The organism is Pseudoalteromonas sp. CF6-2 (genome assembly GCF_021729425.1).
In the GTDB taxonomy this organism is placed as follows: Bacteria; Pseudomonadota; Gammaproteobacteria; order Enterobacterales; family Alteromonadaceae; genus Pseudoalteromonas; species Pseudoalteromonas arabiensis.
This window is the reverse complement of record NZ_CP091442.1, coordinates 3522349-3580019: the sequence shown is the minus strand read 5'-3', so window position 1 is coordinate 3580019 and position 57671 is coordinate 3522349. Positions and strand designations below refer to the sequence as shown.

The window sequence follows — 57671 nt, the reverse complement described above, 5'->3', positions numbered from 1 at the left end:
CTTAACGCTGCATGTTGTTCATAGTTGTTATTAACTTGTCGTAACCATAATTAATTATGAAACTTAAAATAATAATTAAAAACACAGCGCGCACGTTATTACAGCCATGGCAAAATGCGTTCAATCAAGCCGTTGAGTTACCACCGCGTCGTTATGATTTAGATTGGCTAAGAGTACTTGCCTTTGGCTTATTAATTTTTTACCACACTGGTATGTTATACACTCAAAATTGGGGCTTTCATTTTAAAAGTCAGTATTTATCCAGCAATATAGAAAACATCATGCTCCTACTGTCGCCTTGGCGGATGGGGCTGATCTGGTTTATTTCAGGTACTGCACTGAGATTTATGATTGCACGCGCTCGTTTAGGTGGTTTTTTAATATCACGCAGTGTCAGAATATTACTGCCGTTATTAATCGGTGTGTGGTTTATTGTGCCGCTTCAGCTTTATGCGCAAATGAGCCAAGAGACCGGTTTAGCGATAAGTTACTGGCAGTTTTGCTTGCAGTTTTTTGATTTAACAAGTCCTTTATTTGAACATTATCAAGCAGGTATTTGGCCTCATGTTGATGTAAACCACCTGTGGTACTTACGCTCGTTATGGCAATTTGTCATACTGCTTGTGTTGGCTCTGCCGTTGCTTCATCACCATTATGTTCAAACAGTGATTACTCGTTTGTGTGATCAGTCGTTATTTATTATTTTTATTATATTGCTATTGCCGCTTTGTATTTTAAAGTTGAGCTGGCCGAGTGATACATTTCGATACCCCATGGGTGCTTTATTTTTACTTTATGGCTATTTACTTGCGTGGCATTCAGTATTTTATAGTCGGCTACTTCTTCACTGGAGGCCATTATGCGTGGTATTTATTGTAGGTTACCTGATTGTAGTGGCGGGCTATCACATGATTTGGCAAAGCTCAACTGCCAGTCAGTGGCAAATTACGGGCATGGATATGTTGTATACCACGCAGCGATTAGTTGGCGTGTTAATGATGCTGGCACTAGCACAACGTTTTTTAAATCACGATCACCCTAAATTGGCTTTATTGAACTCTGCTGTCTTTCCTTTTTATCTTTTACATCAAAGTGTGATTATTGGCCTTGCCTTTTATTTATCGAAGTTGCAATTAGGTGGCTTTATGGAGTCATTACTTATACTAAGCCTCACTTTTATTATTTGTTGGCTAGTGTTTATTGGTGCGCGTCGCGTCAATGTATTAAGTCCATTTTTAGGGATTAAAGTCACAGGAAAATACACAGCATGGCAAGTTAAAGTTGGTTTTTGTTGTGGACTAATTCTAGTGAGCCCATTGATTATCAGGTTAATCTAAGCAACTATATCACTGGTATAAAATATACGTAGTGGGCTTGTGTAGGATATGCTTTAGCGCTCGATATGCTTTGAGTGTGTACTTAAATATCTTTAATCTTCACCGCAGGATTACCTGCCACTAAGGTATTTTCTGCGACATCTTTGGTAACTATAGCCCCTGCGCCAATCACAACATTATCGGCTACTTTAATGCCTGCAAGTATAATAGCGCCTGCACCAATCCATACATTGTTGCCAATGCTAATCGGCGCTGCAAAATTAGCTTTTGCTAAACGCTCGGTTGGGTTTACTGCATGCGATACCGCGAGTATTTGTACATTAGGGCCTATTAAGCAGTCATCGCCTATCGTAATTTGCGCATCAGTTAGCGGTGCATCGAGCATAGTACAGTTAATATTTATGAAGGTTCGATCACCTATTTTAATACCACTGCCATAATCACAATGAAAACCCGCTTCTATAACAACCTGCTCGCCACACTGAGCAAACGTATCTTTTAATCGTTTTAAATTGCCTTTACTTGGGCTTTTGGCAAATAAACGGCAAATTTCATGAGTGTTTTTTCGTTGTTCTATAAGTGACTTTTCTAGGCTGTTAAATGAAATGCTCATCGTTTATTCAGGTAACCCAATATGTGCATGACCACTTTTATAGTCAATAGTGATTAAAAAATGTTTGAGAACATCGTAGCCGATCAAGCCTTGTACTTTTTTTCCTCTTATATGTGTACCCGTTGTTTTATATTGAGATTCAAGATTCGCAGATTCTCCTTTAGCGGGGATACTCACCAGTACATTTTCCATTTCAAAAGGACCAAATTTTAGCCAAGGGATACGAAAGCTTTCAGTCATACCACTTGTATTCACACCTGTGCTTATTCCCGATTCGCGCTCTATCTCATCAAGCCACCCCATGCTTTGAGCGACACTTCGTTTAACAACCATACCGCCATTGTTACCTGTGTCGAGCACCAACCATATTGATTTTTCATTACTTAACATCACTTCTACAATAGGCATACCTGAGCCTTTTTGTTTTAGCATTTTAATATTTTCAGTGTCATTTAAATTGACTGAGTCGTGGGTAATAAGGCGCATTTTTTGATTTGGGTAATCCAGTTGTATAACAAACTGGCGAAAGAAGCCGGCACCAAATAGGAGTGCGTTATCATGAAGGCCAAGGTTGATTTCTACCGCATCATCAACTTCAGTGTCCATACCAAAAAAATTAATGGGCACATTGTGGTAAGTTGTTTTATTTTCAATGCCATATACGCCTTTAATTCGCGTTTTGCCTCCTTTATCTAGCTTAAGCTTATTTTTGTTAATAAAGTGAGGATTAATGCCATTCACTTGTGCGCCCGTATCCAATAAAATTTTACTCGGTATACCAGATACCGTTGCTGGCACTTTGATGTGACCATTTTCTAAGTGAAAATCCAGCCAAGGTGTGACTGCCGCGTGGCTACAAAAACTTAAAACAGTTAAGCATAGTGCAATAAGTAACTTCATTATTAATCCTTTAATTTATTGTTTTTTATAGCTTAAGCTATTTATAGTGAAGTAATTCAGATACTCATGCAAGCCCAAATTTGGCTCAGTTACAGCTAGCCTTGTGTAGCAATGATGACAAGTGAAATGATATAGGGACTTTGAGTGTAAATAATTTAGGAGATTATATAAGAATAATGCTTTTTATGCTCAATAGCGGTTACTAAAGAGCATATGGTATTACGTCATAATTGTGCTCGGGATGATTTTAACCACTTATTAAGCCAAGCTGATTGCTCTTTAAGTAAATATGTTAAGTTTTCTTTCGCTCTATAAGAGTGGCCTTCATAGGGGAGCATAATGAGCTGAGTTGTTTTTTTATTCGCAATTAGCGCTTGATACATTCTTGTTGATTGTAGGGGGTAAGTCCCCGAATTTTGGTCATTTTCACCATGAATAAGCAGCAATGGCGCATTAATTTTATCTGCGAACATGATTGGTGATAAGTCAATATAGGTCTTTTTTGCTTGCCATAGAGTACGCTTTTCACCTTGAAAGCCAAAAGGCGTTAATGTTCTGTTATAAGCACCGCTTCGAGCAATACCAGCTTTAAAAAAGTCAGTATGTGCGAGCAAGTTTGCTACGGTAAATGCGCCATATGAATGACCCATGACAGCTAAAGAGTCGATATCAATCAACCCAGTACCTTCGAGTGCATTGATAGCTGCTTGTGCATTAAGGTTTATTTGATTGATAAAATCATCATTGGGTTCTTGACCGTCAAATGCAGTGATTGGCATCGATGGTGACTCAAAAACTGCGATGCCGTCATGAAGAAAAACCAAAGGGCTTAATGGATCAAATTGCCTAAATATATTGGTTTTTACAGTATTTTGTTGGCTTAGTTCTTTATTATTAAATTCATCCGGATAGATCCATAGGACTGCAGGTATTTTGCCTTGTGCTTTATCGTAGTTACTCGGTAAATGTAGCGTACCACTTAAATTTAACCCATCGCTTCTTTTATAATTTATAAATGTAGGAGGCTTGTCAAAATATTGCTTATTTTTGTTCGTTAATAAGGGGATTCGCTCATTCATATCAGTGCTCGAAATTGCAAAATATTGAGGAGCAGTTTGTACATTTTGTGTTTGTATAATAAGCGTATTATTTGCCACTCTTAAAGGGAGTTCAATGCTTTCTTTACTGCTAATAAAGTACTCTTTTCGTGTGTTATTGGTCTTGTTTAGTGTCTTTATAGTGGGCCTGATGCCCTCTTTGCTAAGGCCGTTCGATAAAAAGAAAAGGTTTGAATCATCTTCAACAAGCACTTCATACCCTTCAGGTAGTCTCAGGGTTTGCGGATCGCCAAAGTCATTAAATTTATCTCTATAGTCTCGTTGCTCAATTAAGACATTTGCTGAGGTACTTGCACTGATTAAAGAAGCTTTTGCTTGTTTACTAGCATAAAGCCATTCTTGAGCGACTCCGGCACCTGACTTCCCCCATATAATATTATGTACTCTCCACTTTGCCTGATGGATGAGTTGTTTGTTTTGATTGAACGGGCTGGGAAGTTTATATGTATTGTCATGATATTTTTTATCTACTGACATATCACCATTATCAATTGCTTCGGTCCAAGTGAGAGTTGAGCCTTCAGAGGGAAGCCATTTTACTAATCTTGCACCATTAGGGACGCTATCTTTGGCTTTCTTTAAGTTAACCTTGTTATTTAAAGAGGGTAAAACATTTAGCTGGTGGTGGGTTTTTAAGTTAGTAACTTGATAGTCTCTGCCCCACTTTTTGTATGGTAAATAGGAGGAGAGCTCTTTGGGTAGAGTTGACGACAACACATACTCTCCGTCAGGAGACACAGAGAAATCATCAAATAGCATATTATCAGTTAGAGAGGTCACATTACCTTTTAAATCGATTTTAACTAAGCTTGAAAGCGCAAGAGTTTTAAATTGCTCTTTAAGTTTGTTATTTTTTAGAAGGCTTTGATATGTTCGTCCTTGCTCTACTTGTCGCTCAGATGAGAGAGAGTTCGGCTGTTTTAATTCGTTAATGGGTGAGTGTACTTTAGTATTTCTTTTTTTAACGATTAGTGCTGTGCTGTCAGGTAGCCACCTGAGGTGTCTGCCACCTAATGAGGCAGATAAATTGACCTGAGAAAGGCGTTTGAAAACCTGAGTTTCAACATCATATACCCATAAATTAATTGTGTTGTCATTTTGAATTAAATAAGCAATTTTTTTAACGTCAGGAGACCAGTTATAGTCAATAATGACGCCGCTATCAGGGGTTAGATCTATGCTCGTTCTATTGCTGATATCAAAAAGTGTTGTATGGCTATATAAAGGTGTGTCAAATCGGCTATATAGATTGCTATAAAAATCCAAGCCCGCTAACTGCACGCGTGCTTGTGATACATAGTGAATCGATGGATAGCGTATCTGATGTAAAAATAGAGCCTGTTTCCCATTAGGCGATAGTGATACATTCTCTTGTGTTGTGGAATCTATATAGCTTTCCCATTGGGGCCTATTCTCATCTGTGTTTGCGTGTATCGCGAAAGATAAGAGCAATACTATAAATATAAGAAATCTATTCATTGCGTAATGCCTTTATTGGATCTTGTCTTAGTGTTTTATTGATCGGAAAAAAGCTCGTGATAAGCGCCATAACTAACAGCCCAAGCCAGATAGATAATGTTAACCACCAGTTTATAGTTAAGGTGACGTTGGGTAGTGAAAAGCAATAACCAATAATTAAAAATGCTAATGAAAAAGCGAGCACCAAGCTCATCGTTATGGGTTGCATAAGCTCAAGTAAACTTTCTTTTAATAATCTTAGGTTATCTGCGCCCATTGAGAGCTTAACGCCCAAGCTATATCTGAGTACTTTAATTAAGTAGTTAACAATGCCATTGATGCCTATACAGACCATGAGTAATGATGTTGATGCAAGTACAATAGCGAGCCAAGCTGCGTTTAAATGACGCTGTCGTTGGTCATCAAATTGAGTTGTTAATGACGCTAATGAATGTATATCTAAGCGTTTATCAATCCCGTAGATCAGTTGCTGAATTTGCGATATTGATGCGGAATCTTTCATTGTTAGAAGGTAGGTATATTGACTCCAGCCTGGGTAATCTTTGGGTGTGAATACTTCAAAGTTTTCACTTTCAGGCCTTCCTGGTACGTAGGTATTACTGACTACACCTACGATAGAATAAAACGTTTTGCTGTCAAAGCTGACTTTACTATTTAGTACGTTCTGTGTGTTTTTATCCAACATATCCGCAAGGCGTTGGTTAACAATAATGGGCGGGTTTTTAAGTTTTTCATCACCTTTGCTAAAGCCCTTGCCTGTTACTTTAAGATCTAATTCTGCAAAATAATTGTTGGAAACTAAGCTATTACGCGCTTGGGCAATATACTGGCCAGCTTCATCATATATTTGGTTAACGTTAACCGTATCGGGTAAGCGCTGTTCTGATGATAGTGCTAAACTGCTCACATTATTGAGGTTTAATAGCTGTTGGGTAATGGCTTTATGAAGGTTAATTCGTTCACTCGGCTTATCGATATTACTGTAATTTATTGTAAGTGAGTATTTACCTTGAGTGTTTATGCCATTATCTCTGAGTGCTTCAGAGAGTGTCACTAACACGACGTGACTTGCTGCGGTTAATACTAAAAATGAGAACAAAATCTGTAAGCCAACTAACAAGTGGCTGGTCGCTGCGCTCATTTGTTTTCCAGTACCTTTACCGCTACTTTGTAAGCTACTCATTAAGTTTTTCTCTTTTACGACACTTAATTCTATAAATGAATAGAGTGCAGCAATAGTAACAATCAAAAATACTGAAAAGAGGAGCGTATTTATACTTAACGAAAGAGTATCTAGCCGTTGTATAGAATTTTCGGCTAAGTTTTGAATAACGATAAACCCTATTTGGGTAAGTGTTAATGCCAGTATGACTGCAATGCTAATCAGTAGTAAGTTGTGTTTTAGTGTTTCAACAATGAGCTGTTTTGTACTTGCTCCAAATGCAAAGCTTATAGCAATCGGTTTTATACGAGTAATTGCTTTTGCAAGTTGCATACTAGAGAGGTTGATAAGTGCAATGATCAATAACAAACAAACACCTAAAAGCAGCATGAGTACTATTTTTCCGCTATCACCTTTTAATGCTTCACTAAATGTCGTGATACGTGCGTTAACAGTAAAATCTTTCAGAATATTAGGAGCATGGAGCTGAGCGCCTTTCAATGATAGGTCTGATAACTGTTGTGTGATTGCAGATTCTGATGCTGTATCTTTTAATCTAACAACACTTTTGTATGCACCCATAAACCCATTTGCTGTTTTGGGATCAAATACCTCATCGACATCAATAGGTAACCATATCGCATCGTTTATATTTTTGTAGTGGGGCAGAACAAGATCATCTGGAGCTACACCAACAATAGTGAATCGACGTTGATTTAACTGTATTTTTTGACCAATGATATCATCTTGACCTTGGAAAAGTTTTTGCCATGCCCTATAGCCTAAAACGACAGACATGTGCTTACTGCCAAGCGCCTCGGTCTCATTGAATAATCTTCCAAGTTCAGGTTTGACACCAAGCAGGTCAAACAAGTTATTAGATGCGAGAATAACGTCTACAGCGGGTCTAGTTGGCCTGTCTAATAATTTATAGCTGGTCCACTTATGGTAGGTAGCCATATCAGTAAAGAGCGTATTTTCATTCTCTATATAACTCATTACTTTTGAGTTACTAGCAGGGCCTGAGTAGCTTTTTGAATTTACGGTGCCTTCTAATAAATATAAATTATCACTTTGTTGATAAGGCAAGGGGGAAAAAAAGACTAAATCCACTAAGCTAAAGGCGCTAAGTACCATGCAAAGAGTGAGCGCTAATGTAAATACGGTTGTTAAATAGTACTGCTTAGCACGTTTGAAGGTATTGTAGGCTACTTTTAACATGGCTGAGCAACTCGATTTGCATCTGTTGGCGTACTGACATCATCATTTTCAGCTATTACAGAGCCATCTTTTAATTGAATATTACGAGATGCCATGTTGGCATAACGCGGGTCATGGGTGACTAAAACGATAGTTGTGCCTTGCTGATTAAGGTCTTTGATCAATGCCATGATGGCATCACCGTTTTTAGAATCTAAGTTACCTGTCGGCTCATCGACAAGCATAATACCTGAATCACCAGCTAAAGCGCGAGCAATGGAAACGCGTTGCTGTTGACCCCCTGATATTTGGTTAGGGTATAAATCAGCTTTATCTGCAAGGCCTACTTTTTCTAAGCAATCTAGGGCACGTGCATGGCGTGTTGAAAGCGAATCCCCTCTGTATTTTAAAGGCAGTGCTACATTTTCTAAGACGGTCATTTCATCTATTAGATTAAAAGATTGAAATACAAAGCCGATTCTATTTCCACGAACTTTAGAGCGTTGCGTTGAATCCATATCAGAAACAAGTAAGCCGTCGATGTAATATTCACCGCTTTGTGGGGTGTCGAGTAATCCCATAATATTCAGTAGTGTTGATTTTCCGCACCCTGATGGGCCTGAAATAGAAATAAATTCGCCATCATAAACAGTGAAGCTAATTCCTTTTAAAATTTGACTGACCTGATCGCCATTGGTAAAGGACTTAGTTAAGTTATTAACCCTTAAAATTTCAGTGTTCATACTTCTAGCTCTCTATTTTTATCATTTTTGTTTCAGCAGGAATATCTAAGGTGGAAATAATAACTTGCTCGCCAGGCTCTAAGCCTGATAGCACTTGAATTAGCTGTCCTGATGTTTTGCCATATTGCACATCAACTCTAACAGCCTTGTTATCACTCGTTAGCTTGAATAGTGAACCATAGGCTCCCTCTTTAGCGTCACTGGGCTGCTTTATGTAGTTCATATCTTTTTGTACGTCGGCGTAGATGGTTGCATCAACCTGTTGCATTGGTTTCATGCTGCCATGCTCAATTGCTTCAAGTTCAATATCAACCTGTACAGCACCATCATTGATAACAGGGTCAACACGAACGACTCGTCCATGCACTTGCTCATTGAGTGTTGTAATCTCGGCTTTCATGCCCATTTGAATTAAATGCGCTTGAATTTGCGGAACTTTTATTTCCCCAACTAATGGCGATAGGCTGCCAATAAGCGCAAGCTCAGAGCCTGCTGTTACACTTTGCCCTAAACTGAGAGGAAGGCGCTGGATGACCCCTTTCATTCCTGCTTTTACAGATAATTGCTCGACCATCAGTTTTGCAACGTTGAACTCATCTTCTGCTTGAGAAATAAGATCATCTTGAATTGAAAGTGCTTCTTTTTGCATTTCAGTGAGCTTGTCTAATTTTGATTCTTCGAGGCTGATGCGTTTAAGTAACTGCTTCGCTTCCAATTCATTTTTTTTAGCACTAATCCCAGAGACAATTCCCGACTTAGCTAAAGAGCGTTCGGCTTCTACTTGGAGCATGGCAATTTCTGCTTGTGCTTTTAACTCAGAGATACTTGATTCATTGTTTAACAGCTCCCGTTGTTGCACTAACAAAGTTTGACGTTTCTGTGTCTTTGCATTTTTGAGCTTTGCTAAAGCTAGACGCAGCTTACTCTCAAGCTCAGGGTTGTTTAATGTCAGAATCACTGTATCAGGCTCTACAACGGCCCCTGCTTTTAGCTTTATTTCGTCGACAACCGCATTGCTGGTGGCTGTAAGTAGTCTTTTATTAATAGATTGTAGCGAGCCATAACCTTCAACCTTAATAGAAAAGTCACCGCGTTCTACTTTTGCCATTGTTACAGATTCAAGAGAGATCACTTCTGCATTATCTGCAAACCCTAACCGCCAACCAGATAAAAGCATAATGGCTGACAAACCAATTAACCCCTGATAAACAAGTTTAGATGTGAGTTTCATTATTTTTTCCTTTGCTTTATGAGCAATCTTTAGTTAGATCACCTCTGACAGTGCTTGACCATTAATTAACTTTTCTAAGTCTATTACTCTGTCTGCTGCTTTTATCGTTTCTTGCCTGTGGGCGACGCTAATTCTGGTTATTCTTTTTGATTTTAAATGCTGATTCACTTGTAATTCAGTAGCAGCATCTAAGTGACTCGTTGCTTCATCTAAAAATAAAACAATAGGTTGGCTGTAAAGCGCTCTGGCTAACAGTAAGCGTTGTTTTTGACCACCAGACAAAGAACTGCCTAAGTCGCCCACCTGTGTGTGCAGTCCCATAGGCATGGCTTGAATCTCTTGCCAAATTGCTGCACCTTTTGCAGCCTCAATCACTTGATTGATATCTGGTTTGGGTTCAAAAAAGGAGATATTTTCAATTAAAGAGCCATTCAGTAATTGATCATTTTGCATAACCGTGGCGCACATAGATCGAAAGTTTCGCATCCCTAGCATATTGATTGAGTGTCCATCTAATAGGTAATCACCTTGCTCGGCTTTAATTAGGCCCGTCATTAGCTTAAGTAAGGTTGATTTGCCTAATCCCGAGCGGCCAATAATAGCGACAGATTCTCCAGCATTTATTTCAAAGTTGATACCTCTAAATAACCAAGGAGATGATGGAGAATATCTAAAATGTAAATCACGTACTTCGATATGTCCTTTAGTTTGCTCCTTTGCAACGACCAATGAATTACTCTCTTGTTCTTGGCTTTGCATGACGATATCTGACATTCTTCGAAGATAAGTGGATGCCAACTTAAATCGAAATATATGGTCAACTAAGGTTTGAGTGCTGCTTGAAAATTGTTGACGATAGGCTAAGAAGGCAATGAACATACCAATCGTAAACGCATTGTTTATAATTAATGTCGCACCAAAAAATATAACGGTTAAATACTCTACTTTACTTATTAATTCTTGGCTTATTTCAGCCGAAATAGATATTTTCTCTCGCTTAATATTTTCATTGGTTGTATCGGCAAATAAGTTAAGCCATGATGATAATCGTGTACTTTCTTTGACGTAGCACTTTATGGGCATTATTGCTCGAATTGTTTCGAGGAAGTGGCTATTTTCTTTTGCTTGTTTCGCTAAAACCTGTTCTAAGTGTTTATTTTCTTTTTTTGTTAAGTAAAGCCTTACCATTAACGTGATAGATAAAAATATAAGTGATATCAAGGCAAGGGTAGGTGAATAGGTATACATTATGATTAAAGTCGTAATACCAAGAAGGCCTTCGACAATCGCGGCAATAAAGCCTCGGCTAATCATACGCTGAACTTCATTAAAGGCCTCGAATCTTGATTTGATATCTCCGACATGGCGAGACTCAAAGAATGATAGAGGTAAATGTAGTAAGTGGCGTTGTATATTAGCCTTTACCTGAAAACCTAAGTTCTTATCTAGGTATAATATTGCCGCTGAGCGAATAATATTACTAAACGTAGTTAATAGTGTGATTGCTAGAAATGCAGCCAGTAGCCAGATCAACACACCGCTATCTGAAAGTGGAATACCATGGTCAATGACGATTCTTATATAGTATGGGGATATGAGTAAAAAGCATTGCAATATCAATGCAATAACGAATATTTTGAATAGCGATGAGCCTAACCCATCAATATTACCTATAAACGTTCTAAGTGGCATTTTTACTCTTTCATCTGCAACCGTAAATGTCGATGAAGGAGTTAACTCTATTGCAATACCAGTGAAAGCTTCAGAAACTTGTTTCCAATCAAGTTTAACTTTCCCTTTGGCAGGATCATGAATAACGATCCCTGTTCTACTGACCGACGCTAAGGTTACAAAATGATTAAAGTTCCAATGAAGGATTGCTGGCCCTTTTAGCTTTGATAGCTGTCCAAGCTCTAGTTTTAGTACACGCCCAGACAAGCCAATATCATCAGCTATTTTTAAAATATGTTTAACGGTAATGCCTTGTGTTCCTACCGGATAGCGCTGTCGCATGGCAAGCATATTAACTTTGTAGCCATGATAAAATGCGATCATTGCAAGGCAAGTAATCCCACATTCAGCTACTTCACTTTGTAAAAAAGTAGGCAATTTAGATGATTTAAAGTCTATATAATCGGTTAGTCGCATTTAATTTTCACTATTTAATTAAATTTATAATCTTTTCATCTTGCTTGTTAAGTACTATTTTTATTTCAGCGTTAGGTGATAATTTTTGTATCTCATTTTCTTTTATTCTTAAGTGAATTTTTTGTTCTTTTTCACTTGATATTCCATTAATAACCATAGTGACTGTTGCAGTTATTTTTTCATCGTTAATATGTAGAGTCGCTTTGTCATTTACATTTAAATTGATTTTATTGGTGTTTGATATCCAAAAAGATAATTCACCATCGGCTGGTGGAGTCAAAAGATAACCAAGAGGCTTGTATGGTTGAGTTATATTTTTATCAATTTTAGAGTGAAAGAAAAAACCGTCACTGGGAGATCGGATAACATCACTTTCTAAACTACTTTTATTGTTTAGTTTAGAGATGGAGATCAAAGGCTGATCTTTTCTTACATGCCCACCATTTTTAGATAGGTAACTTTTTATAATGGCAACTTCACTATAAATTAGTGGGGTGTAATTTTCAGCAGATATCTTAATCGCAAGACTCTTATTTGATGGGATCGAGATTATTTTTATTAAAAGGAAGAAAGCGATAAATATAAAGATAAGAAATAATATAGAGTTATTTATCACTTTAGGTTGCTTTATAAGCGACTTGCCAATATCACTTGATTTATATTGGTTCCTAAGAGCTTCCTTTCTAAACATATTAACAATAGACATGAGCTAGCTAACTTTCTTAATTGGAATGTCACCAACAACACTGTTGCTGTTCATATAACTAAGCGGGCATCCCATTTGCCAGCTATCAAGAGTCGTAAAGCCTTTTATCCAGGTGCTAAATTTTTCATTATTTAAAGTGAGAGTGCCGTCAGGGTTAATCTTGCCAATATTGTTTCTGTCATCATCTAAAGCAACGGTACACTTATTGATATTACCATTTGCTCTAATTCCTAAAGAATTTGGCTTTCCGGCATAACAAATGTAATGACCGCGTTCATTTATTTTTTTGCTATTACCTGAATAGCGTTCTGTTAGTTCTCGAGCTAACTGCTTAGCTGATTTTTTTGATATTAGGCGGTTTATTTTTTCTTGATTATCACCCCCTAAGTTAGATATTTCTTTGAAGAATAACTGGAATCTATTATCATTTTTTAGCTCTTCATCATAGCGTTCACAAAAGGCTAAAACACTTTCATGGTTTAAGTCTGTAATATGAACTCTGAGAGTTATATGAAAATCAAGATCTGTTGCTGATGCTGCTAATAAGCGACCCCATATTTTATCAAAACTGCCTCTTCCGTTACGTGTTAATCGAGTTGTGTCGTGTGACTCTTTATCACCATCAATAGAGATTTGAAAGCTATTTTGTTTTAGCTCCACAAGTTTTGTGAGTGTTTTTATATCGAGAAGAGAGCCATTTGTCGTCAGATTTCCATATACTTTGCAGCCATTTTCTTTTGCTAATGACTGTGCGTATTCAGAAATTTCAAATAGAATGTCTTTTGCTAATAGAGGCTCCCCGCCAAACCAACTTAAAGATAGGTACTTTAATTTAGGCATTTTATTTTTGATAAGAACTTTAGTTGCATCAACTAACCAACGAGGCATTTTGCCAATTTCAAAATCTTCATAACAATACACGCATCGAAAGTTGCATTGTTCAGTTGGAAAGATAATAAGTTGAAACTTTTCATTACTAAGACTGTTCAATAGCTGCTTTTTAGAAAACCCTTTTATTTTATTTTCTGAATCTGTCATTTTATACCCCGCTAAGTTAATGGCGCAGACTTCCTAAAAGCAAGTCTGCGACAAAGTGATTAAAGCTCTTTTTCAGCGCCGCAACTAAGGTTAATATCGCAGATACCATTGCCCTCTTCATCTTCCTCTTCCGGTGAGAAACCGCCTGCTACAGCGTCAGTTAGCTCTTCACTTAACTCAACCTCACCTAATTCATTAAGTTTAATTTCTTCATCTTTAATATTTTCAAATTTCTTGCTCATTTTTTTTCCTTAAATTTATTTTATTAACCCTTGATGGGTTTTATAATTATGGCTGTGTTTTAGTTTTTTTTAACTGTTAAATTTACTGGGTTTTATTATTTTGTTTAATCTTTTTTCTATTTTTTTATTGCTGCTTTTATCTTTTTTGTTTTTTATTTCAAGTAATTTTAAATCCCTTGAAATTTTTTCTTTTAGAATGAAGTACTCAGTTTTTTCATATACTTTTAAAATTTCACTTTCTATTTTTCGGCATGGGTTGTTTCGATAAACATTGAGAGCTGTCATTCCATAATTAAACTCATCATCTATTTTTTTGTATTCTCTTAATGTATTAATTACAAGTGATGAATTGTATGGAGCTTTGCTTTCTATAATGATTTGAGAAGCGAAGTTTAAAGATGATAGCGATTCTAGTTTTGTTTTTTTTAAGCAAGATATAAGATGGTTCATTACTGTTTTTGACTTGTTTTCATTGCCTATGCACTTAAATATTTCGTAAAGCCGGTAGCTATATATTCCATTTTTTATACATGTGTACTTTTCGATTTGTTGAAAGCAAATTCTTAAAGCGTCATCAAATCTTTTTAAGTTAATTAGTGATATTATTTTTGATTCAATGTATATATCATGATTAATATACTTCTCTGGTATCTTACTTTTAAGTGAGATAACTTTATCGAAGTCGGAATTTAAGGTGTAATTTTTTAAGCATTCGTCAAGTGTTGCACGATATAGAGTCTCCCACCTGTCACCCAGAGCTGCTTTTTTACAGCTATTCCTCCTAAGAAAACGTTTGAGTTTCCATAAAAAGGAGATATATTATTTAATAATGAGTCAAACTCGGTTTTTCTTTTCGTTAATTTATAGAGCCTGAGCAAGTTGATTGTAGGGTCTATAAGGTTTACGAGATTTTGATTATCTTTGTCATTGCTATATGACTCACTCCAAAAGTTGATTGCTTTCTTTAAAAACAGCTCACTTTCATTAGTTTTTCCTTGGTAGGCCAAAACTAATGGATATGCATTGATTAGCCATAGTAATGTTCTGTTAGACTTTATCTCTTTACCTGCTACATCCCTATCAAAAGCAATAGACATGTTTTCACACCATTGTTCAATATTATATAAAGCTGTTAAATCTCGCTTTTCGGTTAAACGTTTTAAGTGAGGTTTGTAGCTTGTCGAGATATTTTCTGGCATTAGCTAATGCCCTCAGAATCAGAGAAGGAGGTGTGTTGCTCCTGATTATCACTTACATGGCAATAGACCTCTTCAGGGTCGATATAACCACCGACGAGTGCGTCAAGCAACTCGAGGTTAGTAATTTCAATAAAACCATCATTTGTTCTTCGAGCTGCTACCGAGTGTTTTTCTGATTTCATATTGTTTCTCATTTAACTTGTCTTATTGGTTTTTCGGACTTGAAGGTAAACCTAAAATAAGCCTGCTGATTTGCAATGATTTAACGCTGATATATCTGTAACTAAGTTGTGACTTTCATATAAATCAGTGATTTATGATTGTGTGGTAATTCTAATTACAGTGCGGTACTATAGTTATTGTTAAGGGAGTGTTAAGTTTGTGAGTGACTAAACAGTATGTTTTTTAAGATTGGTGAGTGTTATTTAGATACGCAAGAGATGTCTCTTCACATAAATGAGCAATCAATTTTATTAGAACCAAAAGTCTTTGCTGTCTTAATGTATTTTATTGAGCATAATGATCGTTATATTTCGATGGAAGAGCTCCATGAAAACTTATGGCAAGGTCGATGTGTCTCTGATGCAGCTGTTAGGCGAATTATAAGTAAAATACGTATTGTTTTGAACGATGACCACAAAGAACCTACTTACCTTCAATCTCTTCCAAAGCGTGGCTATAAATTAATTTGCCCAGTATCTCAAATTGCAGAAACATCTACGTCTGAGGACACCGAAAAACCAATAGATGTTAAGAATAACGACGCAAAAAAAAATAGGCGTTTTTTATTCATTGTAATTGCCACCCTCTTTTTGTTTTCATTGACCTACTTCATCTATAAAAATACTGATAAAGAAGTACATGTCGTTACAAAAGTGATTGATTCTGTTATTTCGGACAAAAGGGCGTTAGCTGTTTCAAATGATGGCAAATATATAGCATTTACAAGTAAAGTAAGTCATGAGGAAAATGACCACATCTATTTAAAAGATAGAGAAAGCCAAACTGTCAAAATGCTAATTGATGATACGACCCTACCCAGGGGTTTAACTTTTTCCAATGATGCAAAACACTTGTATTTTTCTGATAATTTAGATGGTATTGCTTTATTAAAACAGGTTGCCTTAGAAAGTGAAGCACATAAACCAGAGATATTAGTATCCGACTTTTACTTTATCGCCGATGTTTTTGTGGATAAAAATGAAGATGGCCTAATTTACTTTTCTGGGCAAAAAAGCCAACAAAGTGCAATGCTTATCTATAAGTATAACTCTAACAATAACTTGCTAGAGGAAGTTACATCCGTTGCTCAAAAAGGTGCACATGACAGCCAAGCCGATATTTCTCCAGATTCTAGCAAAGTTGTTGTGCTTCGAGTTTTTTTAGATAGTAAACGTAACTCTATTCGAGTACTCGATTTAAAAATTGGTAGCACACTTTTCCAGCATGACCAAAATGTTGTCATTTATGATGTTCAATGGCTAGATAATGAGCACATTATTTTAGTCGATGATAAAAAATTAACTAAATTGAACATTAAAACAGGTGATTTAGAGATCATAACTAATTCAGAAACAGGCTTGATTGCTGCCAAAGTTTTAAGTTCTAGTTCTCTATTGGCGATTAGAGATAATGTGTTAACCAATACGCTGATAGAGAAGAAACTACCATTAAGTGATTTTAAAAATGTTGAGTTAATCCAAGAGAAACAACCAAAGCAAGGTTACATTAAAGCTTACCAGCCCGTTGATAATAAAATCTGGATGGTTATAAAAGAGAGCGGAGTAAACTCTTTGATTTTTTATGAAAAAACAAAGGCTGATAAAAAAGTAACTTTAATGAGTACTGAAAAGCCACTTAAGTTAATAAGCTCCTCGACATCTGGGCAATATGTATTACTGAAACTTCAAGAGCGCATAACGATTCTTAATACACTTGATAATAGCCTTACCTACCTCTCTAAAGCTGATGAGTTGATTGGCGATATTACTTTTTCACTAGACGAAAAGTCTATTTTATATACGCGTAAGAGTAATGGTGAATGGCAAGCTTTTAAGCATACGATTGAAGAGAAAACAAAGGAAAAAATCTTTAAAGGTTACCGCTTTATTCGTCCATTCAATGAAGGGTATGTTCTAGGTGATGACAACGGCAGGTTATCACGCTTTGAAACGTTAAAAGAATCGATGATCCCAATGCCGATAAGTGTGTCTACTGAGCATAATACAAACTGGACGATTATAGATAGCACATTACTATGGAGTGATCATAACTTGATAAACACCACCTTCTATGAAATGGACTTATACGATGTTGATGCCTCTAGCTTAAAGTCAAAAACGTTTGACTTTAACGTGATTAGGCCTAGTTTTTATGTAGATAAAATGAATAACTTGATTGTAGTTGAAAGCTTGGGTAATAAATACAGTGATATAATTTTATTTGAAATTCAATGAGTTAAGTGTTTTTCTTTAAAGTTATAAAAAAGTCACCACATAATTATTGATAAAATTGCCCTCTTAGCCCAAATTTAATGTGAACAAAATAACTACAACATAAGTTAGGGGCTATACCACTATGAAAGACACTTTTAAAAAAACATTCATCTATGTGACTACCTTTATATTATTAACAGTAGCCAATACCGGTGGACTGTATATAAATGATACTATTAAAATTAATACTGACGAGTCATCAGTGAAAAGCATTTGTATTCTCGCTCCAGATCTATGTAAAAAATAATCTTATAAGAGAGCGTTTTTTATGGTAAATATAAATGAACTTCATTCTAGGATTGAGAGTATAAACTCAGTAGATAGCTTTAATAATTTTTTTACAGATATAAAAAATACTTATAGTTATACGCAGGTAGGGTTTATTACTTTTGATTTCTCTGACTTATTTAGATTTGATACTAATTACTTTGGAGAATTTGAGCGCCCTTTTTTAGATGAGGTTCATTCCTGTAAAAAATTAATTCATTATTGTCTTAATGAAACAAAAGCGCTGATGCTTAGTGAAATAAATGGCAATTATGATTCAGTATTAATTGTTCCTACAGGTTTACATAAGAATAAATTTGCTTGTTTGGTACTTGAGTTGCCCAATTTAAGTACTGAACCGCACAAAGCAAAAATGCTAGGAGACTATTGGCGAATCTTTTTAATCGAAATGTTTGAAGCCTACCGACGTTCAACGCGTACAGAAGCAGTAAAAATTACACGGCGAGAAAAAGAGTGTATTAAATGGGCATCAATAGGCAAAACATCCTGGGAAATTAGTCAAATACTTAATATCAGTCAAAGAACGGTTGATTTTCATTTGTCTAACTGCATAAAAAAAACGAGTAGTACTAATCGACAGCAAGCTATCGTGAAGTGTATCTTAAACGGAGAATTGCTTGCCTAACACCAGCAAGAGCCACCTTTTATGGTGGTTTATTTGTACCTAGTGTGAACTTAATTGAATTATAAGTTTCCCCTTCATTTTATTTAAAGCATTCACTTGCCATTTATATTGTTTCGTTTAAAATCTCAAAACTTTCGAAACGAAACTTATGTGATCATATAAATGACAAAACGAAACACTCAACAACGTCGCCATACAATCTTAAGTCAAGTTAATGAGTACGGTGAGGTCGCTGTAGAGGCGCTGGCTGAGCAGTTTCAAACTTCAGAAGTAACGATTCGTAAAGATCTCACGGCACTTGAGAAAAGTGGCTTATTACTGCGCCGTTACGGTGGTGCCATTGCATTGCCGCAAGAAATCGTTGCAAATAGCAACGAGAAAAGCGACTCGCTTCGCAAAATGGCAATCGCGCAGGCGGCTGCAAAGCTTATTAAAGACCATAACCGCATCATAATTGATAGCGGCCGCACTACAGCAGCGATGATCCCTGAACTTGCCAATAAGCGTGGCTTAGTAGTGATGACCAATGCTATTAATGTCGCTAACCGACTGCTTTCATTAGAAAATGAGCCAACACTTTTGATGACCGGTGGGACTTGGGATCCGCATTCAGAATCGTTTCAGGGCCAAGTTGCAGAGAATGTTCTACGCTCTTACGACTTTGACCAACTCTTTATTGGTGCCGATGGCATTGATATTGATAGAGGTACTACAACCTTCAATGAATTAGTAGGGCTTAGCCAAGTGATGGCTGAAGCTGCCCGTGAAGTGGTAGTGCTGGTTGAGTCAGAAAAAATTGGCCGAAAAATACCGAATTTAGAACTGCCTTGGCAGCGTGTTACCACTGTTATTACAGACAACCACCTAAGCGTAGATAAGCGTGAGGCGATAACAGCATGTGGTGTACAGCTGATCTGTGCAGAAATTGAATAACCGTAATAAGACCGACAACACCTTATTACGCATCATTTATGACAACACATACCGCCCAAAGTAAAACACTTTGGCATGTGCAAAAGGAGAGATTATGTGTGGAATCGTAGGGGCTGTTGCAGAACGCCCAGTAAATAAAATTCTTGTAGAAGGCTTAAAGCGTCTTGAATACCGTGGCTATGACTCAGCAGGTGTAGCCCTCGTTGAAGGCAATGTATTAAATACAGTAAAAGCAGTGGGTAAAGTTGCTAATTTAGAATCAGCCCTTAATGCGGCAAATGTAAAAGGCACGACAGGTATCGCACATACGCGCTGGGCAACACATGGCGGTGTAACTGAAGCGAATGCACATCCGCATATTTCGAATAGCGAAATTGCACTCGTTCATAACGGTATTATCGAAAACCATGCCAGCCTGCGTGATGCGTTAAAAGGTGATGGTTATGAGTTTTTATCAGAAACTGATACTGAAGTAATGGTGCACCTTATCCACCAACTTCGTCAGCAACACACTTCTTTATTGGCAGCAGTGCAAGCGGCTGTTAAGCAGTTTGAAGGCGCATTTGGTACCGTTGTTTTTGATAAAGCGAACGATAACGAAATCATTGTAGCGCGCTCAGGTAGCCCTCTAGTTATTGGTTTAGGCCTTGGTGAAAACTTTATTGCATCTGACCAACTTGCTCTATTACCTGTTACTCGTAGCTTTATTTACCTTGAAGAAGGTGATGTTGCTCGTATTACCCGTGATAGTGTGGAAATATTTGATGCAAACGGCGATGCAGTCGAGCGCGAAGTGATTGAATCAAACATCACGCAAGATGCATCAGGTAAAGGCGAATATCGTCACTACATGCTGAAAGAAATTTACGAACAGCCACTTGCTGTACGTAACACACTTGATGGCCGCCTTCACAATGACACTGTAGCGATTGATGCCTTTGGTGACAGTGCTCAGCAAATCTTTAAAGACGTAAAGCACGTACAAATTATTGCCTGTGGTACTTCATATCACTCGGGTATGGTTGCGCGTTACTGGCTTGAACAGTTTGCAGGCGTGAGCTGTAACGTAGAGATAGCCTCTGAATTCCGTTACCGTGAATCATTTGTACATGAAAACAGCTTACTTGTGACCATTTCACAGTCTGGTGAAACAGCCGATACACTTGCTGCACTTCGTCTTGCAAAGCAGCAAGGTTATATGGCGTCAATGACCATTTGTAACGTACCTGGTTCATCACTGGTGCGTGAATCTGACTTAGCCTTTATGACTAAAGCGGGTGCTGAAATTGGTGTTGCATCAACTAAAGCCTTCACCACACAGCTTGTTGGCTTATTAATGCTAACAGCATCGATTGCTCAAGAAAAAGGTTTAGATCAAAGTGCGATTGTCAATGCAATCAAAACACTGCCTAACAAGTTAGAAGAAGCATTACAGCTTGCAGAAGGAATTGAAGATTTAGCTGAAGAGTTCGCTGACAAGCATCACTCATTATTCTTAGGTCGTGGTTCACAATATCCAATCGCGATGGAAGGTGCCCTTAAGCTGAAAGAAATTTCATACATTCACGCCGAAGCATACGCAGCGGGTGAGCTTAAGCATGGTCCTTTAGCGTTGATTGATGCTGACATGCCAATCATTGTTGTAGCGCCAAACAACGAACTACTTGAAAAGCTTAAATCAAACGTAGAAGAAGTACGTGCCCGCGGCGGTATTATTTATGTATTCGCAGATAAAGACTCACACTTTGAATCTGATGAAACAATGCGTGTAATTAACGTAAACCATGTGGATGACGTGATTGCCCCAGTTGTATATACAATTCCGCTACAGCTGCTTTCATACTATGTTGCGGTTATTAAAGGCACCGACGTAGATCAGCCTCGAAACCTAGCAAAATCGGTGACGGTTGAGTAAGTTTAGAGTTTTATATTTATTAAGGCGCAATATGCGCCTTTTTTTGTACTTGTAATTCTGTTAGCTTAAAAAATTACCAACATCTCTTAAGGATAAGTCGTGCGACTATTTAAGTTACTCTGCATTAGTGGTTTTTTACTTTGTACTAGTTATGTAATGGCTCAACCAGCCGCAGATGAGGCGGTTACAAATTACAGCCACCATACGCATACTATCGAATCAAGTAATCTTAATGAGCAACGCACTGTCGTTGTGCAATTACCAAAAAGCTATCAAACACATCCAAACAAAAGATATCCCGTTATTTACCGTTTAGATGGGGCCGGCAATTTACCCTTAATTAATGCTGTGCTTGAGCGCTTACAACAAAATGATCAAGCGCCAGAGGTGATTGTAGTTGCAATTGAAAGCACTGATCGACTTAGAGATTTTTATCCCACAGTGAACAAAGAACCACAAGGGCCTGTTGGCGAAGGCGGTGGCGCAGCAAAGTTTTTAGCTTTCGTAGAGCAAGAACTGATGCCTTTGGTTAATAAACAGTATCGTACTCATGATTATAGAGTTATTGCAGGCGCCTCAGCTGCGGGTGTATTTGCTCTTTACGCAATGCAAGCTGACCCTGAGTTATTTCAAGCGCACATTGCTTATAGCCCTGCGGTATGGTGGAACTATGGCGCCCCGGCTAAGAGTCTAAGTACCTTTGTTACTAAAGCCAAAAGTATTAACAGCTATGTATATATGAATATCGGCGAAGAAGCTGGCATTATGCGCGAAAGATACGATGATATGCAGCAAACGATGCAAAATAGTAAGGTGCAAAATCTGCGCTTTAAGAGCGATGCCTTTGCAGGCGTTTCGCATAACCTAACCTCAGCTGCTGGGGCATTTAATGCGTACCATGGCTTATTTTTATCTAAACATATGCCTTTGAGTGCATTGGGCGATGATGTTTCATCAATTGATGCCTATTATCAACGTTTATCTCAGCAATGGGGCGAGCAAATAGCGCCACCAGACCGCGCTGTTAGGCTGCTGGGTTACAGCTTAACGGATAACCAGCAATTTGAGCGGGCTATTGAGGTGTTTAAGTACAATATCAAAAACTACCCAAAATCAGCTTATGCACTGTCAGCTTTGTCATATGGCTATGAAATACAAGGTAATACTCGCCAAGCATTAATTCAAATCGAGGCTGCAATCGCTGTTGCCGATGACTCTTATCCCTACCCTGATTACTTAAAAGAGACAAAAACGAGGTTAGAAGCACAGTTGAGTAAGAGTTAATAATATAGCCAACTTAGTTGTTGGCTTTTTAAGCGCCCCTTTAATATTGAGCAATTACCATAAACCAGTGGCTGTTATCTAAAAGTTATTTAAATCACTAATTCCTACTTTATGGGTAATTAATGCGCTAAAATCGCAGGCTATTTTAGTTATGAGCCCACACTTTTTATGACCTCAGCCACAAACTCTCGCAATTTCAACGAACTTGGCCTTATTCCAGAGCTACTTGCTCGATTGGCGGATCTTGAATATACCCAGCCAACACCTATTCAGGCAAAAGCAATTCCAAGCATTTTAGCGGGTAGTGACTTAATTGCAGGAGCAAATACCGGTTCAGGTAAAACAGCGACATTTGCTTTGCCTATGTTGCAAAAGTGCTTTTTAGATAAGGGAGATAAAAAAGCACAAGGCAAAGGTAACTTTGTATCAGGGCTTATTTTAGTGCCAACCCGAGAACTCGCGGTGCAAGTGGCTGATAGCGTTAAATCGTACTCTGCAAATTTTAATGGTGCGATTAAAACCGTTGCTGTATTTGGTGGTGTGTCGGTTAATACGCAAATGCAAGCATTGCGAGGCGGTGCAGATATTATCGTTGCAACTCCTGGTCGTTTACTTGATTTGATTTCAAGCAATGCCATTAAGCTTGATAAAGTAAACACCTTAGTGCTTGATGAAGCAGACCGCATGCTGAGCCTAGGTTTTACCGAAGAGCTTGCTGAGCTATTAGCGCTTATGCCCGCTAAAAAACAAACTATGCTGTTTTCTGCAACGTTCCCAGAGCAAGTTACACTATTAACCCAAAAATTGTTAAATGAGCCTGTTGAAATACTAGTTCAAAGTAAAGATGAAAGCACCCTAGTACAGCGCATATTTATGGTAAATAAAGGTGAGAAGACCACGGTTTTAGCGCACTTGATAAAAACCCATAAATGGCGCCAAACGCTGATTTTTGTGAATGCAAAAAAAGATTGTGAGCATTTAGCAAATAAGCTTGAAAAGCGTGGCATCAATGCACAAGTATTTCACGGTGATAAAGGCCAAAGTGAGCGTACTCGCGTAATCGAAAAGTTTAAAAATGGCGAAATCGAGGTATTAATTGCCACTGATATTGCAGCCCGAGGTTTAGATATTGCTAAATTGCCTGTAGTGATTAATTTCAATTTACCGCGCAGTCCTGCCGATTACATGCACCGTATTGGCCGAAGTGGTCGCGCCGGTGAAGTAGGGTTAGCGTTATCATTGATTGATTATGAAGACTTTCATCATTTTAAAATCATCGAAAAGAAAAATAAATTTCGTTTAGAGCGTGAAGAAGTGCCTGATTATACCTTAAATAAAGCGAACCTTGATGCCGCACAAGCACTTAAAAACGACAAGCCCGTAGCTAAACCTGCGGGAACAGGTAAGAAAAAGAAAAAAAATAAAGCTAACCAACAAGACGATGTCTGGAGTGGCTGGAAAAAACCTTAATAGCCTTAAAATAAACCCCGCATTGCTGCGGGGCTTTTTGCTTTTTTACAAAAAGTTAAAAATTAAAAGTCAGTCGGTGCGGGTGGCACGGTGAGTGGCTTTTTCGGGTTGTCTTTTAGCTCTTTTAACAGCTCTTCTACGGCACGTTCAATCGACGGATCTTTACCTTGGTAGATTAGCTCAGGGCGGTCAACAACTTTGATATCTGGGGTGACACCTTCGTTTTCGATGATCCAGTTGCCATCGTTATCTAAAATGCGGAATGTTGCCGCGATAACTTGGCCGCCATCTACAAGGCTTGGGTTACCCGAAATACCAATTAATCCACCCCACGTACGGGTACCAATAAGCTTACCTAACCCCGCTTGGCGGAAGTAGTAAGGAATAGCGTCACCACCTGAACTTGAGTAACCATTGATCAGCATGGCTTTTGGACCATCATGAGCAAATTGTGGTGTTTTTGTTGGCTCAACACCGCGGCGCTTCCAATAGTTAAGCGGTTTACGGGCAAGCCAGGTGATCATGTGCTCAGGAATAAAGCCGCCGCCATTGTATCGGTCATCAATAATCATGGCGTCTTTGGTGGTTTGCGGCATGTAGTTTTTGAACATGGCGCGGTTACCCTCAAACGCTGTATTGGGTAAGTGAACATAACCAATACGACCATTTGAAAGCTTATCAACGTAGGCTGCACGAGAGTTAACCCAGTCTAAATAACGCAAACCTTGCTCGCTGGCTACAGGCTTAACGGTTACTTGCCATGCACCTTTGCTGCGCGGCTTGCTGTTAAGGACTAGCTCAACTTGCTCACCTTGGGTGTTCTCTAGTAATTCGTAGAAGTTAGCTACGTCTTTTACTGAGCGGCCATTTACGGCAATGATGAAGTCGCCGTTATGCGCTTTTACCCCTGTTGTGCCAAGTGGTGAGCGGAAGTCTTCGTGCCAGTTTTCTCCTTGGAAGATTTGCTCAATTTTTACGTATCCTGATGGATCGCTGGCAAGTTTTGCACCCAATAAGCCGTGCTTTTTACGCTCTGCTTTAGGCATATCACCCGACTGCACATAAATGTGGCCTGAGTTAATTTCACCTGCGATTTCACTGAGAATGTAATCTAGGTCACTACGGTGTGAGATAGCATCAGCCATAGGTTGATACTTAGCTAAAATTGCGTCCCAATCTTGGCCGTGATGGTTTTCATCGTAGAACCAATCACGTAATGTACGCCAGCCTTCAACATACATTTGCTGCCATTCAGTTTGTGGCTCAATTTTTAAGGTCATTTTACTGAGATCGAGTTTGTTCGCTGCTAGGTCTTGTTTTGCTTTTGGCTCAATTAAGCTGTAATCCTTGCCTGCATGAACAAGTAGGTGTTCACCATTACTCGAAATTGTGTAATTACTGACTCCTTCAGCCACGGTTTCAAGCTCACTATCGTGAGCTGTGCCAATCAGTTGCAAACCGCCATTAGCCAGTGTTAGCACGCCATCTTTGACTGCGGTTAAGCCACGATAATCCCCAGCTGGTGCATTAAGAGCGGTTACACGTTGCATAAAGTCGCTGCTTTGCAGGGTATTTTTCGCTTTCTTGTCGTCATCTTTTTGTTTATCGCTGACGATTGCTGTTTCATCACTTTGTAGTGCGATAAGCGGTTTAATACTGTCATTTACGGCAGCGGCAAAAATACGCGTCGCACGATTAAACATGTAGTCAAACTCGTAGCTGCTGAAGGCTAAGTTAAAGTCGCGCTCAGAGCTAAAATACAGGTATTGACCATCAGGAGAGAACGTTGGGTTTTGCTCATTGGTCATTTCATCCGTTAAGCGAGTCACTTTCTTTTTATCAATATTGTAGTGCCACAGTGAGGCATAGCGGTTTTCATTGTTTTTCACATAAACAATGTCTTCGCTATTTGGCGACCAAGTATACTGGCGGATGCCTTCTTCATCGTAGATGCTGGTATCAATTTTGTGTTGTTTACCTGATTTTGCATCTATCCACCAGAGTGTGTGGTTCTTATCTGCAAATAATAGTTTTGAGCTATCTGGTGACCAAATCGGCGTAAAACGCCAAATAGTGCCATTGTTGGTTAGCTGTTTAGTGGCATTGTTGTCGCTGCGATCTTTTAAGTAAATTTCATATTCGCCGCTTTCATCGCTCATATAAGCAATATAACGGCCATTTGGCGACCAACTTGCGTCAATCTCGCGGCCTTTTGCTGTGTAAGATAAGTTACGTGTTGGGCCTTGTTTAACCGGTACGCTAAATAGCTCACCGCGGGCAGTAAAGAGTGCACGCTTACCATCATGAGAAATCGACATTGAGTCGATAAAGTCACTGACATTTTTTGTGTACGGCATTGCGTATTGACGCACACCAGCAATGTTAATGCTCAGCTTAGTGCTTTTTTGAGTTTTTGGATCAAAGCGATAAAGGTAACCACCATTTTCATAAACAACAGCATTTGGGCCAGCTGATGGCCACAGTACGTCAAAGTCTTGATGGTTGGTTAGCTTTTTCGGCTCAGCACCTTTTTGGTATTGATACAGATTAAGGGTGTAATCACGGTCAGATACAAAGTAAATGTTGTCGCCAACCCAGGTTGGTTGCTGATCGGTAGCACGGTTACTGGTTAGTTGTTCTGAGGTATTGTTTTTTAAATCGTAAACCCAAACATCTTGTGCGCGACCGCCTCGGGTGCGTTTCCAAGTACGAAATTCACGGTCAATCGGCGTGTAAACATATTTGCTACCATCTGGCGAAAGCATACCGCCGCCGGTTTCAGGGATAGCAAGAGGCTGCTCAAGGCCACCGTCAGCAGGCACCCTATATGGACGACCCATACGTTTACCCCACGGTGTGCGGTTAGCACGAAATACCACATTTTTGCCATCAGGTGTCCAATCGAGAACACGATAATCAAAACCGCCGCGTGGTGGCATTGGGCCAACATCGTTGTAGTAAGTGAGTTGTTTTAAGCCAGAACCATCGCTGTTAATTACATAAATTTGGCGGCTGCCATTGTACTCGGCTGCAAACGCAATGCGTTTACCGTCAGGTGAAAACTTAGGGAAGGTTTCAAAGCCAATATGGTCGGTTAAGCGTTTGCTCTCGCCTGTTTGTGTATTAGCAATGTAAATATCGCCACCGTACACAAAGGTAACATGTTGATTATGAATATCAGGAAAACGCAGTAAACGCGTGTCTTTAGTTTCGTAAGCTGATGCCCAAGGTGCCAGTGTCGCAGCCATGGCCAGTGCCAACGTTGTTAGTTTTTTCATGGGATTACATCCTATTATGGGAACTGTAACAGCATAACAATTCGCTTAAAAATAGCGATGCAGATGCGATGAAAGCACTGTTACAAAATATGAATAAAAAAGGTTGGCAATAAATGCCAACCTTTAACCACTATGCGTTGAACGTTAAAACTTAATGTTCATGATTATGCTCGTCACTTTGCTCTGCAATACCTAGCCACGTAATTGCGCTTGGTGCGAAGGTTAATTCTAAATCACCTTCAATTTCGAGATCTTCAATATGCACTTTTAGTACGTGCTGGGCGATAGGGTCAGCAACGTAAGCAAATTCACTATTTTGTGACACAGTCATGCTGAAGCTCATGCCTTCTGGCATAGTTGTTACATCTTCTTCAGTAATATCTACTTTACCTGCAAGCTCCCAATGCATGTGGCCGTCGTGCTCATGGGCTTCAAGCACGTTTAAAAAGCCTAAGTTATCAAGTACTAAAAAGTGCTCTCCGCTTGCAGAGAATGAGTAAGATACAGCACTTGCGCCTTCATCAAGTTGCCACTCAAGCACTTCCATTTCAGCTTCGCTTGGATTGATACTAACAAGCACACCAGAAGCAATTGCAATAAAGCTTTCGTTGCCTTCATGGCCGTATAGTGTACCAATGCGTGTATCACCTAAAGCATCAATATTGACGATTTTTTCTGCATGATATTCATCGTCATGCTGGTGGGCAATTAACACACCGTCGCCACAACCAAATGCTACATAATCATGGTTTTGTGCTGCACCGTGTAAATCGGGGCAGGTTAGTTCAAATGTTTGCTCAAGCTCATATTCACCATCATGAAGATGGTAAACGCCAACTTGATCAGGCAAAACTTTAGCATTTGAAGTGCTCTCGCTATCATCGCGACGCAAGGTTGCAATTAGGTGCTCGCCACGTGGTTCTGCAACACCATGCATATTAATGTCGTACTGAATGCCAGCAAGTGTGGCGGTTTTGTTTGCAATGTCGTTATCGGTTAACACTTCAACAGAAGCAGCCGTACCTGCATCGGCATTGCCATCATAAAATACAGCCATTTGGCCGTCGTGCTTAACGATGTGAGTTGGGCGGCTACCGGTTGTTAATTCGTAGTCACTAAAAGCTGGGCTTTGTTTATAGTCGTGTAGGTGATCGCCATGATCTTCACGCCATAAGCCACTATCAATAAAGCCCAAGTAGTCTTGATTGCGATTTGCAATTACCGCATAGCGATAGCTAGGTGATACATTTAATGAACTTGAATCATGAGTCAGTGTAAACGACTCGAGTAGCGAGTTATCATCTAAGTCGAAAATATTTGCTTCGTTACTGTTGGCAGCTAACACCGCCAAGCGACCCATAGAATCAATAGCATGGTCATCACCGTGATCGTGATCATCGCCATGATCATGACCGTCGTCAGGTGTTTCAATTGGATCTTTTTCAACAATGTTTGTTTCTGCATCACCACACGCGGTGATCAAGGTGCTACTAATTGCAAGAGCGAGTAGTTTTAGTCTAAATAAGTGTGTCATATTGATTTTCCTTAATTGTAATTTTGTTTAGAAATAGCCGCGAATACCCACTGCAAAACTGCGCCCCGGACGTGGCGCGATATTCTTTAAGAACGAGCTGTGTACGCGTGCTTCTGTGTCCGTTAAATTTGTGCCTTTTAAATAAAGCGATAGGTCTTGGTTCAGTACCGATAAGTCATAAGAAATGCTGGCATCAACGAGGGTGTAGCCATCGGTTGTGGTTTCTTGTTGCGCTATGCGGTCTTGTTCTTGGTAGCGAGTTACGTGAATATTTGCTGTTAGGTTTTCGGTTTGATAGCTAAACTCAGTACCAAGACGCAGTGGAGGAGTGCGCGGTAAATCTCCGCCGTCTTTTAGACGCGCGCGTACATAATCTGAGAATAAATCGACTTTAAATTCGTCGGTTAGCTGCCAAGCAACTTGCGCTTCAAAACCATGTAAAACCACGTCGTCTGTTTTAAATAAATAAACAGGTAGTTCAGATGAATGATCGTGCTCATCTTCGTGGTTGTGTTCGTCACCATGGTCGTGATCATGACCGCTTTCAGCGTATAGGCCTGTGTTGATCTGGTAATAATAGTTATCTACTTGGTTATAGAAAGCATTGAAGATAAAGCCAATATCGCCCTCGGTTTTACGAAATGTAAGGTCGATATTATTTGCAGTTTCTAAATCGATAGCTTTGTTTGAAAGTTCAAAATGACCATCATGAGTATCGAATAGTGCGCCAACTTCATAGGTTCCTGTACCTATGTGTGGACCGAAAGATAAAAGCTCAGAAGCAGAGGGAGCACGCTCAGAACGCGATACCGATAAACCAAGGTTATAACCCGGGGTAAAATCCCATACCACACCTGTTGATAAGCTGACCGGTGTAAACTCTTGGGCTACATCAAATACACGTGTGTAGTTTGATTCTTCGTGGTCATGGCCGTGGTCGTGCTCATCGCCGTCTTCATCATGAGCATGGGCGTCGATTTCTGGTAAAAGCACATTGTTAGCATCAATAGTGACTCGCTCAGCACGGACACCTAATTGCACTAAAAAATCACCAAAGTGCTTTTCTTCCATCATTGCAAAAGCAATACTTTCAGTAACAGAAGGAGGGGTGAAGGCTTCAGAGCCCTGTGCTTCTACATCACTTTTTTTATAATGAAAGCTGATGCCACCATTCCACTCATCAAATTGACTATGCAGAATGTCAACGCGCAGCTCATTGGTTTCGTTTTTGAAGGTTGTACCGACTGCACCGTGTTCGATTTCAGCATGTTCGTAGTCTGTGTGGCCTGCACGTAAGTTAATTTTGCTTAGCCATTCACTGTCGATATTGTACTCACCAAGTAATTGCACTTTGGTTTGGTCAAGATCAGCAAATACGGCTTCTTCTTCGCTGTGTTCTTTTTCGTGGTCATGCTCTTCTTCACCATGAGTATGGCCTGGAATACCGTATTGGCGGTTAAATTGCTCAACCGCAACGCCAATGTAGCCTTGTTCGAATAAGTAGCTGGTACCAAGCGTGAAGCCGTCAGAGTCTTCGTTACTGTTTGCTACGATATCATCATCATTGTGCTCAATATCTTCAATATTTGCAGCGACAGGTACACGGTAGTCATCAGACTCTCGCCAAAAAGCATCAGCATAAAAGGCAAAGGAGTCAGTACCAGTAGTGGCATTAAATGAAGCTGTTTTTTGTTCATCAATTGAGTTGTGTTCTAAATTCCATTCACCACGTGTTGTGCTGTCAGTTGGCACTCTGCTATCAACCACGTTGACCACACCACCAATTGCGCCGCTGCCATAAAAAAGAGTTGCTGGGCCACGTAAAACTTCAATTTGCTGCGCCGTTGATGCTTCAGAGGCCACAGAGTGATCAGGACCGACGCGTGATACATCACTTACATCTAAGCCATTTTGTGTGATCAATACACGTGGGCCGCTTAAACCACGGATCACAGGGGTACTGGCAACTTTGGCATGAAAGTTTGTGTTAACGCCGGGTAGTTTTTCAAGGCTATCACCAAGCGTTGATGCTTGTTGGCGTCTTAATTGCTCGCCAGATAACACACTAACTGGTGAAGCAGATTCCATTGCCGACATATGAATCGGTGTTGCTTCAATATCAATAACTTCAATAGGTGAACGTTTTAAATTAAACGTTGCGCTGTGGTCTTGGTCATTGGCAAGTGTGATATCTCGGTGTAAGTGAGCATAACCTGGGGCTGAAATATGTAGCTCTTTTAAGCCGTTATTTAACCCGCTGATTTCAAACTCGCCTTTGTCGTTAGTTGTTACTTTTTGATCTGAGCCTTCAAGGTCAACAGTGGCATTAGCAACTGCTTTACCTTGGTTATTTAACACAACGCCTTTGATTGATTGCGCCAAGACACTGGCTGGTAATAACGCTGCTATGACGACAGCGACTCTTGAGATGTTATTCATTATGCATCACTCTTTGGTATGTTATAATGTATCAATTGTGCTTTAATTGTTATAATGTATCAAGTATGAATCGACGAATGAGTTTTATTCTTTTTTGTAACAGTATGTTGATAGCGAGGTAATGAAGTGGTTGGGGTGATCAAAGCAGCAAAATTAGCAGTGATATGCTTGATGGTTGGATGTATTTTTTCAGCTCAAGGGCATCAACACCATCATCATTCACATGGTGAGGGAGTGCTTTTTGTGGTTCATGAGCAAGGTAAGTGGCAAGTTAAGTTCATTTTGCCGGCTGGAGATATTTTTGGCTTTGAGCATCAGCCAGAAACAGCCGAGCAAAAGCAAATTATCAAACAAACATTAGCCCAGTTAGCAAATTCAGAGCAGTTAGTGACATTTAACGGCGAATGTAAGCTTATTCATGCAAATTTTGAAAACCCATTTGCACAACGCACACATCATTCACATAACGATCTTGAAGTTGAGTACTCGTTTAGCTGTGATAAACCGGTCTCTAAAGTCACAGTCACTTTATTTGGCTGGGCTAAAACGATATCTGTTATTGAAGCGCAGTGGATCACAAAACAAGCACAAGGAATCGAAGAGCTGACGGCAACTAAACCTTATATTGAGTGGCCGCTATGAATAAGCAGCGATTAACCAGCACACTTAATAAAGCAAAGCAGGTTTGCCTTGAACATGGCAGAAAATTCACTATTCAACGCAAACAGATACTGCAAATATTGCTAACCACTGACGTGCCGCTATCAGCCTATGAACTGGTCAGTTGCTACAAGCTGCGCACAAGCTCGAGTGTCTCTGTTATGTCTGTTTATCGCATCTTGCGCTTTTTAGAGTCGGTAAACCTTGTTCGCAGGCTTAATAGTGCTAACAAATACATCGCTTACGATACTGGCAGAGAGCGTTGCAAAGATGATCTTTCTTTGTTTTTAATTTGCCGCCATTGCCAAAAGGTTGAAACACTCACTGTTTCACAGAGCGATGTTGCAACGCTATTCCCTCATTTTGCTGAGGTGGGTTTTACCTCACAAACAACGCAATTTGAAATGCTGGGAGTATGCAATGAGTGCCAAGCAAAAATTGCTTGATGCGTTTTTATTATTCATGTGTTCTATTTTGTAGGAATTATTCAGTGAAATTACAATTAATGATGGATAAGTTTGCTATCGGGTTATCAGCTATGTGTGCTATTCACTGCTTAGCTGTGCCTGTGTTACTCGTGTTATTACCAAGCACTGCTGTGCTTGGTTTAGGTAACGAACAGTTTCATTTTTGGATGCTTGTCGCGGTACTTCCTAGTAGCTTACTTGCATTAGTTCTGGGTTGCAAAAAACATAAAAAGTATCGGTTTTTTATGTTTGGTGTGATTGGTCTCTTACTGCTCGTGATAGCCGTTTATTTTGGTGCAGGAAGACTAGGAGAAGTTGGTGAAACGGCTTTAACAATATTAGGATCAAGTTTTATTATTTTAGGTCACTGGCTTAACTTTCGCTCATGCAAAACAATAGACGGTAAACATCAATCATGCCAGCAGACTGTTTGAGTAAGAGATGATACCGGCCATATATCTTTTGACCGGTATTGGTTTCACTTATTTGTAGAAAACTTCTACAGTCCCTTTTACTTTTAATAGTAAAGGTTGGCCACGGCGATCAAGCGCTTTTGGAGAAGCAATTTTGATCCAGCCTTCGCTGATATTATATTCTTCAACGTCAAAACGCTCTTTGCCATTTAAGGTAACACCAATTTCATGCTCGAATACTTCTTCTACGTAGAACTTGCTACGAGGGTTAATCGATAATTGATTTGGTAATTCAGGTTTATTTGTATCTGTCATGATTGCAATACTGTATTGAATAAATTGTGCGCCATTGTAGGCAATACCAAGCATGGGCTCAAGTAAGAACAGTGCAAATTTGTTTTGTGCTGAGGTTTGAACCTACGATAGTGTTGTTATTGAGTGTATTTTAATTCGCAACATTCTTTCAAAACTCAATACTTTTGCGGTAGCTACACTAAAATAAGTAGCCATAAAATAGAAATTTAATGATTTGTTATACTATATCAAACATGCATATTGTGTTATTTTATAACAAATCATTTTAATCAATATTTTTAGCCAATTAATTTATGAAGTACTCAACTCTTTTTCTTGCCTTAACAGCGGCGTTTGCTGCGAATACACACGCTACTAATAGCGATATCGAAACAATCACGATTGAGCACAAGCAAGCTTTTCGTGGCGACATTCCAACGAAAGATTTACCACAGTCAATCACTACTTTAAGCAAAGATATGATGATTGATAACGGCATCACTAAGTTTCGTGATGCACTGGATTTTTCTGCCAGTATTAGCCGTAAAAATAATGGTGGGGCGCTGTGGGATAGCTATTCAATCCGTGGTTTGTCGGGTAATGAGAATATGCCATCAGGCTACTTAATCAATGGCTTTAGTGGTGGTAAAGGATTTGCTGGCCCTCGTGATGTATCAAACATTGAATATATTGAAGTATTAAAAGGGCCTGGCTCTGCGTTGTATGGTCGCTCAGAGCCCGGTGGTACAGTAAACATTATTACTAAGAAGCCACAGTTTTATCAACAAGGTCAAATTCAAGCAGAGTTGGGTAGTGATGACCACAAACGTATTCAAGGTGATTACACCAATGGCCTGACTGATGATTTAGCGTTTCGCATCAATGGTGCTTGGCAAGACAGCGATAGCTTTAGAGATCATGTGCATCACGACAAACTCGTGATTACACCTTCGCTTTATTATCAAATTAATGACAAGTCATCGCTGACGTATGAATTTGAATATGTTGATCAGCAGCAAATGTATGACCGTGGTATTGTGGTGTTAAATGATGACTTTGATACCGTGCCAGAGTCGCGATTCTTAGGAAATCCTAATGATGCACCTACAAAGGTACACTCTCGAGGTCATCAAATTAACTATAACTACGATTTTAATCGTCAGTGGTCATTGCTGGCAGGGGCTAACTATCGTGCTGCAACGCTAACAGGGCAGTCTTCAGATGCGGAACTATCACCATCTCGTCAGTCATTGTTTGATGATGGCAGAACCTTAACTCGTCAACATCGTTACCGTGATTATGAGTCTGAAGATATCTCTGTACGTTTTGAATTAAGCGGTCACTTTGATATTGCAGGTATTACTAATCACGTACTCATAGGTGCTGATGCGTATGATTATGAGCTACGTACGGGGTTATATCGTTACCGTGGTGGCTATGGCACTTACACGATTGATATTCATGAACCTGATTACAGCACAGGTGAAGGTCCTGAAATGAGTATGCAATACGAGAATAACGAAAAGCAAAATGCGTATGGTATCTATGTGCAAGATCAACTTGATCTAACCGATAACTTGAAAGTGATGTTAGGCCTGCGTTTTGATGAAATTGAGCAAGATATTTTTGAAACTAAGTCAGGTGTTGCATCAAACAGTAAAGAGAACCGCATTAGTCCTCGCTTTGGGGTTGTATATACAATTAATGACGATATTAATGTTTACTCAAGCTACTCCGAAGGGTTCTTACCTCTAAGCGGTACTGACGCCGAAGGTAAGCCATTTGGTTTTGAAGAAAGTGACTCGTTTGAAGTAGGTGTTAAGTTTAGTTATGCCAATATCAGCGGTACCCTTGCTTACTTTGATGCGAGTAAGAGCAACATGCTGGTGGCGGACCCTGTCAATGTAGGTTATTCAACGCCTGTTGGTAAAGCAAATAGCACAGGTTTTGAGTTAGACCTAACAGGCTCACTGGGCGATAACACTGAGTACAACCTATCTTATGCGTATGTTGATGCCGAGACTGCAACAGACAGCCTAAATGTTGATTGGCTCGTGCCAATTCCTAAAGGCAGCCCACTTGTGAACGTACCAAAGAATAATCTTTCGATTGGTTTAAATCATGACTTAAGCGTATTTGCACAAGCAATAAAGATTGGTGGTCATTATCAATATGTGTCTGACCGTTTAGGCGACCCTGCTGATTTAACCTTCCGTTTGCCGAGTTATCAAAATGTTGGGTTATTCGCTAAATGGCGAGCGACTGAACGTACTACGGTATCACTGAATGTTGATAACGTGTTTGATGAAGAATATATTGCAAGCTCATACAATGCATTGTGGGCATATCCTGGTGCACCGACGCAATTTAAATTGGCTGTGAGCTATGACTTCTGAGCAAATTAAAAGCCGTATTCATAGTATCGACATCATGCGTGGCGTCGTTATTCTGCTGATGTTACTTGATCATGTGCGAGAGCGGTTTTTCTTGCATATGCAGGTGACCGATCCTATGGTGGTTGATACCACTTCGCCTGGGCTCTTTTGGAGCCGCTTTGCCGCACATTTTTGTGCGCCAACCTTTATCTTTTTAACCGGTTTGTCGGCGTGGCTTTACAGTCACCCTGCAAGTGGTGTAGCCCGCTCAGCACAAAGCTTTTTGGTTAAGCGAGGGTTGTTTTTAATCGCCCTAGAAGTGACCCTCATTTGTTTTTCGTGGATGGGTTACTACCACACTATTTGGTTGCAAGTGATGTGGGCCATTGGTTTATGCATGTTGGTTTTAGCGTTATTGATAAAACTGCCGCGCAATGTATTGTTAGTACTTGGTTTGGCTATTGTGTTTGGTCATAACTTACTCACCCCAATCAGTTTTACACCTGATGAGTTTGGCTACTCGCTGTGGACGATTTTGCATGACCGGGGCTATCTATCACAAGGTGGTTTAATCGACGTAAAAATTAGCTACCCTGTATTGCCGTGGATTGGTGTGATTTTACTGGGTTATTGCGCCGGGCCACTATATGCACATACGCAAACAGCGCAGTCGCGTAAACGAGCACTGCTGCTGTTAGCACTATTATGTGTAGGCTTATTTGCTGTGTTGCGTGGTTTGAATATTTATGGTGAAACCTTACCTTGGCAAGCCTTTAGCACGACAACAGAAACTATGATGTCGGTATTTAATGTCACTAAATACCCTCCATCACTGAGCTTTTTGCTTATCACTTTAGCTGGCATGTTTGTTGGTTTATGGTTATTTGAAAGACCGCTTAATCGCTTTACTAATGCGCTACGTGTGTATGGTTCTGTACCCATGTTCTTTTATATTTTACACCTCTATGTATTACTAGTGATGTACCAATTAGGCATGCAGGTGTGGGGGGCAAACCAAGGGCAGTATTTAGGTGTCAGTGATATTTCAGGTATTTGGTTGATCACTATCGTATTAGCCGTTGGGCTTTATTGGCCAACTAAGAAGTTTAGTGAATATAAGCGTAAGGCTAACAAACCTTGGCTTAAGTATTTATAAGCTTTAGAAATGCCGACTGCCTATGCGTGTCGGCATTTTTTAGGAACCGCCGATTAAAACTGTTCAAGGTAAAGGTTGCCAAAAGGTTGCTTTAAGGTAAAATTATAGTTAAATTAATATTAAATTCGTATTTTTAATACTTCTTCACTACTGTATGTTATTTGTACCACTTTTGGTAGAAAAATAAGGATAGTAAAATGAAAAAAGTATTAACATCAATAGGATTACTCGCCGCTAGTGTTTTTTCAGTTCATGCAAGCGCAGATACAATGGAATGTTATGTCGATACGCAAGCATATGATCAATACACACCAAATCGTTGTTTTGCACTCGTGTATGGTCAAACATATGCAACAGCAGTGTTTCGTGTAGTAGGAGATGGTTCAGCGATTGATAGTGTAATTTGGTCTAATGGTGCATCATCGTGTGGAACATCAGGTACGTCTTGTTCATACCAAATCCGAGCGTTTCGACCAAGCAAAGCGGAAGCGACAATTCTGTATGCAGATGGCCGTTGGAGCAAAGTGTCAGCGACAGCTTCTTTTGAAGATGGTCGTTAAAACTTAAAGCTTACTGATCGATTCAATAGGCTGGTTTGTACCAGCCTATTTAGTATTCACTTATACAATAAAGCGTTTATTAAGTTGCCTTATCAGTCACTTTTTGCGATATTATTTATAATATAATATTAACAGGAAGCTAAAAGATGACTCTGCCTAGTTCTCAATCTGCAAATGCTATTCGCATACTTGCTGTCGATGCCGTTCAACAAGCCAACTCTGGCCATCCAGGTGCGCCTATGGGTATGGCTGATATTGCAGCGGTATTGTGGCAAAACTTTCACCGCCATAACCCATTAAACCCAGACTGGTCTAACCGTGATCGCTTTGTGTTATCAAATGGCCATGGTTCAATGCTTCAATATGCATTGTTACACCTAAGTGGTTACGACGTAAGCATCGAAGATATTAAGCAATTCCGTCAGCTTCACTCTAAAACACCAGGTCACCCAGAATATGGTTACACACCGGGTGTTGAAACAACGACAGGCCCACTAGGTTCGGGGATTGCTAACGCAGTAGGTATGGCCATCGCTGAAAAAACTTTAGCAGCGCAATTCAATAAGCCACAATTTGATATTGTTGATCACTTCACTTACTGCTTTATGGGTGACGGCTGTTTAATGGAAGGTATCTCGCACGAAGCATGTTCGCTGGCAGGTACGTTAGGCCTAGGCAAGCTAATCGTATTTTGGGATGACAATGGCATCTCGATCGATGGTGAAGTAGAAGGTTGGTTCACCGACGATACACCTGCACGTTTTGAATCTTACGGTTGGCAAGTTATCCGTGATGTTGATGGTCACGATATGAATGCAATTGCAGGTGCAATCGAAGCAGCACAAGGCAACACTACGCAACCAACACTCATCTGCTGTAAAACAGTGATTGGTTTTGGTTCGCCAAATAAATCAGGTAGCCACGACTGTCACGGCGCACCACTGGGTCACGACGAAATTGCCGCAGTACGTGAGCAGCTAAACTGGCCACACCCAGCATTTGAAGTTCCACAAGAGGTTTATAATGAGTGGAATACCCAAGCGAAAGGGCAAGAGCTTGAAGGTGCATGGCAGCAAACGTTTGCCGCTTATAGCAAAGCACACCCTGAACTTGCAAAAGAATATACACGCCGTGTTCTTGAAAAAGCATTACCAGCTAACTTCGCAGAATTAGCTGATGAGTACATTGCTAAATGCCAAGCTGACATGCAAAACATTGCGACGCGTAAAGCATCTCAAAATGCGATCACTTTCTTTGCAAAGCAGCTCCCTGAACTAATGGGTGGCTCTGCCGACCTTGCCGGTTCTAACTTAACCTTATGGCCAGAAGCAAAAGGTTTACAAGATGCTGCTGATGGTAACTACGTATTTTATGGCGTACGTGAGTTTGGTATGAGCGCAATCATGAATGGTATTGCATTACATGGTGGCTTTATTCCATTTGGCGCAACCTTCTTGATGTTTATGGAATACGCACGTAATGCAGTACGTATGGCCGCATTAATGAAAGCGCAAAGCATCTTTGTGTATACCCATGACTCAATCGGTCAAGGTGAAGATGGTCCAACTCACCAACCAATCGAGCAAATTGCTAACCTTCGTATGACACCGAATATGACTGCATGGCGTCCGTGTGATGAAACCGAGACAGCGGTAGCTTGGCGCCAAGCGTTATTAAAAGAAACCGGCCCAAGCTCACTCATTTTCAGCCGCCAAGGCACGAAAGCGATGGCGCGCGATGCACAGCAAGTTGCTGACATTGCAAAAGGGGGTTATGTACTTGTTGATAGCGAACAAGCTGCAGAGCTTATTCTAATTGCAACGGGTTCTGAGGTTGAGCTCGCAGTGAATGCCGCTGCTGAATTAGCAGCACAAGGCAAGCAAGTTCGCGTGGTATCTATGCCATCAACGAATCAGTTTGATAGCCAAGACAAAGCATATCGTCAAAGCGTGCTACCAACGGGTACACCAAAGATTGCTGTTGAAGCTGCACACCGTGACTTCTGGTTCAAGTATGTTGGCCAAGATGGTGATGTACTCGGTATGGAGACATTTGGTGAATCAGCGCCAGGCGCAGTATTGCTTGAGCACTTTGGTTTCACAGTGGCAAACCTAGTTGCAAAAGCAAACGCATTACTTGCTGAATAATGTAAGGTGCAAAAAATTATCGTAATCGCAACACGATAAGCCTGCTTTTACTAAAAGGTAGGCAATAAAAAAGCCCGCAAACCAAAGTTTGCGGGCTTTTTGCTGCTTAAACAATTGGTTTAAACTAATTCGCTTAAGATTGACTCTAGTTTCTCTTGGTCAATGGCGAACTGACGAATACCTTGGCTTAGTTTTTCAGTTGCCATGGCATCTTCATTCATTTCCCAGCGGAAAGCCTGCTCAGTCATTGCTGCTGGCGCGTCTGCTTTTTCTGTTGCTGGTAATAGTTTTTGAGTTAATGGTGCGTCAGTTGCAGCGAGTTCAGCAAGTAGCTTCGGGCTGATAGTTAAGCGGTCACACCCTGCTAATTCTTGGATTTCACCGATGTTACGGAAGCTCGCGCCCATTACAATCGTGTCGTAGCCGTGCTTTTTGAAGTAGTTGTAGATATGCGTGACTGACTTAACGCCCGGATCGTTAGCACCGTCGAAATCAGCGCTTGCATCTTGTGCTTTGTACCAATCAAGAATACGGCCAACGAATGGTGAGATAAGGTAGGCACCCACTTCGGCACAAGCACGTGCTTGAGCAAATGCAAATACCAGTGTTAGGTTACAACGAATACCTTGTGCTTCAAGTACTTTAGCCGCTTGAATACCTTCCCATGTTGAAGCAATTTTGATTAATACGCGCGATGTGTCGATGCCTTGCTCTTTATATAAAGCAACAAGATCAAGTGCTTTATCAATGGTTGCTTGGGTATCAAATGATAAACGCGCATCAACTTCAGTAGACACTAAACCTGGTACTTGCTCCATTAATTTAGAGCCAATTAATACCGCTAGTTTGTCAGCTGCTTTTGTTACAACTTCAGCTGCGTCACTGCTTTGTGCTTTTGCCCATGATACGGCTTCTACAGCAAGTGGGCGATATTTCTCAATTTGAATCGCATTTAAGATGAGTGATGGGTTTGTTGTTGCATCTTGCGGTTTATATTCGTTGATGGCTTCAAAATCACCCGTGTCAGCAACAACGGTTGTCACTGCTTTAAGTTGTTCTAGTTGGTTAGACATAATTATCCCATTCTTATCATACAAAAGTTAATGTTATGGCTTTAACCTATTATTTGTGCTGAAAAAACAATCTAATCTTCCAGAAAAACTGCGCAATAAATCGCCCGCCAGCAGCAAATAATCCTGTTAATAATATTTTTATAATACCTTTACAATCTGATATTGTTGATATTATCATACAAATAAAGATAATGACTAACAATGTTAGTAAGCAATTAGTGAAAGGTAATTATGTCTCGTTATACGTTGGGATTAGACTACGGGTCAGACTCGGTAAGAGCATTACTCGTTGATGTTGCGACTGGTGAAGAACTTGCCAGCCATTTAGTAAACTACCCGCGCTGGGCACAAGGTTTATATTGTGACCCAAGTAAGGATCAGTTTCGTCAGCATCCACAAGACTATATTGATAGCCTTATAGAAGTAGTGAATGGTCTTTGGTCACAAGTTCCAGCAGGTACCGCAGACAACGTAGTGGGTATGAGCTTTGATACGACAGGCTCAACGCCTGTGGCGATTAATAGTCAAGGTACACCACTGGCATTGACTGAAGAATTTGCAGAAAACCCAAATGCAATGTTCATTCTGTGGAAAGACCATACGTCTATTAAAGAAGCAAATGAAATCACGTGCGCTGCAACTAACAACGATGTGAACTACCTGTCACACATGGGCGGTATCTACTCTTCTGAGTGGTACTGGGCCAAAGCATTACATATTTTCCGCGTTGATAGCAGTGTTAAAGCAGCCACTTATTCATGGGTTGAGCATTGCGATTGGATGACCGCGCTCATGTGCGGCACAACACACCCTGAAGCATTAAAGCTAGGGCGTTGTGCAACGGGCCACAAACAAATGTGGAACGAGCAGTGGGGCGGTTTCCCACCAAACAGCTTTTTCAGCAATATCGATCCACTATTAGATGGTGTTGTTGATACGCTAAATGCAACCACAGAGCCAAGCGACCAAGTTGCGGGCAACTTAACTGCTGAGTGGGCCGAGAAGCTTGGTTTACCACAAGGCATTGTTGTTGGTTACGGTGCATTTGATTGTCACATGGGGGCAGTAGCAGCCAATGTTCGCCCTGGTGTGCTAACCAAAGTAATGGGTACCTCAACGTGTGACATCACAGTAACGTCTCAAGAGCAGCTAGGTGATACTTGCGTTAAGGGTATTTGTGGTCAAGTTGATGGCTCAGTGATCCCTGGGTTAATTGGCTTAGAAGCGGGTCAATCTGCATTTGGTGATTTATACGCATGGTTCAAGAACTTAGTACTTTGGCCAACTCGCCAACTTACAAATCTATCTGACGCTGAGCAAGCGTTCGTTAACAAGCTAGAAGACTCAATCTTAGTTGATTTATCAAAAGCTGCGGCAGCACTGCCTGTATCAAGCAGCGACGTAACTGCGCTTGATTGGGTAAATGGTCGTCGTACGCCAGATGCTGACCAAAGCGTTGCCATGGCATTAACAGGCTTAAAGATGGGCACTGATGCACCTAAGTTCTTCAAAGCGCTTGTTGAAGCAACTGCCTTTGGCGCACGTGCTATCACTGAGCGCTTTCGTAGCGAAGGTGTACCAATCGAGTCAGTGGTTGTTATCGGCGGTATTTCTAAAAAATCAGACTACGTAATGCAAACCTGTGCTGATGTTTGGAACTGTCCAATCGACGTTTTAGAAAGTGAGCAAAGCTGTGCATTGGGTGCGGCAATTATGGCTGCGGTTGCTGCGGGTGAGCACGCAACAGTGGCAGATGCTCAAAAAGTGATGGCGTCGTCTGTATGTCATCAGTACTTACCAAACCCTGAGCGCGTTGCTGTGTATGACGAGCTTTATGCCAACTACCAAGCACTTGCAAGCTATGTAAACGGAGACAAAGCATGAGTTTTACAGAACTAAAACGTGAAGTTTATGAAGCGAACATGGAGCTTCAGCGTCGTGGCTTAGTGATTTATACCTTTGGTAACGTATCGCAAATCGACCGCGACAAAGGCGTGATTGCGATTAAACCAAGTGGTGTATCGTACGACCAAATGAAAGCCGATGACATGGTAATCGTCGACCTTGAAAACAACATTGTTGAAGGGTCTATGCGTCCGTCTTCTGACACTAAAACGCATGTTCATTTATATCGCCACTTCGATGCAATTGGTGGTGTAACACACACGCATTCGACCTATGCAACTGCATGGGCGCAAGCAAAACAAAGCATTCCTTGCCTTGGCACAACTCACGCTGACTATGTACACGGTGACATCACCTGTACGCGTGAGCTAACCGATGAGCAAGTGAATGGCGATTATGAATTAGAAACCGGTATTCAAATTACTGATGCGTATCAAGACCGCGATCCGAAAGCTGCACCTATGGTGATTGTTGCGGGTCATGCGCCTTTCACGTGGGGTAAAGATGCCGCTCAGTCTGTATACCATGCCGCACTACTCGAAGAGATTGCACGCATGGCGTATTTAACACGCACTTTAGATCCACACGCAGCTGAACTTAAAAAAGCAGTGATGGATAAACATTATCTACGTAAGCACGGTAAAAACGCGTATTACGGTCAGAGCAAATAGCAAGAATTTAGAGGATTATTAACATGACGACGATGACGAAAGAAGTCTGGTTTGTTACCGGCTCACAACATCTTTATGGTCCTAAGGTGTTAGAAACGGTTGCCAAAGACAGCGAAGCAATTGTAGCGGGCTTAAACAGCGAAGCGAACCTACCAGTAAACTTGGTATGTAAGCCTACCGTTAAGTCACCTGAAGAAATTCACGCTGTTTGCCAAGCGGCAAATACGGATCCTAACTGTGTTGGTTTAGTATTATGGATGCACACTTTCTCTCCTGCGAAAATGTGGATTGCTGGCCTAAGCGAATTACGTAAGCCTTGGTTACACCTTCATACTCAGTTCAATGCAGCCCTTCCTTGGTCTGACATCAACATGAATTACATGAATACGCACCAAAGTGCACACGGTGACCGTGAGTTCGGTTTCATCGGTACTGTCATGCGTAAAGAGCGTAAAGTTGTTGCGGGTCACTGGCAACGTGCTGATGTACAACAGCAGTTAGATGACTGGTGTCGTGCGGCGAAAGGTTGGGCAGAAAGCCAAACACTTAAAGTTGCGCGTTTTGGCGACAACATGCGTCAAGTTGCGGTGACTGAAGGTAACAAAGTTTCAGCACAAATTACCTTTGGTTATGAAGTACACGCGTTTGGTGTCGCTGAGCTTGTGAAAGTGGTTGATACCATCACTGAAGAAGAAGTTGATGCGCAATTAGAGCTTTATAAGCAAGACTACGTAATTGCTGACGAAACGCTACAAGACGATTACGCAGTGAAAATGCTACGCAACGAAGCACGCTTAGAGCTTGGTATGGAGCGCTTCTTAGAGAAAGGCGGCTTTAAAGCATTCACAAACTGTTTTGAAGACTTATCAGGTCTTTCTGGTCTTCCGGGTCTTGCTACACAGCGCCTAATGTCGAAAGGCTATGGTTACGGTGGTGAGGGTGACTGGAAAACAGCTGCTATGGTTCGCATCATGAAAGTAATGGGTGAAGGCCGTGATGGCGGTTGTTCATTCATGGAAGATTACACTTACAACATGGGTGAGACTGACCAAGTACTTGGCGCGCACATGTTAGAAGTGTGTCCTTCAATTGCAGCACAAAAACCACGTCTTGAAGTTCACCAACACACGATCGGTGTGAAATGTGATGTAGGTCGTTTATTGTTTACTGCAAAACCGGGTGCTGCAATCAACGTATCACCAATTGATATGGGTAACCGTTTCCGTATCTTAATCAACGAAGTAGACACAGTGGCTCCGCCAGCTGATTTACCTCACTTACCTGTTGCTTCAGCGCTTTGGGAACCAAAACCAAATCTATCTGTAGCATCAGCTGCATGGATCCACGCCGGTGGTGCACACCACACTGCATACAGCCAAGCAGTAACAACCGATATGATTATCGATTTTGCTGAAATGGCTGGCGTTGAAACGATGATCATCGATAACGATACGACGATCCGTGGTTTCAAAACAGAGCTTCGTCATAACGCAGCTTACTACATGCTAAAACGTGGCCTGTAAGAATTAGTACTTTATGTACTAGAACGTGCTGTGTGTGAGCACGTTCCCCCCAAATTTTGTTGTCGATTAAGCCAGTGATGAGCCACGCTCTTCGCTGGCTTATGCTATTGTGAAGCGAAACTTTTTAGGAGTAGATATGATCGATTTAAGCGCCTACCAAGGCATTATTTTTGATATGGATGGCACCTTAATTGACTCAATGGGCAGTCACTTACAGGCATGGCAGAAAGCTTGCGAAGCCTATGGGTATCCATTCGATTACGACTACATGTACAGCTTGGGCGGCATTCCGACCGTTAAAACAATTGAAATGCTTAATGAAAAATTTGGCTTAGATCATGACCCTCTAGTTGTGGCAAAAGATAAACATCAGTTTTGGGTCGATTTACAGCACCAACCGCTAGTGATTGACGAAACCGTCGCAGTACTTGAAAAGTACCATGGTGTATTACCGATTGGGGTTGGTACAGGTGCTGATCGCGAACATGCAATTGAGCATCTAACAGATACTAATTTAATTAATAAAATTGGTGCCTTAGTGACTGCCAGTGATGTAAGTAAAGGCAAGCCAAACCCAGAAACATTCTTAAAAGTGGCAGATCAATTAGGTGTTAAGCCAAGCCTGTGTGTGGTCTTTGAAGACACGCAAATTGGCTATCAAGCCGCGAAAAGTGCGGGAATGGATTGCATCATGGTGAAAGACGGAAAAATCCAACTTTAGCGATTAAAGTTGCAATGACACCCTTATTTGTATTATAAAACTATAAGTACAATTACAAAAAGGTTATTCATATGTCATTGCAATGTGTTTTACAAGGTTTAAAAACAACTCATCAAACAGCCAGTTCGAACACGAAAAAGTCGCGCGGGCTTTATGCATTGTTGGTGACATGCGGGATTGCCCTTACACCAGCGTGTGCTCATCAAGGAGATAACATGACGACTTCCCCTTCAGCATCAATGACGGCTTATGGCGTACTTGCTGATCAAACGCCAGTTAATCAAGTAACGCTGACTAACAGCAATGGTATTAGCGTTGATGTGATCAACTACGGCGGTATTATCACGCGTATTGAAACACCTGATGCAAAAGGCGAAATGGGTAATATTGTACTGGGTTTAGATAACCTAGAAGCGTACACAAAAGCAACGACTTACTACGGTGCCATCATCGGTCGTTTTGGTAACCGTATCGCAAACGGTAAATTCACGTTAAATGGCACTGAATACCAATTAGCAACCAACGATGGTGACAACCATTTACATGGTGGTGTGCAAGGTTTCGATAAAAAAGTGTGGAACATGACACCGTTCACGACACAAAATAGCGCAGGTGTTACCTTAAGCTTAGTGAGCCCAGATGGTGACCAAGGTTACCCAGGTGAAGTAACCACTGAAGTGACTTACACGCTAACGAACAACAACACGCTAGATATGCAGTTTATTGCCACAACAAGCAAGCCTACTATCATCAATATGACGCAACACAGCTACTTTAACCTAGCGGGTAAAGGCGACATTCTTGATCACCAAATGCAAATTAACGCAAAAGCAATTACCCCTGTCGATGGCGGCTTGATCCCAACGGGTGAGTTGATGGATGTGGCAGGCACACCGTTTGACTTCCGTACAGCTAAAGCAATTGGCCAAGATATCAAAGCAAGCAACGAACAGCTCAAACTTGGCAAAGGGTATGACCATAACTTTGTGCTTAAAGACACGCCAAGCAATGAGCTTATTGAAGCAGCGACGGTTTACGAAGCAAACTCTGGCCGTACGTTAACAGTTTACACAGAAGAGCCTGCGGTACAGTTTTATTCAGGTAACTTCTTAGACGGTAGTACCAAGCAAGCGTCTGGCTTAGTGCATAATTTTAGAAGTGGTTTTTGTTTAGAGCCACAGCATTTCCCTGATGCACCCAACCAGCCAACGTTCCCAAGCACAACTTTACTGCCGGGTGACGTGTATTCAACACGCATTGTGTACGAATTTGGTACAAAATAAAGGAACACAAACGTGAAAACAACAAAGCTTAAAAACGCAATGCAAAAGGCTGGTTTAGCTAGCCTATTTGCCTTGTCGTTTGGCGCGCTGACGGGCTGTCAGACTACGGCTGAAGACAACACAGCCAAAGCAGATGTCGCAGCCACAGCAAAAGCGCCAATTCAAGATGATGGTATTTTTACCAACCCACTTTTTCCTAATGGTGCCGATCCATGGCTTGAGTATTGGGATGGTAACTATTACCTAACCACAACAACATGGACATCTGAGTTAGTGATGCGTAAATCACCAACACTCGCGGGCCTTGCTGATGCAACACCTATCAATGTTTGGTCTGATTCAAACCCTGAACGTTGTTGTAACTTCTGGGCGTTTGAGTTCCATCGCCTAAAAGGGCCAAACGGCTACCGTTGGTACATGATGTACACAGCTGGTACTGATGGCACTTTAGATAACCAACACTTAAATGTATTAGAAAGTGCCGGTGATGATCCTATGGGTCCATACGAATATAAGGGCGCATTAATGCCTAACGTATGGAACATCGACGGTAACTACCTAACATACAAAGACAAGCTGTATGTGATTTACTCTCAATGGCAGGGCGATCAGCAATTAAATATTATTGCTGAAATGGAAAACCCGTGGACACTGAAAGAGAACTCACCGCATACGGTGATCACGCGCCCTGAGCTAGATTGGGAAATCAGTGGCCGTAAAGTCACTGAAGGTGCTGAAATATTACAGCACAATGGCCGTACGTTTATGACGTACTCAGCGAGCTTCTGTAATACTCCTGATTACAAACTAGGTATGCTTGAGCTTGTTGGTGACGATCCGCTTAAAGCGAGCAGCTGGAAAAAATACGAAAAGCCAGTATTTGAGCGTACAGAAGAAGTGTTTGGCCCTGGCCACAATGGCTTTTTCACATCGCCAGACGGCACAGAAGATTGGTTAGTTTACCACGGTAATGATTCGGTAGAGAACGGTTGTAGTGCGACGCGTTCATTACGTGCGCAAAAGTTTACTTGGAATGACGATGGCACGCCAAGCTTTGGTAAACCATTAACACCAGGCGTTGAAGTCGCACCGCCATCAGGTGAATACGGTCCACTGGTAACACGAGTGCAAGGTCAGCGCTACCAATTAGTGAATGCAACAAGCGGCTTATGTTTAGATATTGCAGCTGATCCACAAGATGCACGTGCTGTACAACGTCAGTGTGCGAGCACCAATGGTCAATGGGTTATTGATGCAACAACAGATGGTTTTGTTCGTTTAGCTAACCGTGAAGATAGCAAGTTTTTAGAGCTTGAAAACTGTAATGATGCCGATAACGCTAAAGTACAATCTGCAGCATGGCGCAATAATTTCTGCCAGCAATGGAAAGTAGCACCAAGTACAGATGGTAATGTCTCTATTACTAACCGTTACACAGGCAAGCCATTAGCGGTTGCTGGTTGTTCTGCCGCACAAAACCAAGCGGTTTTACAGCAAAGCGACGCAACAGCGTGTGGCGACTGGCAATTACGCCCTATGGGCAGTGTTGTCGTATTAAGCCAACAAAGTGGTAAAGCACTTAGCGTGGCTGGTACGGTTAAAGCGGGTACCAATGTTGAGCAACAAGCTTTTACGCATAAAGATGCACAGCAATGGTTCTTCACACCAACAGATACAGGCTATGTAAGCCTTAAACAAAGCGCTGATAGCGAGTTCTGTGCTGCGGTAGCTGATAATGCCTTAGTACCAGGTGCCAACGTAGAAATGGCTTCTTGTGCAGCGAAAACAGCACAGTGGCGTATTGCTCCAGTAGAAGGTGGTGGTGTGATGCTTATCAACCGCTACACAAAACAAGCACTTGGTTTAAGTAACTGTGGTTTAGCTGAAAACACTAACTTCGCACAACAGCCTAATTTAGGTAACAAGTGCCAAGTGTTCCATCTGCGTGAACCAAATTAAGTTATAAGTAATAAATCGACTCAACCAAAGCCACTTCATTTATGAGTGGCTTTTTTGCGCTCATTTTCACACCAGCGCACTAATTAATACACCTGGATCGCTGATACCGGCCTCTTTCATTGCATCTGCGATAGCTTGGCTTAGTGACATAACTTGGTTTTGTAACCCCATGACTATTTCAAGTTGTATTTCGATTTGTGTTTTAACTGCATCATCTTGTTGGTTTTCTGAGGCTTGTAGTTTTGCAAGTTGCTCTTTTGCTTGCTCAAGTTGTTCTTTTAAAAGTTCTAACTGGGCGAGCATTTTTTGAATTGCAGCTGGCAGTTCACTCTTTTTTTCTTGCGCTTTTGTTTCTGCTGTTTGTTGTCCAGAAAGTGTTGCTCTCTCAGCAATTGAGAAACGATAGTCGGATGTAGTATCGTCTTTTGCCGTCGATTTTTGGTTATCTATGTTCAGGGCATGCGCTAACGAGTTAATATTCATCGCGGTTAAGTATAAGTGAAGAATAAGTTAGTATCGGCAATGGGGACTATTTCTTTAGCTTTTATTTAATGTGGCACTGGAGCTGTTACCTCGATACCGACAAACTGGTATCGAGGTTTTGATTAATCTGCTTTAAAGAAACTAATTTGCCGTTTGAGCCCTTCGGCAAGGGTTTTTAAGTCGTCAGCAGAGCTTATTGTGCCTTGGGTGCGCGCTTCACTGTCTTTTGCAAGTTGACTTATTTGATGAAGGTTTTGTGTTATTTCTTGTGCGACTGTGCTCTGCTGATCGGTCGCTTCAGCAATGTTACTTGAGGAGCGGGTTAATTCCCCAATACTGATGGTAATAGACTCTAATTGCTCTCCTGTTTTTTTGCCTTCTTCTGAAGACTTAAGCCCTAGCTGCTGGCTTTGTTTCATCTTTTCTGCCGCCATGGTAACTTGGCTTTGTAGTTGCTCGATAGTTTGGCTTATTTCGACAATCGATTTTTGTGTGCGCTGAGCTAAAGTTCTGACCTCATCGGCAACAACTGCGAAGCCTCGTCCTTGTTCACCTGCTCTGGCCGCTTCAATTGCTGCATTTAGGGCTAATAAATTGGTTTGCTCAGCAATGGCATTAATAACCTCAGTCACTTTACTTATTTCATTGCTAGCATCATTCACCTTTTCTACCGCATCATGGCTATTATTAAGTTGCTGACTAAGCAGCATTAAATCATTGATGACTTGCGTTAATTGGCTTTGTCCTGATTGGGCATCTTTATCAACTTGAAGTGTCTGGTTCGCGCCTTCAGTGGCATTATGTGCAACATCTTTTATCGAGCACGACATTTGCTCTATTGCCGTTGCAATTTGCGCGGTTTGTGCCATCATTTCATGGGCTTCTTGGCCATTTTGTTGTGCTAAGTGGTGAGCCGCTGATGCTTGTGTTTCAAGTTGTACTATTGATGTTTGTAAAGCCAGTATTAGCTTTTTAAGCTCCACAGACATTTTACTTACACTTGCTGTAATCGTTATTACTTCGTTGTCACTGGGCTGGTTAGTGGCTTCGATGTGCTGCAATAAGTCACCTTTACCTAGAGCATCAACTGTTTTGGTCAGTCTTTTAAGTGGTGCGAGTGTCCTTACTAGTCCCCAAAACAGTAAAAGGCTAATCATGATAACGCCGGCGATAGAGGCCAGTGCATTCACACGCATTAATTGCCAACTTTCGTCATTTAGCTCATGTGCTTTTACACGGGCGAGTAGTGTCCAATTCCAGCCTTTTACTTTTTTTGCAAGTGCAAACATCCCTTCATTGTGTTGGTCGGTGTAATAGACATGTTCGTTTGAGTCGGTTTGCTCAATCGGTAATCCTTGCAAGGTTTGCTTTGTTAACTGTTCTCCTGATTGACTATGCGGACCTACAATAATTGTGTTATTGGCATTATTGAATAGTAACAGCTTCCCTGATTCTTCTATTGTTAGATTTGCAACAGACTCTCTGAGGGCATTAAGAGAGTCGTTTATATTAAAGCCAATATAAAGTATACCTATGACCCGGTTAGTACTATTTTTAATAGGCTTATACACAGTCATGTATTCATTTCCGAAGAGTTTAGCGTACCCTTCATATTCTTCTCCCGCAATGAGCTTTTCGTAACCTGGGTGCTTGTTTCCTAGGTAAGTACCTACAGCTCGTTCGCCATTGTCTTTTTTTAATGACGTGGCAATACGGAAAAAGTCATCACCATCTCTTACAAAAACTGTTGCATTGCCTTTTGTCAGATCTGCATAACGATCGACCATATTCATATTGTTATTAATTAACTCGCCGTTATGCGCTAATGATGGAACCTGATATTGACCGACTTGTGTTTTTTGTTCACTTAACGTAATTGAACCAGAGTACATATCGCTAAATACATTTGCATTTCGCCGTGCAATGGCAAGTAAGCTGTTATATTGAAGTTCGAGCAGAGATGATATTTGGTTAAGGTTAGCCTTGATCGTATGTTCACTTTTATTAGTTAAAATTGTTTTAGCACTGAAATAAGATGAGGCACCAACGATGGAGAATACACATAAGGATAATATAAATGCGAGTGCACCAATTTGTTTTGCTATAGGCCAGTTCCGAAAGTTCATAGTACGCCCTTTAAATAGTAGCATTGTGTATAAGTTAGTTATTAACTCATAAAATGCCAATGTATTGGTAATCTACTTATCGGCAGATCAGCTTAATAATGAATGATTATTTTGTTTTAGGTAAGAAAAAAGCCGAGTTTTCACTCGGCCTTTCCTGACAACACATAAGTAAGGTGAGACAGCTCACCTTACTTATTACTCTTCTTGTGCAGAAGCTGCGTCAAAGAGTGCTTTTATTTCTTCAGCACTAATCGCACCGTTGAAAATTTTCAGTTCATCAATAGCCCCGTTGTAGGGGGTATCCCAGTAGTTAACACCTAGGGCAAACTCGTTGGTTTCACCAGGGACTGTGAATACGCGAGGGAAACCGCCCGTTTCTAGCTGTAGTTCACCGTTCACGTACATTTTTATCGTGTCGCCGTTGGTGCCATCAACCGTAAAGGCAAGGTGAGTCCACTCTTTGAGAGGAATACGACTATCTAGCTCAGCATTATCGAAGAATGCACCGTTATTTGCCCATAAGCGGGTAAGCGCCGTTCCAGACATTGATGGAACATAACTTAACCAAGTGTCCGCACTCGCACCCGCGAAGAATGCGGTTGTGTAATCTGTGAAGCTTTCAGGTTTCAACCACATAGATACAGAGTAGTCATTGGTGGTAATTAGGTTATCCGGTAAACGAACCCCCGAACCGTCAAGAAATACGGCTTGGCCTATAATGCCATCTACATAAGTAACATTGCCGCCAGTATTATTAATTAAACCGCCAGTTGGTTTACCCGCTGCGTAGGCACCGTTTAAAGCACTTAAGTCACCTTCAAAGCTGTACTCAGCAGGGGCAAGTGATTTTAAGGTTACATCGAATGACTTGGTATCTGTGAAGTCTTTGTATCGAATAGTAGTCGTTAATGTCACGACTTGGTCGCCAGCTGTCGCACTTGGCTGAGTGACAATAGCTGTGCCATTGACGGGTTTTAAATATTGTTCGTTGTTGGATGTCCAGCTGATCCCTGATACAAATGGACCAACGCGAGGTAATTCGAAGTTCTCACGTACTGCAGATATATCACCTAAATCAAGGGCATTTGTGATAAAGCCTTCAAACTGAGTTGGATCAGTTAAGTTGTTAATCGCTGCACCGTTAATATCTAGGCTATTGAGTGCGTAGTCATACACAATGAACTCATCAATTTGGCCTTGGAACGGTAAATCCCAGCCATAGTTTACACCTAATGCAAAGTTACCTGTTTGTGTATTAAACATGTCGGGTCTTTGTATTGAACCAATTCTTTTGCCATCTTTATAAAGAGTAGCTGTTTGGTCTACATAAGTAATTGCAATATGCGACCAAGCTAATGGGGCTGGTGTAGTTTGGTTTACATCACCCCAAACATCTTTATTATTTTCATCAAAATAATGGCTCCAAAGGAATGAAGGAGAATTTGCTGGTACGACACTTATCCAGTTATCAACGGATGCTGCGGCAAAGAAAGTTGGAGAAAAGTCTGTGATTTTCTCAGGATTAATCCAATAAGAAACGGTGAATTCTGAGGTTGTAATTAAATTATCAGGTAAACGAACACCCGTTGCACCGTCAAAGTTAAAGGCTTTACCTGTTTGACCATCAGCGAAAGCGGTTGTGCCTACACCTACATTTAATAGATTGTTGTCAGTTACACCAGCATCATCTAGATTACCTAAGGCGTCGCGTAGTGAATCTTCAAATTGATAATGGGCAATTGCATTTCTAAATTCAGGTCGTGCTTTTAGGTTTACATTGAATGTTTTTGTTGCAACTTCACCATTAAGCTCTAGCGTTGCAGTTAAAGTGACTGCTTGATCACCTCGATCCGGCGTTGGGATAAAAATAGAACCATCTGTATCAATATAATACTCATTGCTAGACTGCCAAGTAATTTTTGTACCTGCTTTGCCTTTCGTTGGAAGTGAGTAACCATCGTCAGCGATTGTAAGCTCAGTTTTTATATTTAACGCATCTTGTATTGTTGCTAGAATTGTCTCAGACTCATTAATTTGCGCAACTTTTGTGCCCCATACTGTCGCATTATCTAAAGATGAGGCCGAAAAAGTAACGACTAGATCTTGTTTATTGTCATCCCATTGCCATTTTGCGACCCCGTAATAAGTCCCTGAATCAAGCTCTAGTTTGATATTTGAGTCATCAACCATGTACCAGATACCCTGCTCATCACCGGTAACAGAATGATCTTCGTTAAGAGCAATATGCATTGAACGAATAGCGTCGGTGTTTACCTCATTACCGTGGTTGATAAACTTGTAATAACCGTAAAGTTCATCTGCCACAACCATGTTGTCGCCTTCAAGCGGCACATAGCGTTGTGGTGAAGCCACTGGCCAGCCTAATGAGTTGATAAACATTTCGTGAACACGCACTTGGTGCGCTTCTGAAGTTGTTGGGAACTCAGTCGATGTTTGCGGGAAACGTGTATGCGTTACTAAAATATGACGACCTGTCGCTTCATCGTAGTAAGCAGAGTTATGACCTGGTGATTGGTAGCCCCATGCTGGTGCTGTTTCGCCAAGTTCTTGCGTGTACTCAAAACCACCCATTAACTTTTCGCCCACTTCAAGTCCGCTCATTGCAGCAATGTCGTTACCAGCGTTATCTAGGTAAGGGCCGTCAGGTGTTTTTGAGCGAGCAACACGGATGTTGTAACCATCGTTTAGCGCAAAACCAGCGACTGAGTAGAATAGGTAGTAGTATTCGCTTTCGGGGCTGTACATCACAAATGCACCTTCCATTGCTCGAAAGTCACCGCCTACCAGCTTTTTACCATAGCCTTGACCTGCTTCTGGCATACCGGTCTCTTCATTCATAGCTAGCACGAAAATACCGCCAGAATAGGAGCCGTAAACCAGCCAAAGTTTGCCGTTTGCATCATAGAAGGCTGCAGGGTCAATGGCGTTTGGATCAACGGCACCATTCCATGTCGTTTGACCGTTATCAAGTGGGTATGCTGAAAATTCAGCATCAGAGCGATAACCGCTGCGTAAGAAAATACCTTTGTTTTTATAAGGGCCTTCAATGCTGTCAGCTTCGGCTAAGCCAAGGTAAGAGCGATTCCAGCACACTTCATCAACCACATCTGCGGTATCTGGGTTATCTTGTGCGCAGTGGTTATAGTAGAACCAAAATTTGCCATTTGGCGCTTTGATTACATCTGCTGCCCAGTTTCCTGTGAAGCCATCTGTCCACTCAATACCTTCGGCAATTTCAGCTGTGTAGTTGTAGTCAAATAGTGGGCTTTCGTTAACAGCTGCGTTAGCTGAGAGGCTCGAAATTATTTCCCAGTTTAAGAGATCAGTTGATTTAGCGGCAGCAAGATGAGAGCCAAAAATATAATAGGTGTCGTCAACTTTAACCACAGAAGGATCGTGCACGCTTACATTAGTCATCATGACACTACCTGATTCAGTGTATTGAACACTGCTGCTTACACTTGGTTTTGCACTTTGCGGGTCGGCAACCGCAGGTGATGAGTCAAGCTTAGTACCCTCTTCTTTACCACAACCTGTAACAGCCAAAGAGCAAGCTATGATCATGGCTAATTTATTTAATTTCATTTTATGTGTCCTCTTGAAACTGGGATTCATTTTTTTATTCGATTGTTGTCAATAAAATTGCCGCGTGCCTATATCAAACTAATAAGAACGTAGTATTGTAATTTTATAGTACTATTTGAAATGTGCAAATACTTTTGCAAATGTAATTGAGGTGTAAACGCAAGGTTTCATATTTTACAATGTGTATAGGCGTATTTTTAATTTTTTTGAGAGGCCGATTTTGATGTTTGCTGAGCCATATTTAGCTTTTTAATTTAATTTTAGACTAGAAGAAGGCGAGGAAAGTGTTTATTTGTATTATATATAGGCAATAAAAAGGGCTCTTAAAGAGCCCTTCTTGAAATTATTTGTCTTGTTTACTGAGGCCTTCAGTGGTCATAATAATGCGCTTAAGCGTGCCATCTTCGTTGTAGTAAAGTGGCTCAATAGCGACCGAACGACGAAAACGCCCGCCACTTGGTTTGCCATCAATCGGTGGCACTGCACCAGTATGGTAAATAAAGTAGTCTTTACCTTTATATTCGATAATTGATTGGTGGTTGGTTTCGCTGTTACCCGCTATTTCATTCAAGATGCCTTTATATTCCCAAGGCCCGTGAATGCTTTTACTCATGGCATAACAGATCTTCTCTGGGAACTCACAGGCATAAGATACATAGTAGTTGTCGTTTTTCTTGTGAACCCATAACGCTTCGGTAAAGTTAGGCAAGTCCAGCGTTTTAATTTCACCATCAAGAGACAGTAAGTCGTCGCTGAGCTTTACATATTTAGGCATTAAGTTACCAAAGAACATGTAAGTATCGCCGTTTTCTTCAGTGAAAATAGCAGGGTCGATGTCGTCCCAATCATTTGGCGTATGTTTGGTCATGTCATCGGTTACAAGCGCATGACCAATGGCATCTTTAAATGGACCTGTTGGTGATTTAGAGGTGGCAACACCAATTGCAAAACCGGGTTTTGTGTCATTGTGGCGCACTGTGGTAAAGAAATAGAAAGTACCATCACGCTCAATCATGTGTGAAGCCCACGCTTGGCCCTTAGCCCATTTAAAGTCAGTGGCTTTCATTATTGGGCCGTGTTTTTTCCAGTTCACCATATCGGTAGAAGAAAAAGCCAGCCAATCATGCATTTCAAAGAAGACATCATTATTAGGGGCTTCATCATGGCCTGTATAAAGGTATACGGTGTCGTTGTGTACAAGTGCAGCTGGGTCAGCAGTAAATACATCGGTAAACAGTGGATTTTGTGCAACGGCTAAACTGCTTGAGAAGAGTAAAGGCAGTGTTAAGGCTTTGAGTTTCTTCATGAGTGTCCTCTTTGACTAATAATTGTTGTTCGAGCTATTACTTTGTCCACACTTAGATCTAACTTAAACAGCCCAAGTAATAAGCACTGTACGTTAAATTATACTGGGTAACTGATTGTTTACATCGCAACGATTTAGTCAGTGCAGTTAAAAGTAAACTTATATTGTATTATTGTATTTCAATATTAATAGTAGCATTAAAATGTGCAAGGTAAATAACTTGTTAGTCCTTTCTTGTTGTTTCTTATAAATTAAAAGAGAGTTTAGATGATCTGTTACTCATCTTTATCTTAATGATTATTATAGCCTTTTCATGGTTTTTTATATTTAAAATAGCCTTTCATATGTTTGTAACATGCTATAATCAAAGTGTTTTTGTAAACATAGCGACACTTATTTTAATTTATTAATTTTGAGTTGACTGTTAAATAGTCATACAATATGATTAAAGTTCAGGCAGCAAAGTATTAACATAAAAAATGTAGATTCACTCGCGCACCGTTTTGACAACATACGATGCACAATACAGTGGTCTCGCTTCGGTAACTGAATGGGGAAAGTTCAGCGGGCCGATATAACTATAATTTGGAGAACACCGCTTATGTTTAAAAGAACACACATAGCCAGTGCTGTAGTTATGGCATTTACTTGTCAATTTGCTTTTGCTCAAGAGGAAACGCCAACCACTCCTGAGAATAGCGCTGATGAAATGGAAGTGATTCAGGTATCTGGTATTCGCGGCAGCTTAAACAAAGCATTAGATGAAAAGCGTGCAAGCGTTCAGATAGTCGATGCCATTGTTGCAGAAGATATTGGTAAGTTTCCTGATAATAACGTGGTTGAAGCATTACAGCGTGTAACGGGGGTACAAACAACGGGTCGTGGTGCTGGTGAAGTAAGTGCAGTTTCAATTCGTGGCTTAACCGATGTTAATACAACTATAAATGGTCGTGCCATCTTTACTGGTGCGGGTCGTGATGTTTCACTACAAGATATTCCAGCAAGCCTTTTATCAGGCGTCACTGTTTATAAAACGCGCTCGGCAGATCAAATTGAGCGTGGTATCGCAGGGGCAATTGACATTAAAACGCACCGTCCATTCAACTTTGAAGGTGAAAAAGTCGTTTTAGCAGCACGTGCAATTTATTCTGATCAGTCTGATGAAATTGATCCTAATATCAGCGCCCTCATTAGCAATCGCTGGGATTTAGAGGGAGCTGGTGAATTTGGTGCGCTATTTAACGTCTCTTATGCAGAAACTAATTATCGCGATGACACAATAACAGCGGGCGCGGCATTCCCATTCTTTACAGATAAACCAGCTGTTGGTTATTCACCTTATTCTCGTATTCCAAATAATGACTCGCAGGGGAATTTGATTTGGCAGGCGGGACTTGAAAGTGGTTTGCCTTCGGCTGCTGGTTCAACATTAAATGTTGATGGTGTACCAACAGAATATTTGTTAGCTCGAGATGCGATTTTCGGTACGTCTTTTACAGGTGTTCGCAAACGACCTGCTGCATCAATATCACTCCAATGGGCTCCTAATGAAACGTTGGAAATTAC

43 protein-coding genes (1 of these 43 running past the window's edge) are annotated in these 57671 nt (G+C 40.7%); 21 read left to right on the top strand and 22 right to left on the bottom strand.

What is annotated here, in order from left to right; all coding sequences use genetic code 11:
* Nucleotides 1-56 precede the first annotated feature (56 nt).
* Nucleotides 57-1337 (top strand): acyltransferase, encoded by a 1281-nt coding sequence (locus tag L3Q70_RS16560; RefSeq protein ID WP_237114637.1) that lies wholly within the window; start codon nucleotides 57-59, stop codon nucleotides 1335-1337.
* Between the two features lie 82 nt (nucleotides 1338-1419).
* Here L3Q70_RS16560 and L3Q70_RS16555 read toward each other — a convergent pair whose 3' ends face one another.
* From L3Q70_RS16555 to L3Q70_RS16495, 13 genes are all read right to left on the bottom strand, one after another.
* Nucleotides 1420-1950, bottom strand: a complete 531-nt coding sequence (locus tag L3Q70_RS16555; protein WP_237114636.1) for a sugar O-acetyltransferase — start codon at nucleotides 1948-1950, stop codon at nucleotides 1420-1422.
* Between the two features lie 3 nt (nucleotides 1951-1953).
* Complete coding sequence (locus tag L3Q70_RS16550) at nucleotides 1954-2850, bottom strand: pepsin/retropepsin-like aspartic protease family protein (protein ID WP_237114635.1); 897 nt, start codon at nucleotides 2848-2850, stop codon at nucleotides 1954-1956.
* A 224-nt stretch (nucleotides 2851-3074) separates the two neighbouring features.
* Nucleotides 3075-5447: a prolyl oligopeptidase family serine peptidase gene (locus L3Q70_RS16545; RefSeq protein ID WP_237114634.1), complete on the bottom strand. Its 2373-nt coding sequence runs from the start codon at nucleotides 5445-5447 to the stop codon at nucleotides 3075-3077.
* Nucleotides 5440-7830 (bottom strand): ABC transporter permease, encoded by a 2391-nt coding sequence (locus L3Q70_RS16540; RefSeq protein WP_237114633.1) that lies wholly within the window; start codon nucleotides 7828-7830, stop codon nucleotides 5440-5442. Before L3Q70_RS16540 ends, L3Q70_RS16545 begins: the two co-directional genes overlap by 8 nt.
* Nucleotides 7824-8552, bottom strand: a complete 729-nt coding sequence (locus L3Q70_RS16535) for an ABC transporter ATP-binding protein (protein ID WP_062567072.1) — start codon at nucleotides 8550-8552, stop codon at nucleotides 7824-7826. Before L3Q70_RS16535 ends, L3Q70_RS16540 begins: the two co-directional genes overlap by 7 nt.
* A gap of 4 nt (nucleotides 8553-8556) precedes the next feature.
* On the bottom strand, nucleotides 8557-9783 hold the full coding sequence (locus L3Q70_RS16530; protein WP_228074365.1) for an HlyD family efflux transporter periplasmic adaptor subunit: 1227 nt from the start codon (nucleotides 9781-9783) through the stop codon (nucleotides 8557-8559).
* Nucleotides 9784-9816: 33 nt separating this feature from the next.
* On the bottom strand, nucleotides 9817-11931 hold the full coding sequence (locus tag L3Q70_RS16525; protein ID WP_237114632.1) for a peptidase domain-containing ABC transporter: 2115 nt from the start codon (nucleotides 11929-11931) through the stop codon (nucleotides 9817-9819).
* A gap of 10 nt (nucleotides 11932-11941) precedes the next feature.
* The gene (locus L3Q70_RS16520; protein WP_237114631.1) at nucleotides 11942-12637 is read right to left on the bottom strand and encodes a hypothetical protein; all 696 of its coding nucleotides are present in this window, start codon (nucleotides 12635-12637) and stop codon (nucleotides 11942-11944) included.
* 3 nt (nucleotides 12638-12640) lie between these two features.
* Nucleotides 12641-13675 carry a radical SAM protein gene (locus L3Q70_RS16515; RefSeq protein ID WP_237114630.1) on the bottom strand — a complete coding sequence of 345 codons (1035 nt, stop codon included), beginning with the start codon at nucleotides 13673-13675 and terminating at the stop codon, nucleotides 12641-12643.
* Nucleotides 13676-13734: 59 nt separating this feature from the next.
* Nucleotides 13735-13917, bottom strand: coding sequence for a hypothetical protein (locus tag L3Q70_RS16510; RefSeq protein WP_193988051.1), 183 nt, complete (start codon nucleotides 13915-13917; stop codon nucleotides 13735-13737).
* Nucleotides 13918-13986: 69 nt separating this feature from the next.
* The gene (locus L3Q70_RS16505; RefSeq protein WP_237114629.1) at nucleotides 13987-14367 is read right to left on the bottom strand and encodes a hypothetical protein; all 381 of its coding nucleotides are present in this window, start codon (nucleotides 14365-14367) and stop codon (nucleotides 13987-13989) included.
* Nucleotides 14368-14621: 254 nt separating this feature from the next.
* Nucleotides 14622-15116, bottom strand: a complete 495-nt coding sequence (locus L3Q70_RS16500; RefSeq protein ID WP_193988049.1) for a hypothetical protein — start codon at nucleotides 15114-15116, stop codon at nucleotides 14622-14624.
* Nucleotides 15116-15298, bottom strand: coding sequence for a hypothetical protein (locus tag L3Q70_RS16495; RefSeq protein ID WP_237114628.1), 183 nt, complete (start codon nucleotides 15296-15298; stop codon nucleotides 15116-15118). Before L3Q70_RS16495 ends, L3Q70_RS16500 begins: the two co-directional genes overlap by 1 nt.
* A gap of 216 nt (nucleotides 15299-15514) precedes the next feature.
* Between L3Q70_RS16495 and L3Q70_RS16490 the strand changes: the two genes are divergently transcribed.
* The 6 genes from L3Q70_RS16490 to L3Q70_RS16465 all read left to right on the top strand — a co-directional run bounded on the left by L3Q70_RS16490 (nucleotide 15515) and on the right by L3Q70_RS16465 (nucleotide 24126).
* Complete coding sequence (locus tag L3Q70_RS16490) at nucleotides 15515-17572, top strand: winged helix-turn-helix domain-containing protein (protein WP_237114627.1); 2058 nt, start codon at nucleotides 15515-15517, stop codon at nucleotides 17570-17572.
* A gap of 307 nt (nucleotides 17573-17879) precedes the next feature.
* Nucleotides 17880-18524 (top strand): helix-turn-helix transcriptional regulator, encoded by a 645-nt coding sequence (locus tag L3Q70_RS16485; RefSeq protein ID WP_193988046.1) that lies wholly within the window; start codon nucleotides 17880-17882, stop codon nucleotides 18522-18524.
* 162 nt (nucleotides 18525-18686) lie between these two features.
* Nucleotides 18687-19457 carry a DeoR family transcriptional regulator gene (locus L3Q70_RS16480; protein WP_062567082.1) on the top strand — a complete coding sequence of 257 codons (771 nt, stop codon included), beginning with the start codon at nucleotides 18687-18689 and terminating at the stop codon, nucleotides 19455-19457.
* Between the two features lie 94 nt (nucleotides 19458-19551).
* Nucleotides 19552-21372, top strand: coding sequence for a glutamine--fructose-6-phosphate transaminase (isomerizing) (gene glmS / locus L3Q70_RS16475; RefSeq protein ID WP_237114626.1), 1821 nt, complete (start codon nucleotides 19552-19554; stop codon nucleotides 21370-21372).
* A 156-nt stretch (nucleotides 21373-21528) separates the two neighbouring features.
* Nucleotides 21529-22656, top strand: coding sequence for an alpha/beta hydrolase-fold protein (locus L3Q70_RS16470; protein ID WP_237115285.1), 1128 nt, complete (start codon nucleotides 21529-21531; stop codon nucleotides 22654-22656).
* Nucleotides 22657-22824: 168 nt separating this feature from the next.
* Nucleotides 22825-24126 (top strand): DEAD/DEAH box helicase, encoded by a 1302-nt coding sequence (locus L3Q70_RS16465; protein WP_237114625.1) that lies wholly within the window; start codon nucleotides 22825-22827, stop codon nucleotides 24124-24126.
* Nucleotides 24127-24188: 62 nt separating this feature from the next.
* Here L3Q70_RS16465 and L3Q70_RS16460 read toward each other — a convergent pair whose 3' ends face one another.
* The 3 genes from L3Q70_RS16460 to L3Q70_RS16450 all read right to left on the bottom strand — a co-directional run bounded on the left by L3Q70_RS16460 (nucleotide 24189) and on the right by L3Q70_RS16450 (nucleotide 31377).
* Nucleotides 24189-27404 (bottom strand): S41 family peptidase, encoded by a 3216-nt coding sequence (locus L3Q70_RS16460; protein WP_237114624.1) that lies wholly within the window; start codon nucleotides 27402-27404, stop codon nucleotides 24189-24191.
* Between the two features lie 151 nt (nucleotides 27405-27555).
* On the bottom strand, nucleotides 27556-28938 hold the full coding sequence (locus tag L3Q70_RS16455; protein ID WP_237114623.1) for a 5-methyltetrahydrofolate--homocysteine methyltransferase: 1383 nt from the start codon (nucleotides 28936-28938) through the stop codon (nucleotides 27556-27558).
* Between the two features lie 27 nt (nucleotides 28939-28965).
* The gene (locus L3Q70_RS16450; protein WP_062567449.1) at nucleotides 28966-31377 is read right to left on the bottom strand and encodes a TonB-dependent receptor; all 2412 of its coding nucleotides are present in this window, start codon (nucleotides 31375-31377) and stop codon (nucleotides 28966-28968) included.
* 135 nt (nucleotides 31378-31512) lie between these two features.
* On the opposite strand from L3Q70_RS16450, the gene L3Q70_RS16445 reads away from it, so the two are divergent.
* Genes L3Q70_RS16445 through L3Q70_RS16435 form a run of 3 tightly spaced genes read left to right on the top strand, consistent with a single transcriptional unit; the run spans nucleotide 31513 to nucleotide 32938 of the window.
* Complete coding sequence (locus L3Q70_RS16445; RefSeq protein WP_157066156.1) at nucleotides 31513-32019, top strand: DUF2796 domain-containing protein; 507 nt, start codon at nucleotides 31513-31515, stop codon at nucleotides 32017-32019.
* Nucleotides 32016-32483 (top strand): transcriptional repressor, encoded by a 468-nt coding sequence (locus L3Q70_RS16440; RefSeq protein WP_237114622.1) that lies wholly within the window; start codon nucleotides 32016-32018, stop codon nucleotides 32481-32483. The genes L3Q70_RS16445 and L3Q70_RS16440 overlap by 4 nt, the downstream gene beginning before the upstream one ends.
* Before the next feature lie 44 nt (nucleotides 32484-32527).
* Nucleotides 32528-32938 carry a MerC domain-containing protein gene (locus tag L3Q70_RS16435; RefSeq protein WP_237114621.1) on the top strand — a complete coding sequence of 137 codons (411 nt, stop codon included), beginning with the start codon at nucleotides 32528-32530 and terminating at the stop codon, nucleotides 32936-32938.
* A gap of 48 nt (nucleotides 32939-32986) precedes the next feature.
* Here the strand turns inward: L3Q70_RS16435 and L3Q70_RS16430 are convergent, their stop codons facing one another.
* Nucleotides 32987-33232 carry a DUF3297 family protein gene (locus L3Q70_RS16430; RefSeq protein WP_062567546.1) on the bottom strand — a complete coding sequence of 82 codons (246 nt, stop codon included), beginning with the start codon at nucleotides 33230-33232 and terminating at the stop codon, nucleotides 32987-32989.
* Nucleotides 33233-33525: 293 nt separating this feature from the next.
* On the opposite strand from L3Q70_RS16430, the gene L3Q70_RS16425 reads away from it, so the two are divergent.
* The 4 genes from L3Q70_RS16425 (at nucleotide 33526) to tkt (ending at nucleotide 39449) form a co-directional block, all read left to right on the top strand.
* Nucleotides 33526-35607, top strand: a complete 2082-nt coding sequence (locus L3Q70_RS16425) for a TonB-dependent siderophore receptor (RefSeq protein ID WP_237114620.1) — start codon at nucleotides 33526-33528, stop codon at nucleotides 35605-35607.
* Nucleotides 35597-36742: a heparan-alpha-glucosaminide N-acetyltransferase domain-containing protein gene (locus L3Q70_RS16420; RefSeq protein WP_062567453.1), complete on the top strand. Its 1146-nt coding sequence runs from the start codon at nucleotides 35597-35599 to the stop codon at nucleotides 36740-36742. The genes L3Q70_RS16425 and L3Q70_RS16420 overlap by 11 nt, the downstream gene beginning before the upstream one ends.
* A gap of 197 nt (nucleotides 36743-36939) precedes the next feature.
* Entirely contained in the window at nucleotides 36940-37302 is a 363-nt protein-coding gene (locus L3Q70_RS16415) for a hypothetical protein (protein WP_062567454.1), read from the top strand.
* A 146-nt stretch (nucleotides 37303-37448) separates the two neighbouring features.
* Nucleotides 37449-39449 (top strand): transketolase, encoded by a 2001-nt coding sequence (gene tkt / locus L3Q70_RS16410; RefSeq protein WP_237114619.1) that lies wholly within the window; start codon nucleotides 37449-37451, stop codon nucleotides 39447-39449.
* 119 nt (nucleotides 39450-39568) lie between these two features.
* Here the strand turns inward: tkt and tal are convergent, their stop codons facing one another.
* The gene (gene tal / locus L3Q70_RS16405; protein WP_062567456.1) at nucleotides 39569-40522 is read right to left on the bottom strand and encodes a transaldolase; all 954 of its coding nucleotides are present in this window, start codon (nucleotides 40520-40522) and stop codon (nucleotides 39569-39571) included.
* Between the two features lie 231 nt (nucleotides 40523-40753).
* On the opposite strand from tal, the gene L3Q70_RS16400 reads away from it, so the two are divergent.
* The 6 genes from L3Q70_RS16400 to L3Q70_RS16375 all read left to right on the top strand — a co-directional run bounded on the left by L3Q70_RS16400 (nucleotide 40754) and on the right by L3Q70_RS16375 (nucleotide 48584).
* A complete protein-coding gene (locus L3Q70_RS16400; protein WP_237114618.1) occupies nucleotides 40754-42406 on the top strand; it encodes a ribulokinase in 1653 nt (550 codons plus the stop codon).
* Nucleotides 42403-43098, top strand: a complete 696-nt coding sequence (locus L3Q70_RS16395; RefSeq protein WP_054552270.1) for an L-ribulose-5-phosphate 4-epimerase — start codon at nucleotides 42403-42405, stop codon at nucleotides 43096-43098. The genes L3Q70_RS16400 and L3Q70_RS16395 overlap by 4 nt, the downstream gene beginning before the upstream one ends.
* A gap of 23 nt (nucleotides 43099-43121) precedes the next feature.
* Nucleotides 43122-44621: an L-arabinose isomerase gene (gene araA, locus L3Q70_RS16390; RefSeq protein WP_055198523.1), complete on the top strand. Its 1500-nt coding sequence runs from the start codon at nucleotides 43122-43124 to the stop codon at nucleotides 44619-44621.
* A gap of 136 nt (nucleotides 44622-44757) precedes the next feature.
* Nucleotides 44758-45342 (top strand): beta-phosphoglucomutase family hydrolase, encoded by a 585-nt coding sequence (locus L3Q70_RS16385; RefSeq protein WP_062567459.1) that lies wholly within the window; start codon nucleotides 44758-44760, stop codon nucleotides 45340-45342.
* 71 nt (nucleotides 45343-45413) lie between these two features.
* Complete coding sequence (locus L3Q70_RS16380) at nucleotides 45414-46625, top strand: aldose epimerase family protein (protein ID WP_062567460.1); 1212 nt, start codon at nucleotides 45414-45416, stop codon at nucleotides 46623-46625.
* A gap of 12 nt (nucleotides 46626-46637) precedes the next feature.
* Entirely contained in the window at nucleotides 46638-48584 is a 1947-nt protein-coding gene (locus L3Q70_RS16375; protein WP_237114617.1) for a family 43 glycosylhydrolase, read from the top strand.
* Between the two features lie 66 nt (nucleotides 48585-48650).
* On the opposite strand, the gene L3Q70_RS16370 is transcribed toward L3Q70_RS16375, so the two are convergent.
* The 4 genes from L3Q70_RS16370 to L3Q70_RS16355 all read right to left on the bottom strand — a co-directional run bounded on the left by L3Q70_RS16370 (nucleotide 48651) and on the right by L3Q70_RS16355 (nucleotide 56105).
* Complete coding sequence (locus L3Q70_RS16370) at nucleotides 48651-49067, bottom strand: hypothetical protein (protein WP_062567461.1); 417 nt, start codon at nucleotides 49065-49067, stop codon at nucleotides 48651-48653.
* A gap of 122 nt (nucleotides 49068-49189) precedes the next feature.
* On the bottom strand, nucleotides 49190-51193 hold the full coding sequence (locus L3Q70_RS16365; RefSeq protein WP_237114616.1) for a methyl-accepting chemotaxis protein: 2004 nt from the start codon (nucleotides 51191-51193) through the stop codon (nucleotides 49190-49192).
* A gap of 195 nt (nucleotides 51194-51388) precedes the next feature.
* Nucleotides 51389-54799 (bottom strand): LamG-like jellyroll fold domain-containing protein, encoded by a 3411-nt coding sequence (locus L3Q70_RS16360; protein ID WP_237114615.1) that lies wholly within the window; start codon nucleotides 54797-54799, stop codon nucleotides 51389-51391.
* A 343-nt stretch (nucleotides 54800-55142) separates the two neighbouring features.
* A complete protein-coding gene (locus L3Q70_RS16355; RefSeq protein WP_062567464.1) occupies nucleotides 55143-56105 on the bottom strand; it encodes a glycoside hydrolase family 43 protein in 963 nt (320 codons plus the stop codon).
* Nucleotides 56106-56706: 601 nt separating this feature from the next.
* On the opposite strand from L3Q70_RS16355, the gene L3Q70_RS16350 reads away from it, so the two are divergent.
* Nucleotides 56707-57671: the 5' end (the start) of a TonB-dependent receptor gene (locus tag L3Q70_RS16350; protein WP_062567465.1), read on the top strand. 1867 nt of this gene lie beyond the right edge of the window; only the first 965 of its 2832 coding nucleotides appear in the window; the start codon lies at nucleotides 56707-56709; the stop codon falls past the right edge of the window.

Bases quoted from the DNA above. Each gene is read 5' to 3' on its own strand.
- L3Q70_RS16560 (WP_237114637.1), top strand. From the start codon at position 57: ATGAAACTTAAAATAATAATTAAAAACACAGCGCGCACGTTATTACAG.
- L3Q70_RS16555 (WP_237114636.1), bottom strand. From the start codon at position 1,950: ATGAGCATTTCATTTAACAGCCTAGAAAAGTCACTTATAGAACAACGA.
- L3Q70_RS16550 (WP_237114635.1), bottom strand. From the start codon at position 2,850: ATGAAGTTACTTATTGCACTATGCTTAACTGTTTTAAGTTTTTGTAGC.
- L3Q70_RS16545 (WP_237114634.1), bottom strand. From the start codon at position 5,447: ATGAATAGATTTCTTATATTTATAGTATTGCTCTTATCTTTCGCGATA.
- L3Q70_RS16540 (WP_237114633.1), bottom strand. From the start codon at position 7,830: ATGTTAAAAGTAGCCTACAATACCTTCAAACGTGCTAAGCAGTACTAT.
- L3Q70_RS16535 (WP_062567072.1), bottom strand. From the start codon at position 8,552: ATGAACACTGAAATTTTAAGGGTTAATAACTTAACTAAGTCCTTTACC.
- L3Q70_RS16530 (WP_228074365.1), bottom strand. From the start codon at position 9,783: ATGAAACTCACATCTAAACTTGTTTATCAGGGGTTAATTGGTTTGTCA.
- L3Q70_RS16525 (WP_237114632.1), bottom strand. From the start codon at position 11,931: ATGCGACTAACCGATTATATAGACTTTAAATCATCTAAATTGCCTACT.
- L3Q70_RS16520 (WP_237114631.1), bottom strand. From the start codon at position 12,637: ATGTCTATTGTTAATATGTTTAGAAAGGAAGCTCTTAGGAACCAATAT.
- L3Q70_RS16515 (WP_237114630.1), bottom strand. From the start codon at position 13,675: ATGACAGATTCAGAAAATAAAATAAAAGGGTTTTCTAAAAAGCAGCTA.
- L3Q70_RS16510 (WP_193988051.1), bottom strand. From the start codon at position 13,917: ATGAGCAAGAAATTTGAAAATATTAAAGATGAAGAAATTAAACTTAAT.
- L3Q70_RS16505 (WP_237114629.1), bottom strand. From the start codon at position 14,367: ATGAACCATCTTATATCTTGCTTAAAAAAAACAAAACTAGAATCGCTA.
- L3Q70_RS16500 (WP_193988049.1), bottom strand. From the start codon at position 15,116: ATGCCAGAAAATATCTCGACAAGCTACAAACCTCACTTAAAACGTTTA.
- L3Q70_RS16495 (WP_237114628.1), bottom strand. From the start codon at position 15,298: ATGAAATCAGAAAAACACTCGGTAGCAGCTCGAAGAACAAATGATGGT.
- L3Q70_RS16490 (WP_237114627.1), top strand. From the start codon at position 15,515: ATGTTTTTTAAGATTGGTGAGTGTTATTTAGATACGCAAGAGATGTCT.
- L3Q70_RS16485 (WP_193988046.1), top strand. From the start codon at position 17,880: ATGGTAAATATAAATGAACTTCATTCTAGGATTGAGAGTATAAACTCA.
- L3Q70_RS16480 (WP_062567082.1), top strand. From the start codon at position 18,687: ATGACAAAACGAAACACTCAACAACGTCGCCATACAATCTTAAGTCAA.
- glmS (WP_237114626.1), top strand. From the start codon at position 19,552: ATGTGTGGAATCGTAGGGGCTGTTGCAGAACGCCCAGTAAATAAAATT.
- L3Q70_RS16470 (WP_237115285.1), top strand. From the start codon at position 21,529: ATGGCTCAACCAGCCGCAGATGAGGCGGTTACAAATTACAGCCACCAT.
- L3Q70_RS16465 (WP_237114625.1), top strand. From the start codon at position 22,825: ATGACCTCAGCCACAAACTCTCGCAATTTCAACGAACTTGGCCTTATT.
- L3Q70_RS16460 (WP_237114624.1), bottom strand. From the start codon at position 27,404: ATGAAAAAACTAACAACGTTGGCACTGGCCATGGCTGCGACACTGGCA.
- L3Q70_RS16455 (WP_237114623.1), bottom strand. From the start codon at position 28,938: ATGACACACTTATTTAGACTAAAACTACTCGCTCTTGCAATTAGTAGC.
- L3Q70_RS16450 (WP_062567449.1), bottom strand. From the start codon at position 31,377: ATGAATAACATCTCAAGAGTCGCTGTCGTCATAGCAGCGTTATTACCA.
- L3Q70_RS16440 (WP_237114622.1), top strand. From the start codon at position 32,016: ATGAATAAGCAGCGATTAACCAGCACACTTAATAAAGCAAAGCAGGTT.
- L3Q70_RS16430 (WP_062567546.1), bottom strand. From the start codon at position 33,232: ATGACAGATACAAATAAACCTGAATTACCAAATCAATTATCGATTAAC.
- L3Q70_RS16425 (WP_237114620.1), top strand. From the start codon at position 33,526: ATGAAGTACTCAACTCTTTTTCTTGCCTTAACAGCGGCGTTTGCTGCG.
- L3Q70_RS16420 (WP_062567453.1), top strand. From the start codon at position 35,597: ATGACTTCTGAGCAAATTAAAAGCCGTATTCATAGTATCGACATCATG.
- L3Q70_RS16415 (WP_062567454.1), top strand. From the start codon at position 36,940: ATGAAAAAAGTATTAACATCAATAGGATTACTCGCCGCTAGTGTTTTT.
- tkt (WP_237114619.1), top strand. From the start codon at position 37,449: ATGACTCTGCCTAGTTCTCAATCTGCAAATGCTATTCGCATACTTGCT.
- tal (WP_062567456.1), bottom strand. From the start codon at position 40,522: ATGTCTAACCAACTAGAACAACTTAAAGCAGTGACAACCGTTGTTGCT.
- L3Q70_RS16400 (WP_237114618.1), top strand. From the start codon at position 40,754: ATGTCTCGTTATACGTTGGGATTAGACTACGGGTCAGACTCGGTAAGA.
- L3Q70_RS16395 (WP_054552270.1), top strand. From the start codon at position 42,403: ATGAGTTTTACAGAACTAAAACGTGAAGTTTATGAAGCGAACATGGAG.
- araA (WP_055198523.1), top strand. From the start codon at position 43,122: ATGACGACGATGACGAAAGAAGTCTGGTTTGTTACCGGCTCACAACAT.
- L3Q70_RS16385 (WP_062567459.1), top strand. From the start codon at position 44,758: ATGATCGATTTAAGCGCCTACCAAGGCATTATTTTTGATATGGATGGC.
- L3Q70_RS16380 (WP_062567460.1), top strand. From the start codon at position 45,414: ATGTCATTGCAATGTGTTTTACAAGGTTTAAAAACAACTCATCAAACA.
- L3Q70_RS16370 (WP_062567461.1), bottom strand. From the start codon at position 49,067: ATGAATATTAACTCGTTAGCGCATGCCCTGAACATAGATAACCAAAAA.
- L3Q70_RS16365 (WP_237114616.1), bottom strand. From the start codon at position 51,193: ATGAACTTTCGGAACTGGCCTATAGCAAAACAAATTGGTGCACTCGCA.
- L3Q70_RS16360 (WP_237114615.1), bottom strand. From the start codon at position 54,799: ATGAAATTAAATAAATTAGCCATGATCATAGCTTGCTCTTTGGCTGTT.
- L3Q70_RS16355 (WP_062567464.1), bottom strand. From the start codon at position 56,105: ATGAAGAAACTCAAAGCCTTAACACTGCCTTTACTCTTCTCAAGCAGT.